Below are 54,490 nucleotides of genomic sequence, written 5' to 3'. Positions count from 1 at the left end.
TCACATCTCCGTACTTTCCCGCCGCAACCGCTCACCCCGCCGGTAACCCAACGTGACCTCGAAACAGAAGTTGCCCATTGCGTTGGAGGCGTGATCACCCCGCCTTGCGGCGCGCCGGAGAGCGTGGCGTTCCATTTCCAATCCTCCAGATATCCGGCTTGGAGCATGTTCCGCAGCAGTCGCAGGAACCGGTTATCGTGGATGTGCTCCGCTAGAATCGTCAGCATCACGTCGTGATCCAGCGATCCGAAACAATCGGAGATGTCTCCCTCGATGAACCAGGATGTTCCCGTCCAGTTATGCCGCACCTCGGCCAGCGCGGTGTGGCATCCCCGGCGTGGGCGGAACCCGTGTGAGTGATCGGAGAAGCGGGGCTCGTAATATGCTTCCAGCAGGAGTCGCATTACTTCGCCCACGAGTTTGTCCGACCATGACGGCAGGCCAAGGGGCCGCATCTTTCCGTTGCGTTTGGGGATGTGAACCTGCTTGACCGGGTGGAACCGGTAGCGCTCATGGCGCAGTTCCTCAATGATCTGGCCGATCCGGGCCTGGGAGGTGCCGTCGATGGTTGCGCCGTCGGCGCCGGGTGTCATCGCGCCCTGGTTGGCGTACAGACGCCCGGTGGCCAGCAGATACATGTCAGGGTTGAACAGTTGTCGATACAGTTCGGTGCACGGCAGGCCACGCCTGCCACGCTCACGCAGGACACTCAGTACCGTTTCGGCGCCTTGCATTACGCATACCTCCCGGGTTTTAAGTGTCCGATCACCTGGCCCCCTTCGCCCATGCGGACGGCTTTCCCGTCCTCCCTGGTGGGGCGTGACTCCCACGACTACTACGGGGCCTGCGTCACCCTAGGGCTCGCGCCCCTTAGGCGATCCCACGTTCGTCTCTGTCATACGTGATAGCGCGACTTAGGTGCCCTACTCATCTCCTTGAATATCCTCATTGGATATCGCTCCACACCCCGGAGATTGAGACGGCGACCCTAACACGACGTCTCAGGGTGCGACACCGGTTACAGGCAGGTTTCCGGTGGATGCCGCATTTCATCGCTGGAGATTGGGGTTCAGGCAGTTCAGCTTTCACCATATCGCGCGGGTCCCGCAGCGCACCGCTCCCATGCCTGGACACGGTCACTGCTTTCCTGCCATGCTATTGTTCCCTTCGCCTTTCGGGTCCAGGTAAGGCATTAGACCCAGGAACTTTTCTCCGAGTTCCTCCCGGCTTAACCGGAGATATGACAAAGCGCCTCGTGGCGCATCAGGGCTTGCGGGCGACCGCTCCCACGAAGGTGTGGTACGTGATGCCCGGTTCGGCCTGGTCGTCGGAGTCCGGACGCCATTCCGGGAGCGGCACCAGGCCCGGGTCCAGCAGGTCGAGGCCGTCGAAGTAGGTCAGGATCTCCTCGCGGGTGCGCCACCGGCCCGTGCCCAGGGTCTCGTTGAAGATCTTCTCGGCGGCGAACGCCTGTTTGGAGACCTCAGGGTGGGCCAGGCCCGGGTTGTGGAAGTGGGAGACGGCCAGGTAGCTGCCCGGGGGGAGGTGGTCCACCAGGCGGGCGGCGATGGCGGCCGGGTTCTCCTCGTCGGCCAGGTGGTGCAGGATCGCGAACAGCAGCAGGCCGACCGGGCGGGAGAAGTCGATCAGCTCGCGTACCTCGGGATGGTCGATGATCGCGTCCGGGTCGCGCAGGTCGGCCTCCACGACCGTGGTGCCGGCGTCCACGGCGAGCATGGCGCGGCCGTGCACCAGGACGGTCGGGTCGTGATCGACGTAGACGACCCTGGTGCCGGCGGCGGCCGATTGTGCGATCTCGTGCACGTTGCCCTGCGTGGGCAGGCCCGAGCCGATGTCCAGGAACTGGCGGATGCCCGCCTCCGCGGTCAGGAAGCGCACCACCCGGCCGAGGAACTCCCGGTTGGCGCGGGCGGCCTCGGGGGCGTCGGGGGCGATCTCCAGGGCGCGCTCCGCCATCCACCGGTCGGCCGCGTAGTTGTCCTTGCCGCCGAGCATGAAGTCGTAGACGCGGGAGACGTTGGGCTTGGTGGTGTCGATCCCCTTGGGTGCCTGCTCCCGCTCGTCGTCGGCCACTTGGGGCTCCTTCGGGTGCGTCGATTGAGGAGATCGTAGTGCTCGGATGGTGAAATTTCGGGAAAAGGCGGGCAATTGCGTCCCGTGGGTTGCAACGCTCAGGTCCGGCGTTGGGCATCGGGTGAGGTGGGGAGTTGGTCCGGGGTCGGTCGGGTGAGGTGGGGTGAGGCAAGGTTGGGGGCGGGAGTCCGTGTGAGCGGAGACCCGCCCGATTGTGGCGAAGGTCAGAGGCGGCCGAGCACCGCCATCGCAGGTAGGGCGCGGTCGCCGTAGTCGAACAGGGCCTGGTTCTCCCAGCCGTTGCCCGATGACGGGTCGGCCGGGTCCCAGCCGTTGCCCCGGACGCCCGTCCAGGTGGCCTCCCAGGTGAACAGGCCGAGGCCCAGGCCGTTCGGGACGGCGCGGACGATGTCGGCGACGCGGGTGAGCATCGCCGACTGGCCCTGCGGGGTGGCCTGGTAGCCGGGGTACGGCGTGGCGGCGGTGATGATGTTGGCCCAGCCGTCGTCGTCGGCCGTGGTGAAGGGGTAGGCGGTCTCCACCAGGACCACGGGCTTGCCGTACCTGGTGGCCACGTCGTTGATGTTGGTGCGGAAGGCGTCGAGGGTGCCGTGCCAGTAGGAGTAGTAGGACAGGCCGATCACGTCGTAGCGGATGCCGCTGGAGCGCGCGTTGTCGAACCACCACCGGTACAGGCCGTTGTCGCCGCCGTTGGCCAGGTGCAGCACCACCCGGGTCGAGCCCGACACGGCCTTGACCGCGTCATAGCCGGCGTTCAGCAGGGCGGCGGTGTTCGGCCAGTTGGAGTTGGAGCCGTCCGGCCAGAGCAGGCCGCCGTTGAGCTCGTTGCCGACCTGCACCATGTCGGCCGTGGTGCCCTGGTCGCGCAGCGCGCGCAGTACGTCGTAGGTGTGGTCGTACAGGGCCTGCCGCAGTTGCGCGAACGGCAGGGACGCCCAGGCGGCCGGCTTGAACTGCTTGCCCGGGTCGGCCCAGGTGTCGGAGTAGTGGAAGTCGACGAGCAGGCCCATGCCGAGCGCCTTGATCCGCCTGGCCATCGCCAGCACCCGGGCCTTGGTGTTGTAGCCGTCGGCCGGGTTCACCCAGACCTTGAGCCGCATGTAGTTGAGCCCGGCCCGCGACAGGATGGCCAGCGCGTCGCCCCTGTTCCCGGCGGCGTCGCGGTAGACGCCGCCCAGGGCCTCCGACTTGGCCAGGCTGGAGATGTCCGCGCCCCTGATCTGCAGGCGGCCGGGTCCGGTCTGGGCCTGCGCCGGAGCGGCGAAGGCCGTGAGTAACAGCAGCACGGCGACGATGATGCGTTTCATCGGCTCTCCCTAGCTGGGGTTGGGGGGTTCCACAACTGTTTCCGCGATGACCGTTACCGCGCCGGCCGCGACGGTGACCGCCCCGTCGTGCCGTACGCCGTCGAACACGCTCACGCCGCTCACCCCCTCGACCGTCACCGGCTGGTCGCCGTGGTTGATCAGGAAGACGTGGCCGCCCCTGCGCACCAGCTCCAGGCTGTCGGGGAGGCCGCGCGGACGGGACACGCCCGCGTGGTCGAGCACCTGCGCGAGCAGGTCGCGCAGGCCGGTGAGCGGGGCGGTGGCCAGGTACCAGGCGGTGCCGGCGCCCAGGTCGTGCCGGGTGAAGGCGGGGTGGCCGGCGTCGGGCCCTTCGGCGAAGCCCCGGACCGTGACCGCGCCCGCCGGGCGGATCCGCTCGGACCACACGCGGGCGACGTCGCCGCCGGTCAGGGTCACGGTCTCGTGCTCGCGCAGCGGGTGGAACTCCTCGATCGACAGGCCCAGCAGCTCGCGCAGCGCACCCGGGTGGGCGCCGAGGTGGATGGTGTCGTGCTCGTCCACGATGCCGGAAAAATACGACACGAGCAGATGACCGCCCGCTTCCACGTACCGGTGCAGGTTCTTGGCGGAGGTCTCGGTCAGCAGGTACGAGCTGGGCGCCACCACCACCCGATAACCCGAAATATCGGCGGAAGGGTGGACGAAGTCCACCGTGACGTGCTCCCGCCACAACGCCTCGTAGAAGGCGTCCACCCGTTCCCTGAACGTCAGGTCCACCGACGGCCGCCAGTCCAGCTCCAGCGCCCAGTACGACTCCCAGTCCCACACGACGGCCACCTCGGCCCGCACCCGGCTGCCCCGCAGTCCGGCGAGGCCGCGCAGGTCGGCGCCGAGCCGGACGATCTCGCGCCACTGCTCCGAGCCGGTCCCCGCGTGCGGCACCATCCCGGAGTGGAACTTCTCCGCCCCGAACCGCGAGGCCCTGAACTGGAAGAACAGCACGCTGTCCGAGCCACGGGCGACGTGCGCGAGGCTGTTGCGGCGCATCTCGCCCGGCCACTTGGCGATGTTGCGCGGCTGCCAGTTGACCGCGCCCGCCGAGTGCTCCATCAGCATCCACGGCGCGCCGCCCGCCACCGACCTGGCCAGGTCGGCGGACATGGCCAGGTCGATGTGGTTGTCCGGCCGCTCGGCCTTGAGGTAGTGGTCGTTGGCGACCACGTCCAGCTCGCGGGCCCACTGCCACAGGTCGGTGGACTTGCAGTTGACGGTGCCGGCGAAGTTCGTGGTGACCGGGATGCCGGGGGTCAGCCCGCGCAGCAGGTCGCGCTGGAGCGCGTAGTGCTCGCGGTGCTGGCCGTCGCTGAAGCGGGCGTAGTCGAGGCGCTGGGCGGGGTTGACGGCCGTGTGGTTCTCGCGGGGGGCGTCGATCTGGGACCAGTCGGTGTAGGTCTGGCCCCAGAACGTGTTGCCCCACGCCTCGTTCAATGCGGAAATATCGCTGTACGTGGTGGCGAGCCACTCGCGCCAGGCCGCCACGCTGTGCTCGCAGTAACACTCGCCGAGCGGCGCGCCGTACTCGTTGTGCACGTGCCACATGACCACGGCCGGATGATCGCGGTAGTGCTCACCCAGCGCCCGTACCAGCCGCGCGGTCGCCTCGCGGAAGGCCGGCGCGCTGGAGCAGGCGCTCTGCCTGCCGCCGAACCCGATCCTGACCCCGTCCCTGCTCACCGGCAGCACGTCGGGATGGGCGGCCACGAACCAGGCGGGCGGCGCGGCGGTCGGGGTGGCCAGGGCCACCGCGACACCGGCCCCGTGCAGCCGGTCGATGATCTCATCCAGCCAGCCGAACGCGAAGCGGCCCTCCTCGGGCTCCATCAGCGCCCACGAGAACATGCCGAGGCTGACCAGGTTCACCCCGGCCTCGCGCATCAGGGCCGCGTCCTCCTCCAGGACCTCGCGCGGCCACTGCTCCGGGTTGTAGTCGCCGCCATAGGCGATCCCGGCAGGACGCTCCGGATACATCCATCCCCCCAAAAAGCTCTGTGAACGTGCACAGTAAGGCTCGCCCGTCTCCTTTGGGAACCGGCATCCGCTAATTTCACGCTTTTGCAGGACATTAACGAGAACGTAACGACCCCTTGACGGCCGTTTCCGTGCTGCCTCACTCTGTGCACGTTCACAGAACCCTCTGGAGGTACGCAATGCGCGCCAACCGCCTTGGAGCAGCCCTGGCCGTCGCGCTCACGGTCACCCTCGCGAGCTGCGGCTCCAGCGAACCCACCGAGAGCCCCGAGGCGGCGCAGACGACGGCCGCCGCCCCTCAGGGCCCGGTCAAGCTCACGTACTGGACCTGGGCCCCCAACATGGACAAGATCGTCGCAGTCTGGAACAAGGCCAACCCGGACATCCAGGTGACGGTCAGCAAGCAGGCGGGCGGCGACGACGCGGCGGCCAAGTTCCTCACCGCGGCCAAGGCCGGCAACCCGCCCGACCTGGTGCAGGCCGAGTACCAGCACCTGCCCTCGTTCATCGCCGCCGACGCGGTGGCCGACCTCAAGGCCGAGACCGCCTCGATCAAGGGCGAGTTCACCGAGGGCCTGTGGGGGCTGGTCACGCTGGGCACCGAGTCCGTGTACGGCATCCCGCAGGACAGCGGCCCGATGATGCTCTTCTACCGCAAGGACCTGTTCGACAAGCACGGGCTCAAGGTGCCGGCGACCTGGCAGGAGTACGGCGAGGCGGCCAGGCAGTTGCGCAAGAAGGACCCGAAGGCGTACCTGGGCACGTTCTCCAGCAAGGATCCGGGATCGTTCACAGGGCTGGCCCAGCAGGCGGGGGCGCAGTGGTGGTCGATCAGCGGCGAGTCGTGGAAGGTCAACATCGCCGACGAGCCCACCAAGAAGGTCGCCGACTACTGGGGCGGCCTGGTGAAGGAGGGCGTCATCGACGACATGCCGTACTTCACGCCCGAGTGGAACAAGGCGCTCAACGACGGCAAGCTGCTGACCTGGCCGTCGGCGATCTGGGCGCCGGGCGCGCTGGCCACCAACGCGGCCAAGGCCGAGGGCAAGTGGGCCGTCGCGCCGCTGCCGCAGTGGAACGCCGGGGAGAACTTCAGCGGGTTCTGGGGCGGCTCGTCGATCGCGGTGTCGGCCAAGACACCGAACAGGGCCGCCGCGGCCAAGTTCGCCACCTGGCTGAACACCGACCAGGCCGCCATCGACCTGCTGGTCAAGGAGGCCGCGATCTACCCGGCCGCCACCAAGGCGCAGTCGGCGCTCGGCGAGCCTCCCGCGTACTTCGCCAACCAGCCCGACTTCTGGCAGCAGGCCGCCGCCGTCTCCACCGGGGCACGCGGCTTCACCTTCGGCCCGAACGTCGGCGTGACCTACAACGCCTTCAAGGACGGCTTCGACAAGGCGCTGCAGGACGGGTCGCCGTTCTCCGGGGCCGTGCAGGGCATGCAGGACGCCACGGTCGCCGACATGCGCAAGGCCGGATTCACGATCGCCTCATGAAGCGCTCCCAGAGAGGGGTCTGGCCGTACCTCTTCCTGACCCCCGCGATCGTGCTGTTCACGCTGTTCCTCGCGGTGCCCATCGGCTACACCGTCTACCTGGCGATGCGCCGTACCAAGGTGTCCGGTCTGGGGCTCGGGCGCGGGGCGCGCAGGGAGGTGTTCGTCGGGTTCGACAACTTCGCCGCCGCCCTGGCCGACGCCGAGTTGTGGAGCGGGTGGCTGCGCGTGCTCGGGTACGGCGCGCTGGTGCTGGTCGTGATGCTGGGGCTGGCGCTGCTGTTCGCGCTGCTGCTGGACTCGGCGCGGGTGCGGCTGGCCCGGTTCTCGCGGATCGCGATCTTCCTGCCGTACGCGGTGCCGGGCGTGGCGGCCACCCTGCTCTGGGGCTTCCTCTACCTGCCCTCGCTCAGCCCCATCAGGGACGTGCTGGAGGTGGACTTCCTGGGGGCGACCACCGTCACGTACTCGATGGCGAACGTGGCGGTGTGGGGCGGGGTCGGCTTCAACATGCTCGTGCTCTACACCACGCTGCGCGCCATCCCGCGCGACCTGTACGAGGCCGCGCGGCTGGACGGCGCCTCCGAACTGCAGATCGCCCTGCGGGTCAAGATCCCGATCCTGACCCCGGCGATCATCCTGACCACCGTGTTCTCGATCATCGCGACGATCCAGGTGTTCACCGAGCCCACCACGCTGCGCCCGCTGACCAACACGATCAGCTCCACGTGGAGCCCGCTGATGAAGGTCTACCGCGACGCGTTCGTCACCGGCGACCTGTACTCGGCCGCCGCCACCTCGATCGTCATCGCGGCGATCTCGCTCGTCCTGTCGTTCGGGTTCCTGCGCGTGGTCCGCAACCGCGCCTTCATGGAGGGCTGACTGATGGTCACCGCCACCGCGTCGGCGTCACACCGCAGGGTTCGCGCGGGCGCGGGCCGCCTGATCGGCGTCGTGCCCACCGTCCTGCTCCTGATCGGCGCGATCTACTGCCTGTTCCCCGTGCTCTGGGTGATGATCGCGGCCACCAAGTCGCCCGGCGAACTGTTCAGCACCGGGACCCTCTCCCTCGGCACCGGTTTCCTCGACAACATCGCCGAGCTGTTCGCCTACCGCGACGGCGTGTTCTGGCTCTGGGCCGGCAACACGCTCATCTACGCGGGCGGCGGCGCGCTGCTGTCCACCGCCGTCTCGGCGATCTCCGGGTACGCGCTGGCAAAATACCGTTTCCCCGGCCGCAACGCCATCTTCAACCTGCTCATCGGCGGCATCCTGGTGCCGGCCGTGGTGCTGGCGATCCCGCAGTACCTGCTGTTCTCCAAGATCGGGCTGGCCGACAGCCACTGGGCCGTGCTGCTGCCGCAGATCCTGCACCCGTACAGCATCTACCTGGCCCGCATCTACGCCGCCGCGGCCGTCCCCGACTCCCTGCTGGAGGCGGGCCGCATCGACGGGGCCGGCGAGTGGCACCTGATGTCGCGGGTGGCGATGCCGCTGATGGTGCCGGGCATGGTGACGATCTTCCTGTTCCAGTTCGTGGCGATCTGGAACAACTTCCTGCTGCCGTTCATCATGCTCGGCGACGACCACAAGTTCCCGCTCACCGTCGGCCTCTACACACTGCTGGCCGCGGGCTCCAACCAGCCCTCCCTCTACAACCTGATCCTGACGGGCGCCTTCCTGTCGATCATCCCCTTGATCGCGCTGTTCCTCACGATGCAGCGATACTGGAAGACCGACCTGTCCTCCGGAGCCCTGAAGTGAAACGCCCCACGATCCATGATGTCGCCGCCGTCGCCGGTGTGTCCCGCGGCACGGTGTCCCGCCTGCTCAACGGCAACAAGTACGTGAGCCCGGCGGCGCGCGTGGCCATCGAGAGGGCCATCTCGGAAACCGGTTACGTCGTCAACCGCGCCGCCCGGAGCCTGGTCACGCAGCGTACGGGCTCGGTCGTCATGGTCCTGTCCGAGCCGCACGAGAAGTTGTTCGAGGACCCCAACTACAGCACGCTCATCCGGGTGGCCATCAAGATGCTGGCCGAGCGCGACCTGTCGCTGGTGATGATGATGGCGGGCGACGCGGGCGACCGGGAACGCGTGGTGCGTTACGTCTGCGGCGGCCACGCCGACGGGGTGCTGCTGGTCTCGACGCACGCGGGCGACCCGCTGCTGGACGCCCTGCGCGGCGGCCCACCGGCCGTCTCCTGCGGCGCCGTCATCGGCCGCGAGACCGTCATCCCGTACGCCGCCGCCGACGACCGCCTCGGCGCCCGCCAGATGACCGAGTACTTCGTCGGCCTCGGCCGCAAACGCATCGCCATGATCACCGGCCCGATGGACACGCCCGGCGGCATCCAGCGCCTGGAGGGCTTCGCCGACGTACTCGGCCGCAAGGCCAGCAAGCGGCTGATCGCGCACGGCGACTGGACGCAGGCCAGCGGCGAACGGGCGATGAGCGAACTCCTGGAGCGTACCCCCGACCTCGACGCCGTCTTCGTCGCCTCCGACCTGATGGCGGCCGGCGCTCTGGCGGCGCTGCGGGCGGCGGGGCGGCGGGTGCCGGAGGACGTGGCGGTGGGCGGCTTCGACGACTCCTCGGTGGCCGTCTCGACCCACCCCCCGCTGACCACGATCCGCCAGCCGCTGGCCGAGATGGCACAGCAGACCATCCGCCTGCTGCTGGCCCTCATCGACGGCGCGGAACACGTCGACCCGGTGATACTGCCAACCGAACTGGTGATCCGCGACTCCACCTGACTCGAGCCCCACAACCCCTGGATCATCCGCCTACAGCTGGACCGACTTCCCGTTGCACGTGCCCTCCTTGGCGAACGCCGTTTGGTCCGTCATCATCGGCGTACGGCGTGGGTTGGGGGAGCAAATGGCTGCTTTCCGTATACCGCGGCACAGGTCAGTGGCGGCACGCCTGTGGGCCATGACGGTATCGTTCGGCGACCCTGGATTCACGTCCGCCGGCGATCGGCCAAGAAAGTCCTGGCCGAAGTTGGTATGCCCGAGCCAGGCATGCCGCACACGGCAGGCTGCGCCTCCTGCACGGGCGGTCAAGTGCGTGAGCGGGCACTGCCCCGTGGTGCTGCTCGCGATGTACTGCGATCTGAAGCCCTCAACGTATGCACATTTCGCGGTGGGCCCCGATGACAACGGATGGTCTTGTCTCGCGTCAGACCAGGTCACCGGCAGCCAATACATAGTGTCGCAAGGACAGATCTGCTTCGCCTGCGAAACGATCACGCACGATACGAGCGACGAGTACCTGAAGACCTGCGCCCAAGGACACACGTTCTACGTCTTTCGCAGCGAGCAATCGTGGTGTAAACACGACCCCACGGTGCCGAAGTGTCGATGGGTCGCGGCGCAAGACGGTGGCAATATCCAATGCCAGCGTTGCATCTTCTACAGATAATTCCCTGGGAGCTGAGCATGTCTGCGAATCCGTTGGCGGGCATTTCCGGTGGGCTCGCGACCATAGGGCGCTACTTCACGGTGGTGAGCCTCATCCCCGCGACGCTCTTCGCCGGATACCTCTTCCTGCTGATGAAGAGCGGGGCCTGGGGCATGGGGGCGCTCGACTGGTCGCGGGCGGCGACGGACCTGTCCCTCCAGGACGCTGTCGTCTTCTCGATATTGGTAAGCGCCACGGCGCTGGCTCTGCACCCTCTGCAGTACCCACTCGTGCGGATCATGGAAGGCTACTGGCACGGGCCGTTGCTGGCCTCCTTGGCGGTGATCCGGATCGCCTACCACCGGCGTCGTCGTGACCAGCTCGTCAGGCGACTCAACCAGTGGAGGCTGCACGAGTCGGGCTTCCAAGCCGGTGCCGATCCCTCTTCCGAGGCGGTTGTGCGCGCGTACGTGATGGTGGGTCAGCTTGATCGCGCTCTGGCCGCCTATCCGGAGCCCGACGAGATCCTTCCCACGCGTCTGGGCAATGTGCTGCGCAGGCAGGAAAGGCAGGCGGGCAGCGCCTACGGGATAGAGTCCATCGGTGCTCTGCCGCGCCTGGCCATGGTCGCCAAGCCGCCGGAACTCGCCTATCTGAACAACCAGCGCACACAACTGGAGCTGGCTCTCCGGACCGCCATACTTGGCCTGTTCGCCACCGTCATCACCGTGCTTTTCATGTGGTGGCAGGGCTTGTGGATGTTTCTCGCCGTCGTCCCTTACGGTATGGCCTATGCCTCTTATCGGGGGGCGGTGGCGCTCGCGGAGGAGTACGGCATGGCGATGCGAACCCTGATCGATATGAGCAGGTTTGCGCTTTATGAGCGGTTGCGCCTCGAACAGCCCTTGAACTCTGTCGCCGAGCGGAACCTGAACGCCTCTTTGGCGGCGGTCTTCATGGGCGAAGGGCGGCCTGTCGACTATATGCCACCAGATGCCTACGAAACGACATTGAAGAGCTTGTTGCAGCTGTTTGATGCTCACAAGGTTAAGTGACCCATAGTGGTTTCGTATGTCTAAGTGACCATGTTTCGGTGACCCGATGGATGAAGGCACGACACCCTCACAGTCCTCTCAGCCGGACGGCCCGGACAAGCCGTCGGCCTCTCCGCGCGCGCAGTCCGAGCAGCCTGGACAGCCTGACCAGGAATCGGTCGCCGCCCCGCCAGGACGCCTCAGCCTTCAGGAGTTGGGATCTGCGAATGTCCAGGAGCGGTTGAATGCGCTGTCTCAGCCGACGACCATGGGCGGGCAGCAAACGCAGACCGCAGGTGGGCAGCAAACACCTCAGAGCGGGGGGCAAGACGCGAACGGCACCGAAGGACCCCGCAGGCGTGAGCGGCTGTTGTGGTTGTGGCCGATCGCCGTTCTGACGCTCATGGTGGCGAGCGGCATGGCGCTCGGGTCGCTGGGCATCTTCCTCGCCGCCGTCAGTGCGGTGTGCACGTTGATGCTCTTCATCGGAGACACGGCTCTCTCGCAAGGCCAGAGGCTGGCCGTAGCCGTGATCGGGACACTACTGGTGGCGGTGGCGCTGGTGGGCTCCCATCGCGGGATACCGTTATTCTCCACCGAACCGTTCTCCACCGATGAACTGGTTGCCACAGCCGCAGGGAAGGGTTTTGTGGCGACGGACGCGCCCGGACTTGACTTGAGCGGTAAGAGGGTGACGGCGAAGGACATCGAGGGCAAGAATCTGCGGGGCGCGGAACTGTCCGGGGCGAACCTCGAAGGGCTTGACCTGCACGGGATGGATCTGACCGGTGTCAAGGCCGCGGGAGCGTCCTTCCGGCGGGCGATTCTGGATCGGGCGCGCCTGCAGGACGCCGACCTTCGGGGAGCCGATCTGCGTGATGCCTGCCTGTACGGAGTGGATCTCACCCGGGCAAAGATTCAGGGTCTCGACGCCACCGGCTCGGACGTCACGGACGCGATCGTCTCGGAGGCGAGCACCAGGCAAGCGCGGTGGCCTGCCGAAGGCAGCGACACCTCGTCCTTGATGTGCGGCAGGTAGCGAGAGTGCACGGTGGGGAGCGGCGATTCCATACGGTGGAGGCATGCGCCTGACCGCCTTCACCGACATCTCGTTGCGTATCGTGATGCGCCTGGCCGTGGCGCGGCCGGATGAGTTGCTCACCACCCGCGACGTGGCCGGCATGCTGGCCGTCCCCTACACCCACGCGGCCAAGGCCGTCGCCCGGCTGAGTGAGCTGGGTGTGGTGGAGGCCAGGCGTGGGCGCGGTGGGGGGATGCAGCTCGCCGCGGCTGGGCGGGGTGCGAGTGTCGGCGCCCTCGTGCGCGAGCTGGAGGGCGCCGGCGACGTCGTCGGTTGTACGGAGGAGCCGCCGTGCCCGTTGCGGGCGGCCTGCCGGTTGCGGTCGGCGTTGCGTCAGGCGCAGGAGGCGTTCTATGCCTCGCTCGACGGGATCACCGTCGCGGCGCTGGTGGACGCGCCGACCGGGCCGGTCCTGCTGGCCCTGACACCCCCTGATCGCAAGACCGGCACCTCCGGAATTTAATATGAATCTCAGATGCTGATTTAGCTGTCAGGGATCTTCATCCGGTGTTCGTCCGAGGAGCGCTCCCCGCCGTATGAGTCCCAGACGCAACTGTTCATCCGTCTGGAGGTTCATCCATGTTGTCCGCCAAAGCCGCGCGGCTCGTCCGCGACACCCTCCCCGTGGTCGGAGCCGAGCTGGAGACGATCACGGCACGGTTCTACGACACCATGTTCGCCGACCACCCCGAACTGCTCGACGGGCTGTTCAACCGCGGCAACCAGCGCAGCGGTGAGCAGCGCAAGGCCCTGGCCGGGGCGGTGGCGGCCTTCGCCGGGGCGCTGCTGGCCGACCCGGACCAGCGCCCCGACACGCTGCTGGCCCGTATCGCGCACAAGCACGCCGCCGTGGGTGTCACCGACGACCAGTACGTCATCGTGCACAAATACCTGTTCGGCGCCATCGCCGAGGTGCTCGGCGACGCCGTAACCCCCGACGTCGCGGCGGCCTGGGACGAGGTGTACTGGCTGATGGCGGGCGCGCTGATCGCGATGGAGGCCCGCATCTACGCCATGGCCGGGGCGAGTGACGGCACGACCTGGCGGCCGTGGCGGGTGGTGGAGCGGCGGGAGGAGACGGCGGAGGCGGTGTCGCTGGTGCTGAGCCCGGTGGGTGACGAGCCGGTGCCGCCGGCCAGGCCCGGCCAGTACGTCAGCGTCCGCGTGACCATGCCCGACGGCGTACGGCAACTGAGGCAGTACACGTTGTCCGGGCACGAAGCCGACGGACGGCGCCGCATCACGGTCAAGCGGGCGCGCAGCGGCGGGCTGCCGGAAGGGGAGGTGTCCTCGCTGCTGCACGCCACCGTCAGGGAGGGCGACGAGCTGACCCTGTCGGCGCCCTTCGGCGACATCTCGCTGCAGGACGGCGACGTGCCGCTCGTGCTGGTCTCGGCCGGCATCGGCTGCACCCCGATCGCCGCGATGTTGCAGCACCTGGCCGTGACCAGGGACTCCCGCCGGGTTCTGGTCCTGCACGCCGACCGCTCCGCGGCGGGGCACGCGCTGCGGGCGGACATGGAGAGCCTGACCGGCGAACTCCCCGCCGCCGAGCGGATCTTCTGGTACGAGGCCGGTAGCGGTGACGGCTGCGAGTCAGGCGTCGGCGACGGCTGCGAGTCGGGCGTCGGCGGTGGCGTCCGCAAGGGTCGGATGGACCTGGGCGAGGTCGAGATCCCCGAAGGTGCGGTCGTCTACATGTGCGGACCCGTGGAGTTCATGCGCGCGGCCCGTACCCAGCTCATCGCGGCCGGGGTCGCCCCGCGTGACATCCACTATGAGGTGTTCGGCCCCGACCTGTGGCTGGGCGCCGCCTGACCCGACCCCTCGATTCGCCGTGAAATACCGTGAGATGGGCATGATGGCCGCATGACCATCTCAGCGGACGAATTGCTCACCACCACCCGCAGCGTGCGCAAGCGCCTCGACCTCACCCGCCCGGTTCCGGCAGAGCTGGTCCGCGAGTGCCTGGAGGTCGCACTCCAGGCGCCCTCCGGCGGGAACGCGCAGCTCTGGCACTGGATCGTGGTGACCGACCCCGCCAAGCGCACGGCGATCGGCGACTACTACCAGCGCTCGTGGAACACCTACTTCAACTCGGGCTCCTCGGCGGGGGACCTGTTCAAGGACAACCCGGAAAGGTCCGCCGAGCAGGGGAGGGTGTCCGACAGCGCCGCCTATCTCGGTGAGCACATGGGCGAGGTGCCGGTACTGGTGATCGGCTGCACGACGGTGCCCGGCGGGCTGCCCGCGGGCAACCAGGCCGGCCTGTGGGGCTCGCTGCTCCCCGCCGCGTGGAGCTTCATGCTCGCCGCCCGCGCCCGAGGGCTGGGCACGTCGTGGACGACGCTGCACCTGGCCTACGAGAGCGAGATCGCCGAGCTGCTCGGCATTCCCGGGAACGTCCGGCAGGGTGTGCTGATCCCCACCGCCTACTACACCGGCGAGACCTTCAAGCCGGCCCGCCGCCAGCCGCTGGAGGAGGTGCTGCACGTCGATCACTGGTAACGCCCGCACGGCACACGACGGATCGCTGGTAACGCCCGCACGGCACACGACGGATCGCTGGTAACGCCCGCACGGCACACGACGGATCGCTGGTAACTCCCGCGTGCCACGCGCACAGTGGAGGTCACGACCGACGTGAGGGAGGGCCCCGTGATCTCTCTGCCCACGCTGCCGACATCGCTGGTCGGCAGCTATGCCCAGCCCGACTGGCTGATCGACCGCGACAGGCTGGCAGGCCGGTTCCCGCCGCGGGTACGGGCCAGGGAGTTGTGGCGGATTCCGCCCGCCCTGCTCACCCAGGCCCAGGACGACGCCACCGAACTGGCGATCAGGGCACAGGAGCGCGCCGGGCTGGACATCGTCACCGACGGGGAGATCCGCCGCGAGAGCTACTCCAACCACTTCGCCACCGCCCTGGAGGGCATCGACCTCGACGATCCCGGTACGGCGCTCGACCGCAGCGGCCATCCGAACCCCGTGCCGCGCATCGCCGGGCCCATCCGCAGGCCCCGCCCCATAGAGGTGGCGGACCTGCGGTTCCTGCGGGCGCACACCGACCGGGTGATCAAGATGACGGTGCCGGGGCCGTTCACGATGAGCCAGCAGGCGCAGAACGACCACTATCCCGACGCCGAGGCCGCCGCCATGGACTACGCGGCGGCGGTCAACGCCGAGATCCGCGACCTGTTCGCGGCCGGGGCCGACATCGTGCAGATCGACGAGCCGTACATGCAGGCCAGGCCGGAGGCGGCGCGTGCGTACGGGCTGGCCGCGTTGAACGCCGCCCTGGACGGCGTGACCGGGACCACGGCGGTGCACATCTGTTTCGGGTACGCGGCGATCATCCACGAGCGGCCCGAGGCGTACTCGTTCCTGCCGGAGCTGGCCGGCTGCCCGGTGCGGCAGGTGTCGATCGAGACCGCGCAGTCGGGGCTGGACCTCGGGGTGTTGTCGGACCTGAAGGACAAGACGGTCATCCTCGGGGTGATCGACCTGTCCACGCCGAAGGTGGAAACGGCGGAGGAGGTGGCGGGGCGGGTGCGCAGGGCGTTCGAGTGGGTGCCGCCGGAGCGGATCGTCATCGCCACGGACTGCGGGATGAAATACCTGCCCAGGGCGTCGGCGGAGGGCAAGATGCGGGCCATGGCGGGCGCGGCCCGCCTGCTGCGCCGCGAATTGGGGGACGGGGATTGGGATGGTGATATTTCCTGATAAATCTCACGCCCGCGCCCAAGGGCTCCGCTTAGGATCATGGCGCCGACCCATGTGATCGACCCCCCTGATCCAAGGAGCCCAGAGTGCCCCAGAGCGAGCGGGACAGCACGCCCAGCGGGATAGACACCACCAAACCGAGCGTCGCACGCGTCTACGACTACATGCTCGGCGGCAAGGACAACTACGAGATCGACCGCCACGTCGCGCAGGCGGCGCTGAAGATCGCCCCGGACGCGCCGGAGGCCGCCCAGTCCAACCGCGCGTTCCTGCGGCGCACGGTCCGCTACCTGGCCGCCGAGGCGGGCATCCGCCAGTTCCTGGACATCGGCTCCGGCCTGCCCACCCAGGGCAACGTGCACGAGGTCGCCCAGTCCGTCACCCCCGGCACGCACGTCGTGTACGTCGACCACGACCCGATCGTCCTGGCCCACGGCCGGGCCCTGCTCGCCGTGGACGAGACCACCGTGATCGTGGACGCCGACGCCCGCGAGCCGGAGCAGATCCTCGACGACCCGCGCACGCGCAGCCTCATCGACTTCGACGAGCCGGTCGGCCTGCTGCTGTTCGGCATCCTGCACCACCTGTCGGACGAGGAGGACCCGGCGGGCATCCTGGCCAGGTTCGTACGCCGGCTGGCCCCGGGCAGCCACGTGGTGATCTCCCACTTCCACAACCCGGGCGCCGAGCACCCCGAGGTGTCCGAGCAGGCGGCCACGGCCGAGAAGCTGTTCAACGAGCACCTCGGCACCGGCCGTTGGCGCACCCGCCAGGAGCTCCTGGCCTACTTCGACGGGCTCGAACTGCTGGAGCCCGGCCTGGTGCCGCTCCCGGAATGGCGTCCGGATCCGGAGGAGGACCAGGCCGAGCTGGGCATCACGTACCACACCTTCGCCGGAGGCGTGGCACGCAAGCCCTGACGAACCGTCAGCCCACCGGCAGCTTGCCGGTGGCGACCACGTCGCGGTACCAGTGGGCGCTGTCCTTCCAGGTACGCTCCATCGTCTCGCGGTCCACGCGGACGATGCCGAACCGCTTGTTGTACCCGTGCGCCCACTCGAAGTTGTCCATGAGCGACCACACGAAGTAGCCGCGCACGTCCGCGCCGCCCGCGATGGCCTCGGCCACGGCGCTCAGATGGCGGTGCAGGTAGTCCACGCGGTCGGCGTCGCGGACCCGGCCGTCGGTGGGGACCTTGTCGGGGAAGGCGGCGCCGTTCTCCGTGATCATCAGCGGCAGGCCGGGGTAGTCGCGGTGCAGGCGCAGCAGCAGCTCGGTCAGGCCGGTCTCGTCGATGTTCCAGCCCATCTCCGTGTACGGGCCCGGCTGCTTGACGAACTCGATGTCCTCGCACGCGATCCACGGGGAGGCGGCCCCGTCCTGGTGCCCGTCGGCGGTCTCCTTCGCGGTCGCGCCGTCCCACTGGCGTACCAGCGTGGGGTTGTAGTAGTTGACCCCGAGCACGTCCAGCGGCTGGCCGGCGGTGGCCTCGTCGCCGTCCTTGACGAAGGACCAGTCGGTCACCGAGGCGGTGTCGGCGAGCAGGTCGGCCGGGTAGGCGCCCTCCAGCATCGGGCCGAGGAAGGCGCGGTTGCTCAGCGCGTCCGCGCGCCGCACCGCGTCGGCGTCCCGCTCGGACACGCCGCGCACGTGGTGCAGGTTGAGCGTGACCGACATCTGGGCGTCACTGGCGGCCGTGGCCCGCAGCGCCTGCACGGCCAGGCCGTGGCCCAGGTTCAGGTGGTGCACGGCGGCGAGCGAGGCGGCGGGATCGGTCCTGGCCGGGGCATGCACGCCGGAGGCGTAGCCCAGGTAGGCCGAGCACCACGGCTCGTTCAGCGTGATCCAGGTGCGGACGCGGTCGCCGAGCGTCTCGCCCATGAGGCGGGCGTAGTCGGCGAAGCGCAGCGCGGTCTCACGCTCCGGCCAGCCGCCGGCGTCCTCCAGCTCCTGCGGCAGGTCCCAGTGGTAGAGCGTGGCCACCGGCGCGATGTCCCTGGCCAGCAGGCCGTCCACCAGGCGGTTGTAGAAGTCGGCGCCGGGCCGGTTGAGCGCGCCGCGGCCGCCCGGCTGCACGCGCGGCCAGGAGATGGAGAAGCGGTAGGCGCCCACGCCCAGCGCGGCGAGGATGTCCAGGTCCTCCTCCAGCCGGTGGTAGTGGTCGCAGGCCACGTCACCGGTGTCGCCGTTGGCCACCAGTCCCGGCGTGTGGGAGAAGGTGTCCCAGATGGACGGGCCGCGGCCGTCCTCGTTCCAGGCGCCTTCCACCTGGTAGGCGGCGGTGGCGGTGCCCCACAGGAAGTTCGGGGGGAAAGCAGGCATGTCACTCCTCGGCACTGAGCTTGATCTCGATGTGGTCGATCTCCGGTGCCGCGGCGGCGGTCGCCGTGGCGTGGCGCAGGTTCCAGGCGGCGGGCGGGCCCTGCAGCCGCCTGGCGGTGAGGCGGTCGCCCCGGCGGGCGACCTCGAACACGGCCGCCGCGCCGCCGTCCGGCGCGGGTACGGTGACGGTGCGCGTGGCACCGTCGGCCGGTTCGTAGACGTCGAGGGTGACGCCGTCGGCGTAGTCGTAGTCGGGCCGGTCGTCGCGGGCGCCGGTCGCGATCACCGCGCCCGGCCGCACCAGCAGCGGCAGGCTGTCGAACCCGTGCCGCTCGCTGCGCCAGCCCGGCCCGGTGACGCGCTCCCCGTCGAGCAGCCGGGTCCAGGTGCCCTCAGGTACGTAGTACGAAATATCCCCATCGACGGACAACACGGGGGCGACCAGCAGGTCGGAGCCGAGCATGTACTGGGCGTCCAGGTAGTCGCAGGCCCGGTCCCCGGGGAACTCCAGCTGCATGGCCCGCATCATCGGCAGGCCCTCGGTCGCGGCCTCGACGGCGGCGCCGTACAGGTAGGGCATCAGCCGGGCCTTGAGCTTGGTGAACGAGCGCAGCACGTCCACCGATTCTTCGTCGAACAACCACGGCACCCGGTAGGAGCCGCTGCCGTGCAGGCGGCTGTGTGAGGACAGCAGCCCGAAGGCCACCCAGCGCTTGAACACGGCCGGGTCGGGCCGCCCCTCGAAGCCGCCGATGTCGTGGCTCCAGTAGCCGAACCCGCCCATCCCGAGCGACAACCCGCCGCGCAGCGACTCCAGCATGCCCTCGAACGTCGACTCGCAGTCGCCGCCCCAGTGCACCGGCAGCCGCTGCCCGCCGACCGTGGCCGAGCGTGCGAACAGCACCGCCTCGCCGGCCCCGTTCCGCTCGGCCAGCACGTCGTGGACGGTCTGGTTGTAGAGCAGGCTGTAGTAGTTGTGCATGCGCTCCGGGTCGGAGCCGTCGGCGTAGATCACGTCGGTGGGGATGCGCTCGCCGAAGTCGGTCTTGAACGCGTCCACCCCCATGTCGAGCAGCCCCCGCAGCTTGCCCGCGTACCACTCGCGGGCGGCGGGTGAGGTGAAGTCGACCAGCGCCCTGCCCGCCTGCCAGTGGTCATCCTGCCAGACGGTGCCGTCCGGGCGGCGCAGCAGATGCCCGGCCGCGGCCCCCTCCTCGAACAGCTCCGACGCCTGCCCGATGTAGGGGTTGATCCACAGGCAGATCTTCAGCCCGCGCTCCTTCAGCCGCCGCAGCGTGCCCTCGGGGTCGGGGAACACCTCCGGATCCCACTCGAAGTCGCACCAGCGGAACTGCCGCATCCAGAAGCAGTCGAAGTGGAACACGCTGAGCGGCAGGTCCCGCTCGGCCATCCCGTCCACGAACGAGGTCACCGTGGCCTCGTCGTAGTCCGTGGTGAAAGAGGTGGACAACCACAACCCGAACGACCACGCGGGCGGCAGCGCCGGGCGGCCGGTCAGCGCCGTGTAGCGGCGCAGGATGTCGGCCGGCGTCGGGCCGTGGATGATCAGGTACTCCAGGTCGTGGCTCTCGACGCTGAACTGCACCCGCGACACGCTCTCCGAGCCGACCTCGAACGAGACCCGCCCCGGATGGTTGACGAACACCCCGTAGCCCCGGTTGGTGAGGTAGAAGGGGACGTTCTTGTAGGCGATCTCGCTGCTGGTGCCGCCGTCCTCGTTCCAGATGTCGATCGACTGGCCGTTGCGCACCAGGGCGCCGAAGCGCTCGCCGAGGCCGTACACGAGCTCGCCGGCGCTCAGCTTGAGCTGCTCGACCATGAAGTGCCGGGCGTCCGGGTCGTGCATGACGCCCAGGCTCTTGCCGGAGCTGCGGGTCAGCTCGCGGCCCCCGGCGCTGAAGACCATGTCCCAGGGTGCGTTCCTGCCGACCCGGACGGTGAGGTCGCCGCTGGTCAGCGCGGCCTCCTCGCCGTCCACGGCGATCTTGACCTCCGGCCGGTCGTCGCGCACCTCGAAGGCGGGGGCGTCCGGTACGGATCCGGCGAAGTGCACCGCGCGGACGCGGATCACGTCCGGCATCGGCGAGGACAGGTCCACCCGCAGGACCGGCCCGTCGATGGTGTTGCCGCGGCGGGTGATCTCCCGCGCGGGGGCGAGGATCCGCAGCGAGCCGGCCTCGGCGGTCACGTCGTGGGCCGCGGTGGCGTAATCTCCGCGCACCCCTGGACGCATCCGCCAGTAGCCGTCTTTGAACTTCATGCCAATCCGTTCTTTGAAGGGGTCAGGGGCGCAGGGCGGCGACCGCGCGGGGCGCCAGCGTCACCGAGCCCTCGGCGGGGGAGCCGGTCAGCAGGTCCACGGCGGCCTCGGGGATCGGCACGCGGGCCGTTTCCGTGCCGTGGTTGAGCAGGAACAGGACGTCGCCGCGGCGCACCGCCTCGACGCCGGGGGGCAGCTCCGGCAGCGCGCCGCTCACCCGCGCGTCGGCCAGCACCCGCTCGGTCAGCGCGGCCAGGGCGGCGGGCTCGGGCATCGTGCCCACGTACCAGGCGATGCCCTCGCCCGTGGCGTGCCGCAGCACGGCGGGCGAGCCGGCCAGGTCGCCCTCGGTGAACTCGGCCACCACCTCGGCGCCCTCGGCCCGCAGCAGTTCGGTCCAGGTGTGCGCGGTGAACTCCGCGCCGACCTGAGCACCGGCCTGGGCACCGGCCTGGGCACCGGCCTGGGCACCGGCCTGAGCACCGGCCTGAGCACCGGCCTCCGCGCCATCCGGAGCGCCGCCGTTCCAGCGGCAGCGCACCGGGCGCTCCTCCGAGGCGGGCAGCCACTCCTCGCCCGAGCCGCCCAGCACCTCGCGCAGCGGCACGGGGAACCGGCCGGTGCGCACGTGCGCGTCCGGGTCCACGACCCCGGAGAACGGCCCGACCACGAGCACGCCGCCGCCGCGCACGTACGCGGTCATCGCCGCGGCGTCCCGGTCGCCGAGCAGGAACAGGTTCGGCGCCACGACCAGCGCGTACGCCGACAGGTCCGCCGACGGCGGCACCACGTCCACGCTCACGCCGCGCTCGAAGAACGGCACGTAGTAGTCCAGCAACTGCTCGGTGGCGTTGAGACGGTCGCTGGGCCGCCCGCGATCCTCCAGCGCCCACCAGCTCGCCCAGTCGAACACCATCGCCACCCGCGCCGGCACCGGCTCACCCGCGACCTCGGCGAGTTTACGCAGCTCCTGCCCGTGCGCCCGCACCGCCGCGTGCAGCCGCGTGTCCGCGCCGGCGTGCGGCACCATCGCGGCGTGGAAACGTTCGGAGCCGAACCGGGAGGCCCGCCACTGGAAGTAACACAGGCCGTCCGCGCCGCGCGCCACCGCCTGCAACGACTCCAGGCGGAACTGCCCCGGCGGCTTGGGCAGGTTGTGCGGACGCCAGTTGACCCCGTTCGTCGCCTGCTCCATCAGCAACCACGGCCTGCCCCCGCCCAGGCCGCGCATGAGGTCGTGGGTGAGCGCCGTGAGCGCGGGCGCCTTCGGGTTGCCCGGCTCGGGATACCAGTCGTTGGAGACCACGTCCTGCTCAGCGGCGAAGGAGAAGTAGTCGCACCGCTTGAACAGGCCCATGAAGTTCGTGGTGACCGGAATGCCTGGCGTGTGCGCGCGCAGCACGTCGCGCTGCTCGCGGAAGTGCGAGAGCAGCTCGTCGGAGCAGAAGCGCCACCAGTCCAGGCGCTGGGTCGGATTGATGATGTACGGCGCGCGCCGCGGCGGCACGATCTCGGCCCAGTCGCCGTAGCCCTGGCTCCAGAACGTGGTGCCCCACGCCTCGTTCAGCCTGTCCAGGTCGCCGTAGCGGGCCCGCAACCAGGTACGGAACGCGGCGGCCGACTCGTCACAGTGGCAGACCTCGCCGTACTCGTTGCCCACGTGCCACATCGCCAGCGCCGGGTGGGCGGCGTACCGTTCCGCCAGGGCGGTCGTGATCGACTGGGAGCGCTCCCGATATACGCCCGAAGAAGGGCAGTACTGGTTGCGGGAGCCGTACCAGAGCCGGTGCCCGGCCTCGTCCACCGGCAGCGTCTCCGGCCAGCGGTGCCCCAGCCACGGCGGCGGCGAGGCCGTCGGGATCGCCAGGTCCACCGCGATCCCGTTCCCTGCCATCAGGTCCATCACCCGGTCCAGCCAGCCGAAATCGTGCTTGCCCGGCTCGGGCTCCAGCCGCGACCAGCTGAACACGCCGACCGTGACCAGGTTGACCCCGGCGGCCCGCATCAGCCCGGCGTCCTCGACCCAGACCTCCTCCGGCCACTGCTCCGGGTTGTAGTCGCCCCCGAACAGCAGCCCACGGCCCTCGGTGAGCGTGTGCATCCCCAGCTTCAACTACCTGACCCCTTCACGTGGTGGTGGCGCGGAGCTGTCCCCGACCACCAGACGGCAGGGCACGAGCCGCTGTTGCGGCGGCGCGTCCCCCTGCAACCGATCGATGAGCATGCGCGTGCCGAGCCGGCCCAGCTCGGCGCTGGGGGGTTCCAGCGTCGTGAGCCGGGGGTGGAACATCTCGGCCACCCGCGCCGAGGACAACACCAGCATCAGCGTCAGGTCCTCGGGTATCCGCCAGCCGCGCCGCGCCACGGCCGTGATCACGCCGACCGCCGCGTGGTCGTCCATCACCGCCAGCGCCGTCACGTCCGGGTGGGCGTCCATGAGCCGCTCGAACGCCTTGGCGCCCTCCTCGGCTGAGCCGGGGCGGAAGTCGCCCGCGTACCCGATCCCGGCCTCCGCGGCCGCCCTGGCGAACTCGGCCCCCGCCCGGATCGCGGGGCCGTACTGGGGCGCGTAGGTCTCGGCGGAGAGGTTGAAGAAGCCCAGCTTGCGATGCCCGAGCCCGGCCACGTGCGCCACCGCGGCCCTGGCGGTGGCGGCGAAGTCGATGTCGGCGTAGTCGATCGAGCCCGGCTCGCGGGTACGCCCGATCATCGTGAACGGCACCTGCGAGCCCGCCAGGAACGCGGTGCGCTCGTCGTCGAGCCGTACCTCCATCAGCAGCACGCCGTCCACCAGCCCCAGGCCGGTGAGGTGGCGCAACTCCTGCATCGGGTCGGCGCTCTCGGGAGAGAGCAGCAGGTGATAACCCAGCTCGCTGGCCGCCTCGGCGGCGCTGGTCGCGAACTGCATCTCGGTCAGCCCGAAACCGCTGTGCGGGGCGGGGAACATCAGCGCCAGGATGCGGGTCCGCTTGCTCTGCAGGCCGCGGGCCAGCAGATTGGGCCGATAGCCCAGCTCGGCGGCGGCCTGCTCAACGCGCCGCCTGGTCGCCTCCGCCACGGGGCGGGTGCCGTTGAGCGCCGCGGACGCGGTGCTGACCGCGACCTGAGCACGCTCGGCCACGTCACGTAGCGAGGTCAACGGGCCTCCGGAGGTGAGCGGGCCGATATGGGGATCGAAACGTTTCGCACCACGCTAAAGTCCGTTTTGTGGGGATGTCAATGGCCTGAATCTGGATGACCGAAAACTACGGTATGTGGCGTCGTCCGGCGGGGCGCAGGCCCCACGGCCGGATGACGGAGACCATCCAGCCGAGCCCGAAGACCGCCACGGACGCGGCCCAGGAGCCCGGGTCGTCGAACCGGTGCAACGGCCAGGCCCACCAGTGCGGGCGCAGGTACTCATCGGCACCCCACCACTGCAGGAGCACGAAGTACGCGAGAGGCAGGATCCATGGCAGCGTCCGCCGGAACATCCTTGCCGAGATCAGGCTCAGGCCGCAGAAGAAGAGGACGTCGCGCACGGCGGCTGCGGCCGTGGCGGCCGAACTCGACACCACCGCCCCGCCGGCGACGCAGAGGCAGGCGAACGCCACCGAGCAGGCGGTGTGCAGGGATTCCGCCTTGAAGAGCACTCCCGTCGCCGTCTCCTCCAGGACGCTCATGGCGGAGTGCCTGCTCCCGATGGCGAGCAGTGCGGCGGGAATGGCCCCCAGAGTCGCCGCCGCGACAGGGGTCCAGCCTTGTGCGGCGGTCGAGGGCAGCGTCACCTGCTCACCGCCGTTGAGAGCGATCCCCAGAGCACAGGCGAGCAGCCCGATCACCATCCAGCCGATCCGGTGTGCCATGCAGTAGCGGCGAAGCGCGTCAGGCACAGCCGGGATCTATCGCTTTCAGGGCAGCTACCCTCGCCCGCACCCAAGCCGCCTGCTGAGCGTCCGGCTGCCGGGTCACGCGGTATATCTCCGCCATGTCGATGTCTTCCGGGCCTCCTTGTATGTAATTGGGGAACTTGGCGCCATAAGCGTGAACGGCCAGCCACTGCTTCATGGAGAAGTTCTGTTCGTAATAGTCATCAGCGCGCTCGTCGGGGAAATCGCAGGCGCGAAAGGTGTTCTCCATGACGTCTCCGGCCAGCGCGTCCGGCACCGAGAAGACCTCGTTGATGAGGAGGAAGCCCGAAGAGGGGGCCGCATTGGGCTGGACTCCTCTTTCGTAGAAGGTGTCGGGCACCTTGAACAACCCTGACGGCAGCTTGGTCAGCCTGCCGGCCATGGCCGCGATCTCGGGAAGATACTTCCTGTGGTCCGGCCACATGCACACCCGGGGTTTCTGTGCATTGCACAGCGGAACGGCGGGCGCGGGCCGGGTGGCGCGAAGCGGCCCGGCCGCCCCCGCCACGACTATGCAGCCTGCCACCGCGGCGACGGTGATCGTTACCTTGGACAATCTGCGCAGGCGGTTCCAGCTCGCACCGCCGGAGAGTCTGCCCGGCAGGAGCACGGCCGCCGCCGCCACCGCCAGGGCAAGTATGATGCGAGCGGTCAAGGCCGGGGCCAACACTTCTTCCTGCGGCATTCCCGACAGCACGAACAGCTCCAACCGGCGTGAGCCGAACATGCCGAACACGAGGATGAGAACGGCGATGGCAACGGTCGGGGCGAACTTGCCCACCAGATACTTGCCCGCCAAATGCCCGGCGGCGGTGCTCAGCAACAGTGTGCCGGCCCCGAGCAACAGGTAACCGGGCCACAGGAATCCAGGTCCCGCTTCTCCGGCGCTGACGATCGCCGCCGCACCCGCACCGATCAGATAGGGCACCCCGACATAAAGCACGGTGGAACTGAATTGCGCGAAGTCGGCCTGCCAGCGTGAACGCCAGGAGGCCGACAACATCCCGTTGGTGCCGGAACGATGTTCACGGCCGGCGCACCAACTGCCGGCGGCCCCGGCCATGGCGGTCAGCGCGTAGCCCCCAAGCTGGGCCGCGGCGCTCGCCTGCGGCCAGACCCCGATCCATGAGGTGCTGCGGCCGAAGAGTATGGCCAGGTTCAGGACGACGAACAACGGCAGCCACCAGCGCAGTGGTGAACGCCGGGTCTCCAGCCAGATGACCCGCATCATGTGCATGCCCGGCCCCGCGCGAGGACGCTCATGTAACCCCGTTCGAGCAGGGTGTCACCCGCCGCGTCGGTCGCGGCGGCGTCGGTGAGTTCCATGGGCTCACCCCGGAAGACCAGCCGTCCGCCGGACATCACGACCACTTCGTCGCACACGGCGGCGACATCCTCCACGAGGTGCGTGCTGATCACCACGGCGAGCCCCTCGTCCCGCAGGGTCCGGAGCAGATCGCGGAAATCAAGCCGTTGGGCGGGGTCCAACCCCACGGTGGGCTCGTCCAGCAGGAGCAGACTTGGGCGGCCGGCGATCGCGGCGGCTACCCCGCAGCGACGTAGCATGCCTCCGGAAAGGGACTTGAGTTTGTCCCGGCGCCGCTCGGTCAGATTCACTCGTGATATTGCCTGGCTGACCTCGGTCGCTGCTGACGTCTTGGGAATGCCGCGCAACCAAGCGCAATAGTGCACGAAGTCTTCCACGGTGAACGACGGGAAGTAACCGAATTCCTGTGGGAGATAGCCGATGTTCCGCCGGGCCTTGCGGGCATCATCCTCTCGGTTCACGGAGATTCCGCAGATCTCCAATGAGCCGGCTTGGGGTGGGACGGCGGTCGCGAGCGTGCGGAGCAATGTGGTCTTCCCTGCGCCGTTTGGCCCCAGGAGACCTAGTATTCCAGGTCGGATATCGAGGCAAAGCCCTCTGATGACTTCATTGCGACCGTAACCTTGCCGCAGGTCTCGGACGGCAGCGATCATTGCCTGGCCTTCTTCGCGATGTAGTGGCTCGTGGTCATTTCGCGCGGATGCCGAGCCAGGCGCCGTTGACCGGGAAGGTGCAATCACTGGAGTCGAAGGGCTCGTGATACGAGCCTTTGTACACGCTGAACCACCGCCCCGAGTAATCGTTCTCCAGGCTGCAGTTGGCCTCCAGCCTAACGTCCTGGTCGCGAGTGGCGGGATCACAGTAACCCGCAAAAGCGGTTTCCCACCATTTGGCGTAACAGCCGTAGGTTTTCTTCGTCTTGCCACCGGCATGAGCAGACATGGTTGGCATTGCCACAGTGCCGGTGGACAAAACGGCTGTGAGCAACCCGGCGATGCCGAGGGCGACTCTTCTACAGAACATGGACCATGATCCTAACTGCCGTTCAAGATCAATGGTAATTCTTTTGGTAGTCGAGTTTCGGCGTGCCTGCGTAAATGGCGCTTCTTGTGTTAAAAGCCGAAATCTGCCTGGGCCCCGAAGACCGTCACCGCCTTGGTCTGGGTGAAGCCGAGCATTTCCTCCACGCTCTCCTCCCGCCCCACGCCCGAAGCCTTCACCCCGCCGTACGGCACCCCGGGGAAGTGTTGCGAAGAGCCGTTCACCCACACGAAACCGGCCTCGAAGGCGGTGGCGAAGCGGTGGGCGCGGGTTACGTCGCGGGTCCAGATGGCGGCGGTCAGGCCGTAGTCGACGGCGTTGGCCAGGCGCAGCGCCTCCTGGTCGTCGGTGAAGGTCAGGATGCTCAGCACGGGGCCGAAGATCTCTTCGCCGGCCGTGCGCATGTCCTGGCGGACGCCGGTGAGGAGGGTCGGTTCGACGAAGTAGCCGCGGTCGAGGTGGGCGGGGCGGCCGCCGCCGAGGGTCACGACGGCGCCCTCGTCGCGGGCGGCCTGGATGCGGGTCAGCACCCGGGCCGCGTGTTCGGCCGAGACCAGCGGGCCCACGTCCGTGCCGGGGGCGAGCGCAGGGCCGACCCGCAGCGCGCTCATGAGGTCGCGGACGCGTTGCGTCATCTCCTCGGCGATGGCCTCGTGCAGCAGCAGGCGGGAGGTGGAGCCGCAGGACTGGCCGGTGCTGGCGGTCAGGTTCATGCCCTTGACCGCGCTGTGCGCCGCCGCCGGCAGGTCGGCGTCGGGGAAGACGACCATGGCGTTCTTGCCGCCGAGTTCCAGCGTCACGTGCTTGACGGCAACCCGCGCGGCGCTCTCCTGGATGGCCCGTCCCGTGCGCTCCCCGCCGATGAACGCGATCCGCCGGATCCCCGGATGCGCGGCGATGGCGGCGCCCGGATCCGGGCCAGCGCCCGATACCACGTTCAGCACGCCAGGTGGCAGCACCCCGGCGAACAGTTCGCCCATGCGCAGTGCCGACAGCGGCGTCTGATGGGCGGGCTTGAGTATGACGGTGTTCCCGGCGACCAGCGGGGCGGCGATCTTGCCGGCCGCGAACATGATCGGATGGTTGAACGGCAGGATCCGCCCGACCACCCCGTACGGCTCGCGCACCGTGTAGTGCAGGTGCTCGCCGCTGGCCGGGATCACCTCGCCGCGCAGCTCCAGCGCGCAGTCGGCGAACAACTCCAGCGACTGCGCCGCCCGCTCCACGTCCAGCAACATCTCCCGGTACGGACTGCCCAGGTCGAGCGCGTCCAGCGTGGCCAGCTCCTCCTTCTCCTCCCGGAGTATCCCTGCCAGGCGGCGCAGGAAGGTGGCCCGCTCGCGCGGCGGCGTGGCCCGCCAGGCCGGGTACGCGCCGGCCGCCGCCCGGTAGGCCGCCGCCACGTCCTCGGCCCCGCCGTCCGGCACCCGGGCGAGCGGCTCCTCCGTGCTCGGGTTCACCACCTCGTACCAGCGGCCCAGCGCACCCGGCACCAGCTCGCCGCCGATCAGCAGGTTCCACGGGCGGTCGTGCGGCGGCTTCATCGGCTCCTCCCCGCGGGCAGCGGCGTGATCCCCGGAGGCAGGCCCTCGTGCCGGTCCTGCACGACGTCCACGATCGCCGGCTTTCCGGCGGCGAGGGCCCGCTCCAAGGCCGGTACGAGCTCGCCACCGCAGGTCACGCGCTCACCGTGGGCGCCGTGCAGCCGGGCGAACTCCGCCAGGTCCGGATTGTCATAGAAGACACCGAAATATCGTGAGTTGTGGGCGGTGCGCTGGCGGTCCCGCGTGTTGCCGTAGGCGTAGTTGTCGGCCACCACGGTCACCACCGGGATGTTCTCCCGCACGGCCGTCTCCAGGTCCTGGGCCACCATCCAGAAGCTGCCGTCGCCGCTGAGGCAGATCACCCGTTCCGCGGGGCGGGCCAGCTGGATGCCGAGCGCGGCGGGGAAACCCCAGGCCATCGCGCCCCCGGCGGAGGCGAAGTAGCTCGCGGGGCGGGTGAAGTCGAGGTGGCGCTGGATCCAGACGCCGGTGCTGGGGGCGTCCACGACGAGGATGGCGGGGGTGCGGTCGAGGGTATGGGCCAGCGCGCGGACGAGGTCCGCCGTCGCGACCGTGCCCCCGGGCGGCGGGCCGGTCTCGGGGAGCTTGCGTTCCTCGGTGTAGGCGGCGCGCAGCCCGGCCAGCCAGCCGGAGGCGGCGTGCCGCCCGCGCGGGCCGGGCGCGTGGGTGTCCGCTGCGGGGGCATCCGATGCGTGGGTGTCCGGTAAAAGGGTGTCCGGTGCGGGGGCCGACGATCTCCCGGCGGGGTCGGCCGGCTGGTCGAGGGCGGCGAGCAGGGCGGCCGGCTGGTCAAGGGCGGCGAGCAGGGCGGCCGGCTGGTCGAGGGCGGTGAGGAGGTCGGCCGCGGCCAGGATCGCGTCGGCGTGCAGGCCGATCTCGGGCGGGTGGACCTTGCCCAGTTCGGCCGGGTCGATGTCCACGTGGATGAGGCGGGTGCCGGGCGAGAGCAGCGTCCAGCGCTTGGTGGTGAACTCCGAGAAGCGGCAGCCCAGTGCGAGCACCGCGTCGGCCTCCCCGATCGCGCGCTCGGTGGCGGGGAAGGCGCCCGCGCCGAGTGCTCCCAGGAAGCTCGGGTGGTCGTTGGGGAACTGGTGCTTGCGCGACCACGTGGTGACGACGGGACCACCGAGCCGCTCCACGAGCCCGACGATCTCAGCAGAAAAGCCGCCCGCGTCCGCGCCGGCCGCTGCGGAGGCCGGGCGTACGCCGCCGCCGACGAGCACGGCGGGGCGCTCGGCCAGGGCGAGGACGCGGGCGGCGGCCAGGGTGTCCGCGTGGGCGGGACGCGGCAGGCCGGGGCGGAAACGGGGCTGCGGCCGGGCCCGGGTCTCCTCGCGCAGCACGTCCAGGGGCAGTGACACCAGCACGGGCCCGGGACGGCCGGACACCGCCCGGCGTACCGCGCGCTGCAGAAGCTCGGGGATGCGGTCGGCGCGGTCGATCTCCACCTGCCACCTGGTGATCGGCCGGAACAACGACACCACGTCCAGCTCCTCGAACGCGTCCCGCCCGGCCACGTCGCCGGGCACCTGGCCGACGAGGGCCAGCAGCGGTACGGACTCGTCGAAGGCGTTGCCGACGGCGGTGGCCAGGTTCGTCGCGCCGGGGCCACGCGAGGCGACGCAGACCCCCGGGCCGCCACCGGCCCGCGAGAAGCCGTCCGCGATCGAGGCGGCCACCTGCTCGTGCCGGACCGACAGGTAACGGACGCGGTCCTGGCGGGCCAGCGCGTCCAGCAGGTCCATGATCGTGGTGCCCGGGATGCCGTACACCTGGGAGAGGCCCTCCGCGGCGAGCACCTCGACGACGAGTTCGGCGCCGTTCAATCAGACCACCACGAAGATCAGCCAGGTGGCCAGGGGCGCGACCAGGATCATGGAGAAGCCCCACTTGAGCAGCCCCCGGTACAGGCCCTCGCGCTCGCTCTCGGGGGCACTGGCGACGGTGAGGGCGCCGATGGAGGAGAACGGCGTCGCGTCCACGGCGGTCGCCGAGATGGCCAGCGCGATCACCACGCCGGTGACGCCGACGTCCCCGCTGAGCAGGAACGGCACGGCCAGCGGGATCAGCGCGCCGAGCACCCCGATGCTGGAGGCGAAGGCCGAGGTCAGGCCCGCGATCAGGCACAACAGCAGGGCGGCGAGCAGCGGCGCCTCGATGCCGGCCACGCTGTCGCCGATCATCTTGACTGTGCCCATGCGCTGCATCAGCGCCACGTACGTGACGACGCCGCAGATCAGCAGGACAGTGCTCCAGCTCACCCTGTTCAGCGCGCCCTTGCTGGCGGCCGGGAAGAGCAGGTGCAGGACGACCGCCGCGGTCACCGCCAGCACGCCGATCTCCAGGTCGAAGCCGAGCGCGCCCACGCCGACCCCGACGATGGCGAGCAGGGTGGCGGCGAGCACGACGGGGGAGGGGGCCTCCTGGCCGGGCGCGCCGCCGCCGGACGCGGTATGACGAGGGGATACCGCGTGATCGGCGGCGGCGCCCGTCCCGGTACCGTCATCAGGGGACGGCCGGGAGGTCAGGGGTTCGGGGGTGGCGTCGGCGCGGGTCTCCTTCAGCAGCGCGCGCCCGCCGAACAGCAGGAACGTGGCCGCGCCCAGCACCAGGCTGAACGCGAAATTACCCACCCACGGCCACACCGGGTTCACGTCGAGGCCGCCCCGCTCGACGGTGCCGTTGACGATGACGCCCAGCACGTTCAGGGGCGAGAAGTTGCCGGAGTTGGAGCCGTGGATCACCATCAGCCCGGCCAGTCGCGCGTTGATCCGGTGTTTCTCGGCCATCCGCAGCGCGATCGGCGCCAGCAGCGCCACCCCGGCGGGACCGGCCGCCCCGGCCGTGGTGGGGATGGCCGCCAGCGCGAACAACACCCACGGGATGGCCGCGCGGTTCTGCCGCACCAGCCGCGCCGCCGAGTTGACCAGCCACTCCACGGTGCCGTTCACCGAGGCGATGCCGAACAGGTAGGTCACCCCGAACAGCAGCAGGAACACGTCGATCGGGAATCCGGAGACGGCGGTGTCGAAGTCCTCGCCGACCAGCAGCAGCCCCACGCCGAACGTCGCCACCAGCGCGAGCGCCCCCAGGTTGACCGGCCGCGTCGTGCCGATCACGAACACCGCGAGCAGCACGATGACGGAGACGATCTGCAGGGACATCGACGGGCCCTCCTCGCGCGCCGATCGCGACGCGTGGGCTGACCGTACGTGTGACCCGGAATATGTGTCAATAGTGACTTATTTTGGGACGGACCCTCCGTCCTCCAGCCGGTCAACCAGCTCAAGGCCGCGGTTCGCCCACTCGATCTCGGTCTGGGTCCGCGCGATCAGCCCCCGGTAGGCGTGCACCTTGAAGGCCACGATGGCGTCGTGCGAGGCGGCCGGAGAGCCGGCCAGGCGGCGCCGCAGCAGCGCGGTCTCGCGCCGGGCCAATTCGTCGGCGTGCAGTTCGTAGCGGTCGCGCAGCGCCTCGTAGTGCGCCCGGTGCGCCCGCAACTGCGCCCGCGCCTCCTGGAACGAGCCGTACTCCAGGTAGGTCGCCTTGACGTAGGCCGGATCGCGCACCGCGGGCGGCTCCTCCACCTCCCGCACCCAGCGCCGCAGCTCGGCCAGGCCCTCGGCGGTCAGCGTGTAGGCCCGCTTGGTGGCCAGCGCCTTGTCGCCCCTGGCCAGCGTCTCGGCGACGACCATGCCCTCGGCCTCCAGTCGGCGCAGCTCGGTGTAGATCTGCGAGTGCTGGGCGTGCCACACGTAGGCGACGGACTGGTCGAACTGCTTGGCCAGCTCGTACCCGGTCATCGCCCCGGCCTCCAGCAGGGCCAGCAGTGCGTGACGGAGAGACATGAGCACACCTTATCTTCGCCGAAATGTATGTCATAGTTGACCTAAACAAGCCGGAGGGGGTGCGTGGGCATATGTCCGAGCTGTCCCTGTCGTTCGCCTGCTGGGACTACGACCGCACCAGGGCGCTGCGCGAGGGGCGGGTCAGGCCGGAGGGCATCGATCTCAACCATCTGACGCTGCCGGTCGAGGAGACCTTCTACCGCCAGCTCCGCCATCGGGAGTTCGACGTCAGCGAGATGAGCCTGTCGTCGTACGTGCTCACGCTCGGCGATCCCGAGCCGCCGTTCGTGGCCCTGCCGGTCTTCCCCTCGCGTTTCTTCCGCCACCAGTCGATCTACGTCAACGCGCGCAGCGGCGTCGAGCGGCCGCAGGACCTGGCCGGCAAGCGGGTCGGGGTGCCGGAATACCAGATGACGGCCGCGGTGTGGCAGCGCGGGATCCTGGCAGAGCACCACGGGCTGCCGGTGGAGTCGGTGACGTACTGGACGGGCGGGCTCGAACAGGCGGGCCGGGAGGAGAAGCTCCCGCTCGACCTGCCCGCACACCTGCGCGTCCGGCCCATCCCGCGCGGCGCGACCCTGTCGGAGATGCTCGCGGCGGGCGAGCTGGACGCCCTCTACAGCGCCGCGCAGCCGTCCTGCTTCGGCCGCGAGCCGCACATCAGACACCTGTTCCCCGACTTCAAGGCAGTTGAGCAGGACTATTTCCGGCGCACCAGGATCTTCCCGATCATGCACGTGGTGGCGGTCAGGCGGGAGTTGTACGAGCGGCACCCGTGGATCGCGCGCTCGTTGTACAAGGCGTTCGAGGAGTCGCTGCGCCTGGCCCGCGACGACCTGCTGCACCGCAACGCGCTGAAGGTCATGCTGCCCTGGCTGCACGACCACGTACGCGAGACGCTGGACGTGCTCGGCGACGACTTCTGGGCCTACGGCCTGGAGCGCAATAGGCACGTGCTCGACCGCTTCGCCGCCTACTCCCACGAGCAGGGCCTGGCCAAACGCCGGTGGTCGCCCGAGCAGATCGTGCTCGGGCGCGCCTCCGAGAGCTACATCCTCTAGTACACGTACGGCCAGCCGGCCGAGTCCCAGCCGATCAGGTTGATGCCGAGCTTGGGCGTGCCGTTGTCGTTGCCGTCGTAGTAGTGGTAGACGAGCAGGTCGCCGTCAACGTCGGACAGGACGCTCTGCCCGCCCGGGCCGATGACCCGGCCGTGGGTCTCCAGGACCATCGTGCCGCCGCCGCTCAGCATGGACCTGCCCGAGCGGTCCACGTACGGCCCGGTTGGGCTGGTCGAGCGGCCCACCTTCACCTTGTACGTGCTGGACGTGCCCGCGCAGCACCGGTCATAGGAGGCGAACAGGTAGTAGTAGTTGCCGTGCCGGATGATGTCCGGCGCCTCGACGGCGTAGGGCGAGTCGGGGCGGGTGGCCAGGTGGTAGAGCGTCTGGTCGGAGGAGAGCCGCTTGCCGGTCGAGGGGTTGAGCCGGACCATGCGGATGCCCGTCCAGTACGAGCCGAAGCTCAGCCACCACCGGCCCGAGGCGTCCACCAGCAGGTTCGGGTCGATGGCGTTGTGGTTGGAGCTCGTCGTGGTCGAGTGCACGATGCCCTGGTCGGTCCACGAGCCCGGCTGGCCGGTGGTGCTGGTGGCCAGGCCGATCGCGGAGTTGTTGGAGCCGAAGCTGGAGACCGCGTAGTACATGAGGTATCTCCCGCCCTGCTGGGAGATGTCGGGCGCCCACGGGTCGTTGCCCGAGGAGTAGGTACGCCACCACGACGGCGGCGAACGGAAGGCCGAGCCGGCCCGGGTGAAGTTGATCCGGTCGGTGGAGGTCCTGGCCTCCAGGTAGCCGTGGGTGGAGTAGAGCACGTACCCGGAGGAGGTGCGGATCATCGTGGGGTCGTGCACGACGACGTCTCCGGTGACCAGGCCCGGGTTGGGATAGGCGAGCGCGGCGCCCATGAGCGCGAGCGCGGCCATGGGGGCGACGATGAGACGGGCTAGGCGGCGCAACAGTCCTCCTCGGATCGGGGGATCGTTTCGCCTGTCGGACGCTGCGCCGGTGCGTCGCAGGCAATGTAGGCGCGGCTACGCGCGGCCGTCAAGCCTGTCATGGCCGGTTGTGAAACTTACATGGGCGAACTGCGGTGATGCCGGTCGGATGCCCTCGCGCTCTTGACAGGGGGTGTCGGCGTCCATAGGTTCGGGCCGCTTTCGCATCGTGATGTTAACGCTAACATCATCGCCTGCGGAGGCTGCGCCGCCGTCATCGAACCGGCCGGGCCCGCCTGCGCCCGGCCGGTTCGCCCGCAAAGCCGCAAAGCCCGTAAAGCCCGCGATGCCTGCCAAGGAGGTGCGATCAGTAGAGGGCGCGAAGCCAGACGTTATCGCGCCGGGGGAGCCGTGGAATGGCGCTGGATGAGCTCGATCGGCCCGGACAGCACCTCGGCCACCGTGTCGTCCGGCTTCAGGCTGGCCAGCAGGGTCACGCCCCGCCGGCCGAGCGCGGCCAGCGGCATCCGCACCGTGGTCAGCGGCGGATGCAGGAAACTGGCCAGTTCCAGGTCGTGCACGGCCACGATGGAGACGTCCCGGGGGATCTCAAGACCGGCCCCGCGTACCCCCTCCATCGCCCCGATGGCCGAGGCCACGTTCGCCACGAACACCGCGGTCGGCGGCTCGGGGCCGGTCAGCAGCCTGGACATGGCCGCCGCGCCGCCCGCCGGCGTGTAGTCCGCCGCCACGATCGGGCCCTCGGGCAGGCCCGCGTCGCGCATCGCCGCCGAGTAGCCCGCGGACCTGCGCGCGGCGGTGTCGGCGCGCGACGGGCCTGCCAGGTGGGCGATGCGGCGGTGGCCGAGGCGTACGAGATGCTCCACCGCGATCGCGGCGGCCTGCTGGTCGTCGAGGATGACGTAGCGCTTGACGCCCCTGCTGCGGTTGTTGAGCATCAGCCACGGGATCGCGGACTGGTCGAGCTGCGCGGTCAGTCCCGACTCGTCGCCCGCCCCGGCCAGCAACATCCCGTCGATGCGGCCCTGCCCGATCCGGTCCATGTACTCGCCGAGCCCGGCGCCGATCGCGCTGCCGGTGACCAGCACGCACCCCTGCGAGGCCGCCTCCGCCTCCGCGCCCTTGATGATCTCGGCATAGACCGGGTTGGCGAAGTCGGGGATGAACAGCCCGAACATGTGCGCCCGCGACGTACGCAGGCTGCGCGCGGCCACGTTGGGCCGGTAGCCCAGCTCGTCGATGGCGGCCAGCACCCGTTCCCTGGTCTCCTGCCGGATGTTGAGCGTGGGGTCCTTGTTCACGACGCGCGAGACGACCGCCCGGTCGACCCTGGCCATGGCGGCGACGTCCGCGAGCGTCACCCTGGAACGCTTCATACCGATGATCCTGGCCGCACGCTCTGGCCGCTGTCCATCGATCGGTACAGCGCGTCGAGCAGGCGCAGCGTGCCGAGGTTGTCGGCGCCGGAGGTCGCGGGCTCGCCGCCCTCGGCGATCGCCCGCAGCAGCGAGCCCATCGGCCCGGCCACCGCGTCGGGCAGCCAGCGCCGCGTCACGGGGTAGGGCAGCCAGCCGTCCGTCGGGAGGGCCCGGCTGTTGACCTCCAGGGTGTCGGGGCGGCCGTGCGGATAGTCGTACAGCAGGCCGAGCGTGCCCTTGATCGCGCCCTCGGTGCCGTCGATGCGGAAGGCAGCCTCCTGGTCGCCGCTGCGGTTCTCGTGCGTGGCGTGCACCAGCGCGCGCACGTCGCCCGGGTAGATCAGCGTGCTCATCGTGCGCGTCTCGCCCTTGGCGACCTGGCCGGGCGTGCGGCTGCCGGTGCAGAAGACGGTCTCCGGGTCGCCGAGCACCGAGCGGATCGCGTCCAGGTAGTGGATGGAGTGGTAGACGATCTCCAGCCGGTCGGTGGTGACCAGCCAGTCCCAGGCGCTCCAGTCGGTGAGGATGTTGACGTTGAACGTCATCGCCGTCGGCTCGCCGATCCAGCCGGCCCGTACCATGGCGCGGGCGGCGGCGATGCCCTCGTCGAAGCGGAGCTGCTGGTTGACCGCGACCTTGAGCCCGGTGGCCGCGGCCAGGTCCACGATGCCCTGGCCGGTGGCGACGTCCGGCGCGAACGGCTTCTGGCACAGCAGGTGCTTGCCCGCCGCCAGCGCCGCCCGCGCGATGGCGGGCTGCGCCCGCGGCGCGACCGCGATGTCCACCACCGCGACCCGCTCGTCGGCCAGCAGTTCCTCCAGCGACGCGTACGCCCTGGGCACCCCGTGCCGGGCGGCCACCTCGGCGGCGCGCGCGGCGTCGAGGTCGTACAGCCCGGTCACCTCCAGCCCCGCCTGCCGGTAGGCGGGCAGATGGGCCACGTCCACGATCGCCCCTGCTCCCACGATCGCGATCGGCCGCCGGTGCTCTTCGGGAACGGACAGGTCGGCCGCCGCCGCGATGGGCGCGAACACCTCGATCAACGCTCCTCCATCCGGTAGCACTCCAGCGCGGTGCCGCCGAGTACGGCCGCCAGGTCGGACTCGCCCAGCCCCGACAGCGCGACCCGCGTCTCCCGCCACACCTTGGCGTAGTCGCCGGCCAGCGTCGCCACCGGCCAGTCACTGCCGAACATCAGCCGCTCGGGACCGAACAACTCCAGCGCGTGCTCCACGTAGGGCCGCAGGTCCTCGCCCGTCCAGTTGCCGGCGGCGGCGGTGTTCAGCCCGGACACCTTGGCGTACACGCCGGGGCACTCGGCGGCCCCGGCCAGCAGCGACGCCCACGGCTCCCAGCCCTTGTCCCCGATCGGCGGCTTGGCCAGATGGTCGATCACCATCCGCAGCCCCGGCACCCGCTCGGCCAGCACCGGTACGTGCTCCAGGTGCCGCGGCAGCACCGCCACCACGTCGAACGGCAGCCCGGCCGCCGCCAGCAGCCCCAGCCCCTCGATCACCGAGTCCTGAACCACCCAGTCGGGGTCGGGATCGTCATGGATGAGATGCCGCACGCCCGCGAATTTGCCATGGCGCCGGTACCGCTCCAGCGCCTGCGCCGCCTCCTCCGGCCGGTTCAGCGGCACCCAGCCGACCACCGCGCCGATGAAGTCGTGCGCGTCGGCCTGGGCGAGCATGGCGTCGGTGTCGGCGTAGGAGTCCATCGACTGCACCAGCACCGTGCGGTCCACGCCCGCCGCCGCGAGTTGCGGGACGAGCTCATCGGGCTCGAACGTACGGAAGATCGTCCCGGACTCGGGCGTCAGCCACGGGTACGAGCCCGTCTCCAGGTTCCAGAAGTGCTGATGGGCGTCGACGACGGTCATCCAGCTCCTCCTCCAAGATCAATCGTTTGAACGTCACAAACTAGCAGGAGGCTGAACGAGTTCGAGCGTGATCTCGTCCGGGTCGAGGAAGTAGCACGCGTAACCGCCCGTGTTGACGCCCGCCGTGATCTCGGCCGGCGGGTTGACGAACCGCACGCCGGCCGCCGCCAGCCTGGCGTGCTCGGCGCGGGCGTCCTCGACCGTGAGCGCCAGGTGCGCCGCGCCGGGCAGGTGGCGGGCCGGGTCGCGGGGTTCGCCGCGCGGCCGGACGTACTCCACCAGCTCCAGGTCGTGGGTGGACACGCCGCGCGGCTGGCCGGGCACGGCGAGCTGGGCCACCCGCAGCACGGCGTCCGGGTAGCCGACCAGCCGGCGGGTGTAGTCGTTGTCCTGCTCCTGCCGGTGCACCAGGGTGAAGCCGAGCAGGTCGCGGTAGAAGGCTACGGACCTGTCGAGGTCGGCGACGGTGAAGGAGAAGTGCCAGACGCCTCTCATCGCGACCCCTTGATCAGGTCCCGCACGTCCTGCATGATCCGCGCGGCGTCCGGCACGAGGGCCTGGGCCAGCACCGGCGCGGCCGGCATCCGCACGTCCGGCGTGCCGATCCGGAGCGGCGGCGCGTGCAGCGGCACCCCCGCCCCCGCGACGCGGGCGACGACCTCCGCGCCGAAGCCGCCGGTGACGTTCGCCTCGTGCACGACCGCGAGCCTGCCCGTCCTGCCCGCGCTCTCCAGCACCGCCCCGGTGTCGAACGGGTTGAGCCACGGCGTCTCCAGCACCTCGGCCCCGATGCCCTCGCCGGCCAGCGCGCCGGCCGCCTCCAGCACCCGGTGCGTCATCGCGCCCCAGGTCACGATCGTGACGTCGGAGCCCGGCCGGCGCACCCGCGCCCCGCCCATCGGCCGTACCGGGCCGCCGGTCTCGACCGGCTCCTTGGCGCCGAAGTACAGGCCGCGGTTCTCGATCACCAGCACCGGATCGTCGCAGTGCACGGCGGTGACGAGCAGGTCATGGGCGTCCTGCGGGGTGCTCGGCATGCACACCCGCAGCCCCGGCACGTGCAGGAACAGCGCCTCCAGGCACTGCGAGTGTTGTGCGCACGCGCCGGGCGCGTTGCCCTGCTGGGTACGGATCGTCAGCGGCGCCGCCAGCCGGCCGCCCGACACGTACCGCACGTTGGCGGCCTGGTTGACGATCTGGTCCAGCGCGACCAGCGAGAAGTCGGCCCACATGATCTCCACGATCGGGCGGCGGCCGAACATCGCCGCGCCCACCGCGCTGCCCAGGATGGCCGACTCGCTGATCGGCGTGTCGAACACCCGCTCGCCGTACTGTTTGCGCAGCCCCCGCGTCACCCCGAACACGCCGCCGGGCAGGCCCACGTCCTCGCCGTACACCAGCGTCTCCGGCAGCTCCTCCATGAGGCGGTGCAGGGCCGCGTTCACGGCCTCGCCGTAGGTCAGCTCACGCATACAGGTGCTCCCTCGCTGTGGCGGGGTCGGCCAGCGGCGCCCGCTCCGCGGCCTCGGCGGCGGCGTTCATCTCGGCCCGCGCCCGCCGCTCCACCGCGTCGATCTCCGTGGCCGGCACGCCGTCGGCCAGCAGCCCCTCGCGCAGCCGGGCGATCGGCTCCCGTCGCTTGATCCGCTCCAGCTCGCCGGGCTGACGGTAGGTCTCGGCGTCGCCGATGTAGTGGCCGACCAGGCGCTCGGTCATGCACTCCAGCAGCGTCGGCCCGCCGCCCTCGCGGGCCACCTCCAGCGCGTCGCGCACGTGGAAGCGCACCGCCTCGGCGTCGTTGCCGTCGATGCGGTGGCCCGGCATGCCGTACGCGGCGGCGCGGTCGGCCAGGCGCGCGTTGCCCACCATGCCGGCGATCGGCGTCAGCTCCGAATAGCGGTTGTTCTCGCAGACGAACACCACCGGAAGGCTGAACGCGGCGGCGAAGTTCATCGCCTCGTGCACCGCGCCCTGGTTCAGCGCGCCGTCGCCGAACACGCTCACCGCCACCCGGTTCGAGCCGTCGTGCCGGCCCGCCAGCGCCGCGCCGCACGCGATCGGCGCGCCCGCGCCCACGATCGAGTTCTCGCCGTGGAAGCCGTACTCGGCGGCGGTGAAGTACGCGGACCCGCCCCGCCCGCCGTTGACCCCGCTCGCCCTGCCCATCAGCTCGGCGAACAGCGGCTCCGCCGGAACACCCCTGGCCAGCGCCCACCCGTGACCCCGGTAGGTGGCGAACAGCGCGTCCCGCTCCTCCAGCTCGCCGCACGCGCCGACCGGGATCGCCTCCTGGCCGATGCACAGGTGCACCGAGCCGACGATCGGGCCCCGCGCCCGCAGATCGCGCACCTTCTCCTCGAACGCGCGGATCCGCCACATGGCCAGCAGGTCCGCCAGCCGCCTCTCACTCATGCGCACCCCTCCAGGCGCTCAGTGCCGCGGCGCAGATCGCCCCGGCGTCGCCGACGTAGGACTCGGGCGGGATGGGCAGCGCGCCCAGGCTCTCCAGCTCGTCCGGCCCGGCCACCTCGCGCAGCGCGTCGGCCAGCGCCCGCCCGTGCTCGCGCGCCTCGTGCGCCGCCTTGTAGACCAGGTCGTGCGCCCGTTCCCGGCCCAGCGCCGGTGCCAGGCGCATCATGTACGCCTCCGCCATGATCAGGCCGCCCTCCGCCGCCAGGTTGGCCCGCATGGCCTCCGGGTAGACCCGCAACCCCTCGGCCACCTCGGCGGCCGTGGCCAGCGCGCCCGAGGCCAGCTCGGCCAGCAGCGGCACGACGTACCACTCCACCTGCCACTCGCCGGCCGCCCGCTCGTGCCCGGCCTCCATCGCGCGGAACAGGCCCGAGCTCAGCGCGCCCGCCGTGCCCGACATGCCGATCACCGCCTCGCAGCCGATCGGATTGGCCTTCTGCGGCATCGTGGAGGAGGCGCCCCTGTGGTGGCCGCCCGCCTCGCGCACCTCGCCCACCTCGGTCCGCGACAGGTCCACGACCTCGCGGGCGAAGCGGGCCGCCGTCGCCGCCAGCGACGCGCACGTCACGCCGAACTCGGCCACGCCGTCCCTGGCCACGTGCCAGGGGACCTCCGTCGTACGCAGGCCGAGCCTTCGCGCCACGCCCTCGCGTACCTCCGAGGAACGCTCGCCCATCGCGGCCGAGGTGCCGCCCGCGCCGAACAGCGACACGACCCGCACCTGCCCGGCCGCCGCGCCCACCCGCTCGCGCTGCCTGGTCACCTCCGCCAGCAGCACCGCCAGCTTCGCCCCGAACGTGGTGGGCACGGCCTGCTGGGCGTGCGTGCGGGCGGCGACGACCGTGCCCGCGTGCTCGCTCACCAGCCGGGCCACCGCGTCGCCGAACGCGCCGAGCAGCGTGGCCAGGTGGTCCAGCGCCGCGCCCATCTGCAGGGCCAGGCCGGTGTCCATGATGTCCTGGGTGGTCGCGCCGTAGTGGACGCGGCCGTTGGGGCCGTCGGGCAGGGCGGCCGAGATCATCCGCACGAGGGGCAGGATCGGGTAGCCCACGTTGACCGCCTCCGACCACAACCGGGGCAGATCGATGCTGGCGGGCACGCAGGCCGCGACGATGGCCGCGGCGTCGTCGCGGCCGATGACGCCCGCCTCGGCCTGCGCCTCGGCGAGCGCGGCCTCGGTACGCAGCCAGGCCAGCACCGTGTGCTCGGCGGAGAAGATCCCGGCCATCTCGGCGTCGCCGAACAACTCGGGCAGCAGCTTGAACGTCTGCCTGGTCAAGATCAGTTCATCTCCAGTCCGCCGTCGACGTTCAACGCCTGGCCCGTCACGAACGACGACAGGTCGCTGGCCAGGAACAACACCGCCGAGGCGACCTCCTCGGGCAGCCCGGGGCGCTTCAGCGGCGAGCGCTCGCTGACCTCCCGCAGGTATCCGGCGCCCGCGTCCTTGCCGAAGCGGCGGTCGCGGTCGCTGATGATCTCGTCCCACATGGCGGTGAGCACGACGCCGGGGCAGACCGCGTTGACCCGTACGGGGGCCAGCGCCTCGGCCGCCGACTTCGTCAGCGACAGTAGCGCCGTCTTGGTGGCCGAGTAGTGGGCGGCGTTGGGGCGGCCCGAGCGGGCGGCGACCGAGGCCAGCGTCACGATCGAGCCACCGCCCTGCTTCTGGTCCTGGCTTGTCATGCGTCGGCCTGCGGCCTGGGTGAGCCAGAACGTGGCGTTGAGGTTGACGTCCACGATGCGCAGCCACTCCTCCGGCTCGATGTCGAGCAGGGGAGTGGTACGCATGATGCCCGCGCAGTTGACCAGCACGTCGATCCGGTCGAGCCCGTCCACCAGGGCCGTGGCCCGGGCCCTGTCGGTGAGGTCGGCCGGTCGCGCCGGCACGCCCAGTTCGGCCGCCGCCGCGTCCAGGCGCGGGCCCGCCAGGTCGGAGAGCACGACGTCCGCTCCGGCTTCGGCCAGGGCACGGGCGCAGGCGAACCCGAGACCTCCCGCGCCACCCGTGACGAGCGCCGTGCGGCCCGCCAGGTCGATCGTGACTGCCATCCCCGATGGTCTCCCTCGATCGGTCAAACGATTGACTCGAACGTAGCAAAGGGCTCACAAACCGAACAAGAGGGTGGTCAATCGTTTTTATTCGGAAATTTCACCACCTGGTCGGACGGCGGTCGCCCAGCCGAGCTCTTCGTAGAAAGCGTCCCCGGCCCGCCCGAATGCCGCCCGGTCGAGCACCGCGCCCTTGTGCCGCCCCTCGGTGATGGGCTCCAGGTGCAGCCGGGCGGGCAGCTCCTCATCCAGGACACTCGCGTACGCGCCGCCGGGGGCGTGCGCGGTGGTCTCGCGGAGTGCGTACGCGCGCATCCCGTCCAGGCGGGCCTGCCCGGCCGCCAGCAGGTCCCGGAGCGTGAACGGCTCGCCCAGGATGGCCGTGACCAGGGCGGTCAGGCGGTCGATGGTCAGCGGCCTGGTCGGGGAGGAGGCGAAGACGCACAGGTTCAGCGCGTCGAGCCCGCTCCACAACCGCAGCAGCTTGGCGCTGCGCCGGCCCCGCTCCTCATCCAGCTCGCCCGCCGGGGCCGGGACCGCGCCGATCCGCTCGGCCTCGGGGAAGCTGTAGAGCAGTCCGGCGACCGGGTCGAAGTCGAGGTCGTGCTCCAGGGCGTCGTAGCGCGGGCCGCCGGGGGCCAGGGCGTATCCGAGGCCGATGCCCGGTTGCGGGCGCGGGTCGAAGCAGGGCAGCTCGACACCTTTGACCGTCATCGCGTACGCGTGCGCCCCCTGCCCGACGCGCCGCGCCGCCCTGGCCGAGCCCTCCGCCAGCAGGTCGCCAAGCGCGCCCGACCGCGTGGCCACGTCGTCGATCAGCCCGGCCAGCGCCGCCGCGTCCCCGAAGGAGGGAGCGCCCGGGAGCAGGTCGCGGTCGGCGCACTCCATGGCGAAGGCGAGCGTGCCGCCGAGGGAGACCTGGTCGAGGCCGAGGTCGTTGCAGCGGGCGTTGGCGTCCAGAACCGTGTCGAGATCGTCGATGCCAAGATTCCACCCGAGCGACAAAAACGCCTCCTGCCCAAGCCCACCGGCCCGCCGGTCAGCGGCGCCCGTCTGAGATGCGCCCCTCCCTTCACCGGCTTCCGGCCCAAGCCCATGCGCTCGCCCTTCACCGGCTTCCGGCCCAAGGCCATCCGCCCGCCGGTCCCCGTGCGGGCGCTCCGGGGGTGCGTACACCTTGAGGCAGTCGTTCGGGCAGCCGGGGCAGCCGCCCACGGTCGAGATCGCGCGGCCGTCGTAGTCGTGGGCGGCGGGGACGCGCAGGCCCGGGGCACCGGGGACGGAGAAGTTGCGGACCGAGGCGTAGCCCGGGTCGAGGGGGTCGCCGACCCAGCCGGCGAACCCGGGGAGGCCCGCCTGGAGGGCGGCCAGGGGGTTGGTGGCCAGCGAATCCTGGTAGTAGGCGGTCAGCGCGGCGATCGCCTCCGGGTCGGCGACCTCGGCGGGGGCGTCGCCGGCGCACACGATGGCCTTGAGGTTCTTGGCGCCGAAGACCGCGCCGAGACCGTACCGGCCGGCGGCGTAGGCGTAGTCGGTCACCACGCTCGCGTACCGCACGAGGTTCTCACCGGCGGGCCCGATCGCCGCCACGTGAGCCCCCGCGCCGTGCCGCGCCCGCAGCGCGTCGGTGGTGGCGGCCGTGCCGAGGCCGCGCAACTCCCCGGCGTCGTGCAGCCGCACCTCACCACCCTCGACCAGCAGGTACGACAGCCGCTCCGCCCGCCCGACCACGGCCAGCGCCCTGGCCCCCGCCGCGCGCATCCCGGCGGCGAACGGCCCGAGCGCGTGCGCCTCCCCGGCCACTCCCGTCAGCGGCGACTTGGCCAGGAACACCGCCTTGGCCAGCCCGGGGGCCGCCGTCCCGCCCAGCATCCCGGCCGCCACGTACAGCAACGCCCGGGGGTCGTACGGATCCAGCCCGGCGGGCGTCCGCTCCTCCATCAGCCGCAGCCCGAGAATGGACCCGCCGTAATGCCCTCGTTCGGACGAGCGATACTCCTTCTCCACGTTTCCGCTGGTCATATCCACAATGAACGGCATGCCGAAGCTCCCTGAAGCCGAGAGGGGATCAGGAGCGGCACAACATCACACATCACCGGCAGACGCAAGCCACGTGTGCGGAGTCCGGCCCGGGTGGCATTTCCGGAGCCCGGGCGTCTCGGCGCGACGGCGGGGGGTGTACCGGGCCGGATCAGGACTGTGGCGGGTTGAGAGGAAAGGCCCGCCGAAAAGGTTGGAGTCAGGGGCGTGGCGGGTGAGGGTGCGGGGCCGGCCGGGGGTTCGATGCGCGCGTGGGGCACCACCTCCGTGTTCGCGCCCGTCCGGCGCTGGGAGCTCGGGAAACGCCGGACAGGCCAGGAAATTTCGCCAGAGTTCCACAAATGTCCGGCATATTTCGGGACGATAGATCCGACTTTTAATTCTTGTCAACATAAGTGGGTCGATGATCGAAGTAAGAAAGTCCGACGCGAGGGAGGTCGCATGCCGAACGGATCCAACGGCCGCCGCGCGGGGGCGGGAGCGAGCGCGGGGGCGGGAGCGGGAACGATCGCGGGGGTGGCAACGGGAGGCGAGGCGGAGGCGACTGCGGGAAGGGGTGCCAAGCCAGGGGCAGGGGCCGGGGCGGGTGCCCAGCCGGGCGTGAGACCCGGGGCGGGTGCCAAGCCGGTGCCGGGGGCCGGGGCGGGTGCCAAGGTGGGGGCGGGAGCGGGGGCGTTGCTGGCGATCCTGCGGGATGGGCGGGGCAGGACCCGTGGGGAGCTGGCGCGGCTCACCGGATGGTCCAGGTCCACGGTCTCCCAGCACCTGGACGGGCTGGTCGGCCACCGCTGGGTCGTGGCGGGCGAGGACCCGATCTCCTCAGGGGGCAGGCCCGCCGCGATGTACGCCTTCAACGGCGGCGCGCGCGTCGTGCTGGCCGCCGGCCTCGGTGCCACGCGCGCCCGCCTGGCCGTCCTCGACCTGGGCCTGAACGTGCTGGCCGAGCGGTCAACCGAACTGGCCGTCGATCTCGGGCCCGAGGTCGTGCTGGGCCGCGTGGCCGTCGTGCTGCGCGAACTGCTGGCCGCCACCGGTCGCGACCCGGCGCAGGTGTGCGGGGTCGGGGTCGGACTGCCCGGCCCGGTCGAACACCGCTCGGGCCGGCCGGTGCACCCGCCGATCATGCCGGGCTGGGACGGCTTCCCCGTGCCCGAGTGGCTCCAGGCCCGCCTCGCGACTCCCGCACGGACGGACGACGACGTCTCGGCGGTTCCCGCACGGGTGGGCGACGACGTCCCAGCGGCGTCCGGACGGGTGGACAACGCGGTCCCGGCGGCGGCCGGACGCGACGTCTCGGCGGTGCCAGGACGGGTGGGGAACGCGGTCCTGGCGGTGCCCGTACTGGTGGACAACGATGTCAATGTCATGGCGCTGGGGGAGCACTGGGCCGCCAGGCCGGCCGCCGACCACCTGATCTACATCAAGATCGGCACCGGCATCGGCTGCGGGATCATCACCGGCGGGCGGCTGCACCGGGGCGCGCAGGGCGCGGCGGGGGATCTCGGGCACATCAGGGTGCCGGCGTCGCGCGCGCCGTGCAGGTGCGGCAACGTCGGGTGCCTGGAGGCGGTGGCTGGCGGCGCGTCGATGGCGGCGGCGCTGCGTGGCGCCGGGGTCGAGGTGAGCGGCAGCCGGGACGTGGTGGAGCTCATGCGCGCGGGCGACCTGCGTGCCACCCGGCTGGTCAGGCAGGCCGGGCGCGAGGTCGGCGCGGTGATGGCGGCCATCGTGAACTTCTTCAACCCCTCGCTGATCGTGGTCGGCGGGGACATCGCCGAGGCCGGTGAGCAGGTGCTGGCGGGCGTCCGGGAAACGATCTACAGCCGTTCGTTGCCGCTGGCCACACAGCATCTCGGCATCAGGGCCAGCGAACTGGGCGAACGAGCCGGCGTCATCGGTGCCGCCGCCATGGTCGTCGAGCACGTGCTCGCACCCGCCGTCATCGACCGGCTCGTCGCCGGATGAGCACAGGATCGGCACAGGGTGAGCACCGGATGAGTGCCATTGACCGTTTCGCGGCGGCGGCGTAACAATGGTGATCGTCTCGCGCTCCAGGGCTGTGGCATGCCCACGGGCGCGGGCACGGATCCGCCGCGACGTGGTCGGCGCACGCGTCCCTCAAGGAAGGGAACTCCCGCGTGAGCCGTCACCATGCCTCCGAAGAACCCGCATCCCATGAGAACGAGCAGGCCCGCACCGAAGAACACCGCCACGAGGAGCGGGAGCGGGCCGAGACGCTCCGCCACAGGCTCGGGCTGAGCCGCCGCGGCCTCCTGGCGGCCACCACCGGCCTGGCCGCCGCCGCGGCGTTCGCGCCGCCCCAGAGCGCAGCGGCTCAGACAGCGGCCCGGACCGCGGCCCAGGGCACGCCAGCCCCGGCCGGCGGGGGCGCGCACGGGCGGGCGCTCATCCCGCCGGGCAAGCGCGGCATCATCCTCTACACCGTCCGCGACGCGATCGCCCGCGACCCGCTGTCCACCACCCTGCCCTCGGGCTTCCGCGCCGTGCTGCAGGCGCTGTCGGCGATCGGGTACAGGCAGGTCGAGTTCGCCGGTTACCGGCAGCACGCCAACGCCGAGGGCGGGGCCGACCTGGAGACCGTCGAGGGCGCCGCGCTGCTGCGCCGGTGGCTGGACGACAACGGGCTGCGGGCCGAGGGCAACCACGGCTTCATCCCCGGCTCCTGGCCGCTGACGACCGCCGACCTCGACCGGTTCAAGCGGGTGCTGGAGATCGCGAACATCCTCGGCCTGGACCACATGGGCACCGGCTCCGACCCGACCGGCAGCGCGTACAAGGCCGACTGGGATCTGGCGGCGGAGAAGTGGAACGCGCTCGGCGAGATCGCCCGCCGGGCCGGGATCAAGCTGTACACCCACAACCACGACGCGGCCTACGCCTTCCTGCTGGACAGCGGGCCCCTCGACGAGCAGGGCCGGCCGACGCGCTCGTCGGGGATCCGCAAGCTGGAGTACTTCTTCAGGATCAGCGACCCCAGGCGCGTCTACTTCGAGATGGACATCTTCTGGGCCCACGTGGCGCGCTTCAAGCACCACACCTACACGGCACCCGACGGCTCGCAGTGCAGGGACGTGTTCGATCCGCTGGCCACCGTCCGGGCCAGGGAGTGGCGTTTCCCGCTGTTCCACGCCAAGGACGGCACGTCCAACCCGGCCGTGCCGAACGGCTACGACATGGTGCCGTTCGGCACCGGCCACATCGACTACCGCCGCTTCTTCTCCCGCCTGCGCGACAGGGGAGCGCACAACCCGATGTACGAGCAGGACAACGCCCCGAACGCCGCCGATCCGGCGCAGTCGCTGCGGCTGGCCGAGCTCAGCTACCGCAACATGGCCGCGTTACGCGGCTGACACGTCCGGACCGCCACGAGGCCCTGCCGTTGGCCCGGCAGGCGTGGCGGCCCGGGATTCGACACTCCTCGTCCTAGGAGCAGCATCACCATGCAGCGTACTCTCGCGGTGCTCGGCGGCTTCGTGCTGACCGTTGCCACCCTGGCCTTACCCGTCCAGGCCCACGAGCCGGCCACCACGTGGTCGAGCTACGAGAAGATCACCCTGACCAAGAACGTGGGCGAGCCGATCGACCTGGCCGTGCTGCCGGACCGGCGGGTCCTGCACACCGCCCGCAACGGCGACCTGCGCCTGACCGACCCCGCCACCGGCGTCACCAAGATCATCAACACCCTTCCCGTGTACGCCAACTCCGAGGACGGGCTGCAGACGATCGCGCTCGACCCCGCCTTCGAGCAGAACAAGTGGATCTACCTCTTCTACGCGCCCAGGACGATGACGGCGCCGTACCCGCCGTCCACGCCCGCCGGATCGGCGCCCAACACGCTGCCGGCCGGCGCCGACGAGACGTACTGGAACCAGTGGAAGGGCTACAACCAGCTCTCCCGCTTCAAGTGGACGGGCAGCGCGCTGGACCTGTCCACCGAGCAGGTGATCATCAAGGTCGAGGCGCAGCGCGGCCAGTGTTGCCACGTCGCGGGCGACCTCGACTGGGACGCCGACGGCAACCTCTACCTCGCCACCGGCGACAACACCCCCGCCGGTACGCCCGGCGCCAACGGCATGGCGCCCAACAACGACGCGCCCGGCATGAACCCGGGCCTGGACTCCCGGCGCGGCGCGGGCAACAGCAACGACCTGCGCGGCAAGATCCTGCGGATCAAGGTGGCGGCGGACGGCACGTACACGATCCCGGAGGGCAACCTGTTCGCCCCCGGCACCGCCGGCACCCGGCCGGAGATCTTCGTGACCGGCGTGCGCAACCCGTTCAGGATGGACGTGGACGCCGAGACCGGCACCCTGTCCTGGGCCGACTACGGCCCCGACGCCGGGACCGCCGACCCCGCCAGGGGGCCCATGGGGTACGTCGAGTGGAACATCACCCCGCTGACCAAGCCGATGAACAGCGGCTGGCCGTACTGCACGGGCGACGACTTCAACTACAACGACTGGGACTTCGAGACCGCGCAGCCGGGGCCGTGGTTCGACTGCGCGGCCGGCCCGCGCAACACCTCGCGCTGGAACACCGGCCTGGCGCAACTCCCGCCCGCCGTGCCGGCCGACCTGTACTACGGCGACAACAACAGCCACCAGCCGGCCGCGTGGGCCGGGCTGACCGACTTCGACCCGCAGGGTGGCCAGGGCCCGATGGGCGGGCCGATCTACCACTACGACCCGGACAACCCGGCGCCGGGCAAGCTGCCGCAGTACTGGGACGGCAAGGCGTTCTTCGCCGAGTTCTCCCAGGACTACCTGGCCGCCTTCACCGTGCCCGACCCGGACGGCCCGGTCACCGCGATCGAGCACTTCCTGCCCAACAGCGCGCTGCGCACCGCCGCGCAGCCCATCACCGACAGCCCGATGGACATCGAGTTCGGCCCCGACGGCTCCCTGTACGTGCTGGAGTACGGCGACGGCTTCTTCCGCGCCAACCCCGACGCCGGCCTCTACCGCATCGACTACACCCCGGCCAACAAGACGCCCCAGGCCAGGATCGCGGTGGACCGCGCCTCCGGCAGCACCGCGCCGCTCACGGTCGCCTTCGACGCCGCCGCCTCCCGTGACACCGAGCCGGGGACGCTGACCTACGAATGGGACTTCGACGGCGACGGAACCTTCGACGCGACCGGCGTCACTGCCTCCCACACCTACACCGAGCTGGGCCAGTACGCGGCCAGGCTGCGCGTCACCGACGCGGGCGGCCGGGCCGGGCTCACCTCCGTCGAGATCACCGTCGGCAACACCGCGCCCGTGGTGAGCGTTCAGCAGCCGCCGGACGGCGGGTTCTTCGACTGGGGGAACGCGCTGCCGTACCGCATCGGGGTGTCCGACGCCGAGGACGGCGACCAGCCGGTGTGCTCGCGCATGCAGTGGACGTTCGGCCTGGGCCACGACACGCACGCGCACCCGGAGACCACCGGCACGGGCTGCGCGGGCGGCTGGCCGACCCCGGCCAGCGCGCCCGAGCACGGCGAGACCGAGAACATCTTCGGCGTGGTCGTCGTGAGCTACCGCGACAACGGCGCCGGCGCCATCCCGGGCGCGCTCGGCGAGGACACGCTCATCCTCAACCCCAAGCTGACGCAGGCCGAGCACGCCGACGACGGCAGCGGCGTCACCGAGACCCCGGACGACACCGCCTCGGCCAAGGCCAAGGTCACCTCGTTCGACCCCGGTGACTGGATCGCCTACGAACCGGTCAACTTCGCCGGCATCACCGGCGTGCGGACCAGGGCGTCCGGCGCGGGCACCCTCGCGCTGCGGTGGAAGTCGCCGGCGGCCGAGCCGTTCGCCACCGTGACCGTGCCGGAGGGGGCCGGCTGGCAGACGGTCACCACGCCGCTCGGCGAGCCGCCCGAGGGCACCGGCCGGCTGTACGTCACCTCCGGCGGCGGCGTGGAGGTGGACGCGTTCACCTTCCAGGGCGACGGGGTGGCCGACACCAGCCCGCCCGCCGTCACCGCCACGCTCACCCCCGCCGAGCCGGACGGCGAGAACGGCTGGCACACCACGAACGTCACGCTCACCGTCACCGCGACCGACAACGGCACCGTGGCCAGCCGCCAGTACTCCCTCGACGGCACGACCTGGGCGAACGCGAACAACCCCGTCACGCTCAGCGCCGAGGGCGCCAAGGAGGTCCGCTACCGGGCCACCGACAACGGCGGCAACGTCTCGCCGGTCGGCACGCTCGCCGTGAAGATCGACAAGACGAACCCGGCCGTGTCCGTCACCGGCGTGCAGGCGGGGCCGTACGGCGACTCGGCGACGGTCACGCCCGTCGTGACGGCCACGGACGCGGTGTCCGGCCCGGCCGGGGCCACGGCGGAGATCGACGGCAAGCCGATCGCCGCCGGAAAGCCGCTCGCGTTGTGGCGGCTGCCGCTCGGCGAGCACCTGCTCACGGCGACCGCCACCGACCGTGCCGGCAGGACCGCGACCGCGACCGTGACGTTCGTGACGACGACCTCCTACGCCGACGTACGGGCGCTGATCTCGCGCTTCCGGCAGTCGGGGGCGGTGACCTGGAAGGCCGCACATGAGCTGGCGGACCGGCTCGGGCAGGCGGAGTTCCACGAGAAGAAGGGCAAACGGGCGCAGGCGATCTCGGCACTGGAACGATTCGTCAAGATCGCTGAGAGGCGCGGCAACGTACGGGACGCGGCGGCGCGCACGGCACTGGTCCGCGACGCCAAGGCCCTGATCGACCGGCTCCGCACACCCTGACGGCACAACCACGCGCCCGGTCCGCCGGACCGGGCGCACGTCCACCCAGGGCCAGGGACCGAGCGATCGGGGGCACGTCCACCCGAGGCCGGGGGCCGAGCGGCACGTCCACCCAAGGCCAAGGGCCGAGCGATCGGGGCATTTGTCTGGACAAAGGGGATAAGTCGCGATCTTCCGGGCAGGTGATCACCGATGTCCACCCCCGACCTCCTCCTCGCCCTCGGCGGCGCCGCCGCCCTGCTCGCCGCGATCCTCCCCGAACTGCTCGCCGGCCGCCCCCTGTCCCTGCCCCTGGTCTACTTACTGGCCGGCATGCTGCTGTTCGCGCTGCCCATCGGACTGCCGGACCCCGACCCGATCGCCCACCGCGTCGCGCTGGAGCACGTCACCGAGTTGTGCGTGGTCATCTCCCTCATGGGCGCGGGCCTGGCGATCAACCGGCGGACGGGCCCGCGCGGCTGGTCCTCGACGTGGCGGCTGCTGGGCCTGGCCATGCCGCTGACCGTCGCGGGGGTGGCCGCGGCCGCCGTCGCCCTGCTCGGCTGGCCGATCGGCGCGGCCCTGCTGCTCGGCGCCGTGCTCGCGCCCACCGACCCGGTGCTCGCCTCGGACGTGCACGTGGGCGAGCCCGTGGACGCCGAGAACGCCGACGACGAGGTCCGCTTCGCGCTGACCTCGGAGGCCGGCCTCAACGACGGGCTCGCCTTCCCCATCGTGTACGCCGCCATCGGCGTGGCCACCGTCGCCGGCGCGGGATGGCTGGGGGAGTGGGCGCTGGTGGACGTGCTGTACCGCACCGTGGTGGGGGCCGTGGCGGGGCTGCTCATCGGCCGTCTGCTCGGCAGGCTGTTCTTCCGCGCCAGGTCGGACGGCCTGCGCCTGTCGGAGCGCCGCGACGGGTTCGTCGCCCTGGCCGCCACGTTCCTGGCGTACGGGGCGACGGAGCTCATCCACGGCTACGGCTTCATCGCCGTCTTCGTCACCGCCTGCACCATCAGGCGGGCCGAGCACGGGCACGGCTACAACAACGTGCTGCACGGCTTCGTCGAGCAGGTCGAACGCCTGCTCACGGCCTGGCTGCTGCTCCTGCTCGGCGGCTTCGCCGCGACCGGCGGCCTGGCGGCGCTCACCTGGCGCGGCGCCGCCGTCGGCGTCCTGCTGCTCCTGGTGATCCGCCCGCTGACCGGCTGGCTGGCCCAGTGGCGCGGCCCGGCGGGGCCGAGGGAGCGGCTGGCCATCTCGTTCTTCGGCATCAGGGGGATCGGCTCACTGTTCTACCTGGCCTACGCGCTGGGCGAGGCCGACTTCGGCGTGCCCGCCGAGGAGTTGTGGGCGGTGGCCGGCTTCACAGTGCTGGCCTCGGTGGTGCTGCACGGCGTCACCGCGACTCCGGTGATGGCCCGCGTGGACGCGATCCGCGACCGGAGGTCGGGCGCGCGCGGGCGTTGACGAACGCCCCGGCCACCGCCGCGAGCAGCGGAAGCGCGACGGCCAGCAGCCCGATTGGCACCCATGGGGTCTCGAACGGCACTCGCGGCGGCGCCTCCCAGTCGGACGAGGTGGTGTAGGGCCAGGCGAGGAGCAGCCCGACGACACAGCCGGCCGGCAGGCCCGTGACCGTGCCGCAGGCCGCCGCCAGGGCCGCCCGGCCGGCGGTGAGGGCACGCGGGGAGCCCATCCGGCGCAGGACCTCGGGCGGGCGGTTCGACCGGGCCGTGGCCACCAGCGCGCCGATGAGGGCCGCCAGCTGACCGGAGGCCGGCGCGCAACCATGAGATTTCCCCTGGCGGAGGGCGGGCGTTACCAATTGGGGCACCAGGCCGCCACGTACGACGATCAAGGTGCTGCGCGACACCCTGAACGGAGTACGTCCCATGCCCCAGCCCTCACTCGGCCGCCGCGCTCTGCTGACCGCGGCCATCGCCGTCCCGGCCACCGCAGGCACCACCCTGACCGGCACCCTGACCGGCACGGCCGCGAGCCCGGCCCACGCGGCCACCCACGGCGGCGGCAGGTTCGATCGCGAGAACCCGCGCTTCACCATTGGCGTGCTGCCCGACACGCAGTACCTCTTCGACGAGGACCGCTCCGACCCCGCCCCCGTGCGCCAGGCGTTCCGCTTCCTCACCAGCGAGCGCGAGAGCAGGAACATCGCGTTCATGACGCACCTCGGCGACATCACCGAGCACGGCACGGAGCAGGAGATCGACCTGGCCTCCGACGCCTTCAGGACGCTGGACGGCCGCCTGTCCTACAGCGTCCTGGCCGGCAACCACGACATCAACGGCGGCACCGACGACCAGCGCGGCGACAGCCCGTACCTGGACAAGTTCGGCCCGGACAGGTTCGCCAGGATGTCCACCTTCCGCGGCGCGTCCCCCGACGGCTACAACAGCTACCACGTGCTCGACGCGGGCGGCCGGCAGTGGCTCGTGCTCGCGCTCGACTGGCGGGTCTCCGACAAGGGCCTGCGGTGGGCGCAGGGCGTCATCGACGCCAACAGTAAGCTGCCCGTCATCCTCACCACGCACGACCTGGCCTGGTCGGACGACAGCGGGAAGGCGTCGCTGTCGGAGTTCGGGCAGCGGTTGTGGGACGCCTTCATCAGGCGCAATGACCAGATCTTCCTGACGCTCAACGGTCACTGGTGGCCGCCGGGGCGTACCGTCCTGCGCAACGACGCGGGCCACGACGTGCACGTGCACATCACCAACTACCAGGACCGCTACTACGGCGGCGCGGGCATGGTCCGGCTCTACGCCTTCGACGTCGTACGCAACGTGATCGACGTGGAGACGTTGTCGCCCTGGCTGCTGTCCCGCGACCCCGACGATCGCACCCCGCTGGAGGCCGAGCACCTGGAGCTGACCGGGCCCGCCGACCGCTTCAGCATCGAGATCGACTTCGACGAGCGCTTCGCCGCCTTCGCCCCGCCCGTCCTGCCGCCGCCCAGGCCCGCCAAGGCCGTGATGCCGCGCGGCACGGTGGCGTACTGGAGGTTCGACGCCGAAGGTCTGGGCCGGGCGGGCACGGACGGCGCCGTCATCCCGGCCGGTACGGTGGCCCGCGACCTGACCGGCGGCGGCAACGACCTGACCATGGAACTCCTGCACGCCAGCGCCCCGGAGACGCTGAAGTGGTCGGCCGAGCACCACGACGGCCAGCCGGCCCACGCCAGCCTCCGCTTCGACGGCGGCAAGGCCCCCGACCGGGGCGCGGTGCTCAGGTCGGCGGCCGGCGCGCCGATCAACGGCATGAAGTTCGAGTCCGGGTACACGATCGAGGCGTTCATCAAGCTGCCGGAGCCGTTCGAGGGCGACCACGCCTGGATGGGCATCCTGAGCTGGGAGGGCCGCAGCGGCGACGCGGGCAAGTCCAGCGGCTGGTCGCCCGACGAGCCCACGTGCAGCCTC

The 54,490-nt window shown here is 70.7% G+C and carries 44 protein-coding genes (1 of these 44 running past the window's edge); 17 read left to right on the top strand and 27 right to left on the bottom strand.

Annotated elements, in window-relative coordinates; translation table 11 throughout:
* From AB0I81_RS50315 to AB0I81_RS50300, 4 genes are all read right to left on the bottom strand, one after another.
* Positions 1-734 (bottom strand): reverse transcriptase/maturase family protein (locus AB0I81_RS50315; protein ID WP_360674214.1); only part of this gene is annotated, 734 nt, incomplete at its 3' end.
* A 529-nt stretch (positions 735-1,263) separates the two neighbouring features.
* The gene (locus tag AB0I81_RS50310) at positions 1,264-2,094 is read right to left on the bottom strand and encodes an SAM-dependent methyltransferase (protein ID WP_360674211.1); all 831 of its coding nucleotides are present in this window, start codon (positions 2,092-2,094) and stop codon (positions 1,264-1,266) included.
* 224 nt (positions 2,095-2,318) lie between these two features.
* Entirely contained in the window at positions 2,319-3,422 is a 1,104-nt protein-coding gene (locus tag AB0I81_RS50305; RefSeq protein ID WP_360674208.1) for an arabinogalactan endo-1,4-beta-galactosidase, read from the bottom strand.
* A gap of 9 nt (positions 3,423-3,431) precedes the next feature.
* On the bottom strand, positions 3,432-5,432 hold the full coding sequence (locus AB0I81_RS50300; RefSeq protein ID WP_360674206.1) for a beta-galactosidase: 2,001 nt from the start codon (positions 5,430-5,432) through the stop codon (positions 3,432-3,434).
* A gap of 179 nt (positions 5,433-5,611) precedes the next feature.
* Between AB0I81_RS50300 and AB0I81_RS50295 the strand changes: the two genes are divergently transcribed.
* From AB0I81_RS50295 to AB0I81_RS50245, 11 genes are all read left to right on the top strand, one after another.
* Positions 5,612-6,928, top strand: a complete 1,317-nt coding sequence (locus AB0I81_RS50295) for a sugar ABC transporter substrate-binding protein (protein ID WP_360674203.1) — start codon at positions 5,612-5,614, stop codon at positions 6,926-6,928.
* On the top strand, positions 6,925-7,809 hold the full coding sequence (locus tag AB0I81_RS50290) for a sugar ABC transporter permease (protein WP_360674200.1): 885 nt from the start codon (positions 6,925-6,927) through the stop codon (positions 7,807-7,809). Before AB0I81_RS50295 ends, AB0I81_RS50290 begins: the two co-directional genes overlap by 4 nt.
* A gap of 3 nt (positions 7,810-7,812) precedes the next feature.
* Positions 7,813-8,691 (top strand): carbohydrate ABC transporter permease, encoded by an 879-nt coding sequence (locus AB0I81_RS50285; RefSeq protein WP_360674198.1) that lies wholly within the window; start codon positions 7,813-7,815, stop codon positions 8,689-8,691.
* Entirely contained in the window at positions 8,688-9,683 is a 996-nt protein-coding gene (locus AB0I81_RS50280) for a LacI family DNA-binding transcriptional regulator (protein ID WP_360674195.1), read from the top strand. Before AB0I81_RS50285 ends, AB0I81_RS50280 begins: the two co-directional genes overlap by 4 nt.
* Positions 9,684-10,367: 684 nt before the next feature.
* Positions 10,368-11,384 (top strand): hypothetical protein, encoded by a 1,017-nt coding sequence (locus AB0I81_RS50275; RefSeq protein ID WP_360674192.1) that lies wholly within the window; start codon positions 10,368-10,370, stop codon positions 11,382-11,384.
* 46 nt (positions 11,385-11,430) lie between these two features.
* Positions 11,431-12,402, top strand: coding sequence for a pentapeptide repeat-containing protein (locus AB0I81_RS50270; RefSeq protein WP_360674189.1), 972 nt, complete (start codon positions 11,431-11,433; stop codon positions 12,400-12,402).
* Between the two features lie 43 nt (positions 12,403-12,445).
* Entirely contained in the window at positions 12,446-12,907 is a 462-nt protein-coding gene (locus AB0I81_RS50265) for an Rrf2 family transcriptional regulator (protein ID WP_360674186.1), read from the top strand.
* 116 nt (positions 12,908-13,023) lie between these two features.
* Positions 13,024-14,262 carry a globin domain-containing protein gene (locus AB0I81_RS50260; protein ID WP_360674183.1) on the top strand — a complete coding sequence of 413 codons (1,239 nt, stop codon included), beginning with the start codon at positions 13,024-13,026 and terminating at the stop codon, positions 14,260-14,262.
* A gap of 51 nt (positions 14,263-14,313) precedes the next feature.
* On the top strand, positions 14,314-14,952 hold the full coding sequence (locus tag AB0I81_RS50255; RefSeq protein WP_360674181.1) for a nitroreductase family protein: 639 nt from the start codon (positions 14,314-14,316) through the stop codon (positions 14,950-14,952).
* Between the two features lie 150 nt (positions 14,953-15,102).
* Positions 15,103-16,164, top strand: a complete 1,062-nt coding sequence (locus AB0I81_RS50250) for a hypothetical protein (protein ID WP_360674178.1) — start codon at positions 15,103-15,105, stop codon at positions 16,162-16,164.
* An 86-nt stretch (positions 16,165-16,250) separates the two neighbouring features.
* Positions 16,251-17,084, top strand: a complete 834-nt coding sequence (locus AB0I81_RS50245; protein ID WP_360674176.1) for an SAM-dependent methyltransferase — start codon at positions 16,251-16,253, stop codon at positions 17,082-17,084.
* Positions 17,085-17,091: 7 nt separating this feature from the next.
* On the opposite strand, the gene AB0I81_RS50240 is transcribed toward AB0I81_RS50245, so the two are convergent.
* From AB0I81_RS50240 to AB0I81_RS50185, 12 genes are all read right to left on the bottom strand, one after another.
* On the bottom strand, positions 17,092-18,486 hold the full coding sequence (locus tag AB0I81_RS50240; RefSeq protein ID WP_360674174.1) for a GH1 family beta-glucosidase: 1,395 nt from the start codon (positions 18,484-18,486) through the stop codon (positions 17,092-17,094).
* 1 nt (position 18,487) lies between these two features.
* Positions 18,488-20,767, bottom strand: coding sequence for an alpha-xylosidase (gene yicI, locus AB0I81_RS50235; protein WP_360674171.1), 2,280 nt, complete (start codon positions 20,765-20,767; stop codon positions 18,488-18,490).
* A 22-nt stretch (positions 20,768-20,789) separates the two neighbouring features.
* Positions 20,790-22,880 (bottom strand): beta-galactosidase, encoded by a 2,091-nt coding sequence (locus AB0I81_RS50230; protein ID WP_360674169.1) that lies wholly within the window; start codon positions 22,878-22,880, stop codon positions 20,790-20,792.
* Complete coding sequence (locus AB0I81_RS50225) at positions 22,881-23,906, bottom strand: LacI family DNA-binding transcriptional regulator (protein ID WP_360674166.1); 1,026 nt, start codon at positions 23,904-23,906, stop codon at positions 22,881-22,883.
* 106 nt (positions 23,907-24,012) lie between these two features.
* Complete coding sequence (locus AB0I81_RS50220; RefSeq protein WP_360674164.1) at positions 24,013-24,639, bottom strand: hypothetical protein; 627 nt, start codon at positions 24,637-24,639, stop codon at positions 24,013-24,015.
* Positions 24,632-25,894 (bottom strand): hypothetical protein, encoded by a 1,263-nt coding sequence (locus AB0I81_RS50215; RefSeq protein ID WP_360674162.1) that lies wholly within the window; start codon positions 25,892-25,894, stop codon positions 24,632-24,634. Before AB0I81_RS50215 ends, AB0I81_RS50220 begins: the two co-directional genes overlap by 8 nt.
* On the bottom strand, positions 25,885-26,637 hold the full coding sequence (locus AB0I81_RS50210) for an ATP-binding cassette domain-containing protein (protein ID WP_360674159.1): 753 nt from the start codon (positions 26,635-26,637) through the stop codon (positions 25,885-25,887). The genes AB0I81_RS50215 and AB0I81_RS50210 overlap by 10 nt, the downstream gene beginning before the upstream one ends.
* 34 nt (positions 26,638-26,671) lie before the next feature.
* A complete protein-coding gene (locus AB0I81_RS50205) occupies positions 26,672-27,007 on the bottom strand; it encodes a hypothetical protein (protein WP_360674157.1) in 336 nt (111 codons plus the stop codon).
* 89 nt (positions 27,008-27,096) lie between these two features.
* Entirely contained in the window at positions 27,097-28,569 is a 1,473-nt protein-coding gene (locus tag AB0I81_RS50200) for an aldehyde dehydrogenase family protein (protein ID WP_360674155.1), read from the bottom strand.
* Positions 28,566-30,416: a thiamine pyrophosphate-binding protein gene (locus tag AB0I81_RS50195; protein ID WP_360674152.1), complete on the bottom strand. Its 1,851-nt coding sequence runs from the start codon at positions 30,414-30,416 to the stop codon at positions 28,566-28,568. The genes AB0I81_RS50200 and AB0I81_RS50195 overlap by 4 nt, the downstream gene beginning before the upstream one ends.
* On the bottom strand, positions 30,417-31,754 hold the full coding sequence (locus tag AB0I81_RS50190) for an SLC13 family permease (RefSeq protein WP_360674149.1): 1,338 nt from the start codon (positions 31,752-31,754) through the stop codon (positions 30,417-30,419). It abuts the gene before it with no gap.
* Positions 31,755-31,832: 78 nt separating this feature from the next.
* Positions 31,833-32,438 (bottom strand): PadR family transcriptional regulator, encoded by a 606-nt coding sequence (locus AB0I81_RS50185; RefSeq protein ID WP_360674147.1) that lies wholly within the window; start codon positions 32,436-32,438, stop codon positions 31,833-31,835.
* 71 nt (positions 32,439-32,509) lie between these two features.
* On the opposite strand from AB0I81_RS50185, the gene AB0I81_RS50180 reads away from it, so the two are divergent.
* Complete coding sequence (locus tag AB0I81_RS50180; protein WP_360674144.1) at positions 32,510-33,499, top strand: ABC transporter substrate-binding protein; 990 nt, start codon at positions 32,510-32,512, stop codon at positions 33,497-33,499.
* On the opposite strand, the gene AB0I81_RS50175 is transcribed toward AB0I81_RS50180, so the two are convergent.
* The 10 genes from AB0I81_RS50175 to AB0I81_RS50130 all read right to left on the bottom strand — a co-directional run bounded on the left by AB0I81_RS50175 (position 33,496) and on the right by AB0I81_RS50130 (position 44,319).
* On the bottom strand, positions 33,496-34,455 hold the full coding sequence (locus tag AB0I81_RS50175; RefSeq protein ID WP_360674141.1) for an arabinan endo-1,5-alpha-L-arabinosidase: 960 nt from the start codon (positions 34,453-34,455) through the stop codon (positions 33,496-33,498). The genes AB0I81_RS50180 and AB0I81_RS50175 overlap by 4 nt on opposite strands.
* 371 nt (positions 34,456-34,826) lie before the next feature.
* Positions 34,827-35,831 carry a LacI family DNA-binding transcriptional regulator gene (locus tag AB0I81_RS50170; RefSeq protein ID WP_360674138.1) on the bottom strand — a complete coding sequence of 335 codons (1,005 nt, stop codon included), beginning with the start codon at positions 35,829-35,831 and terminating at the stop codon, positions 34,827-34,829.
* Entirely contained in the window at positions 35,828-36,907 is a 1,080-nt protein-coding gene (locus AB0I81_RS50165) for a Gfo/Idh/MocA family oxidoreductase (RefSeq protein WP_360674225.1), read from the bottom strand. The genes AB0I81_RS50170 and AB0I81_RS50165 overlap by 4 nt, the downstream gene beginning before the upstream one ends.
* Before the next feature lie 5 nt (positions 36,908-36,912).
* Positions 36,913-37,755 carry an amidohydrolase family protein gene (locus AB0I81_RS50160; protein WP_360674135.1) on the bottom strand — a complete coding sequence of 281 codons (843 nt, stop codon included), beginning with the start codon at positions 37,753-37,755 and terminating at the stop codon, positions 36,913-36,915.
* 33 nt (positions 37,756-37,788) lie between these two features.
* Positions 37,789-38,250, bottom strand: a complete 462-nt coding sequence (locus tag AB0I81_RS50155; protein WP_360674132.1) for a VOC family protein — start codon at positions 38,248-38,250, stop codon at positions 37,789-37,791.
* Positions 38,247-39,227, bottom strand: coding sequence for a transketolase C-terminal domain-containing protein (locus AB0I81_RS50150; protein WP_360674129.1), 981 nt, complete (start codon positions 39,225-39,227; stop codon positions 38,247-38,249). Before AB0I81_RS50150 ends, AB0I81_RS50155 begins: the two co-directional genes overlap by 4 nt.
* Complete coding sequence (locus tag AB0I81_RS50145; protein ID WP_360674126.1) at positions 39,220-40,167, bottom strand: thiamine pyrophosphate-dependent dehydrogenase E1 component subunit alpha; 948 nt, start codon at positions 40,165-40,167, stop codon at positions 39,220-39,222. Before AB0I81_RS50145 ends, AB0I81_RS50150 begins: the two co-directional genes overlap by 8 nt.
* The gene (locus AB0I81_RS50140; protein WP_360674123.1) at positions 40,160-41,506 is read right to left on the bottom strand and encodes an adenylosuccinate lyase family protein; all 1,347 of its coding nucleotides are present in this window, start codon (positions 41,504-41,506) and stop codon (positions 40,160-40,162) included. The genes AB0I81_RS50145 and AB0I81_RS50140 overlap by 8 nt, the downstream gene beginning before the upstream one ends.
* A gap of 2 nt (positions 41,507-41,508) precedes the next feature.
* Positions 41,509-42,279, bottom strand: a complete 771-nt coding sequence (locus tag AB0I81_RS50135; RefSeq protein WP_360674120.1) for an SDR family NAD(P)-dependent oxidoreductase — start codon at positions 42,277-42,279, stop codon at positions 41,509-41,511.
* Positions 42,280-42,366: 87 nt separating this feature from the next.
* Entirely contained in the window at positions 42,367-44,319 is a 1,953-nt protein-coding gene (locus tag AB0I81_RS50130; protein ID WP_360674117.1) for an aldehyde ferredoxin oxidoreductase C-terminal domain-containing protein, read from the bottom strand.
* Positions 44,320-44,760: 441 nt separating this feature from the next.
* Here AB0I81_RS50130 and AB0I81_RS50125 point away from each other — a divergent pair, with 441 nt between their 5' ends.
* From AB0I81_RS50125 to AB0I81_RS50110, 4 genes are all read left to right on the top strand, one after another.
* Positions 44,761-46,284 carry an ROK family transcriptional regulator gene (locus tag AB0I81_RS50125; RefSeq protein WP_360674114.1) on the top strand — a complete coding sequence of 508 codons (1,524 nt, stop codon included), beginning with the start codon at positions 44,761-44,763 and terminating at the stop codon, positions 46,282-46,284.
* Between the two features lie 173 nt (positions 46,285-46,457).
* Positions 46,458-47,690, top strand: a complete 1,233-nt coding sequence (locus AB0I81_RS50120; RefSeq protein ID WP_360674112.1) for a sugar phosphate isomerase/epimerase family protein — start codon at positions 46,458-46,460, stop codon at positions 47,688-47,690.
* A gap of 90 nt (positions 47,691-47,780) precedes the next feature.
* Positions 47,781-51,077, top strand: a complete 3,297-nt coding sequence (locus AB0I81_RS50115) for a PQQ-dependent sugar dehydrogenase (RefSeq protein WP_360674109.1) — start codon at positions 47,781-47,783, stop codon at positions 51,075-51,077.
* A gap of 192 nt (positions 51,078-51,269) precedes the next feature.
* Positions 51,270-52,526: a cation:proton antiporter gene (locus AB0I81_RS50110; protein ID WP_360674106.1), complete on the top strand. Its 1,257-nt coding sequence runs from the start codon at positions 51,270-51,272 to the stop codon at positions 52,524-52,526.
* On the opposite strand, the gene AB0I81_RS50105 is transcribed toward AB0I81_RS50110, so the two are convergent.
* Positions 52,456-52,953, bottom strand: a complete 498-nt coding sequence (locus AB0I81_RS50105; protein ID WP_360674103.1) for a hypothetical protein — start codon at positions 52,951-52,953, stop codon at positions 52,456-52,458. The genes AB0I81_RS50110 and AB0I81_RS50105 overlap by 71 nt on opposite strands.
* Between AB0I81_RS50105 and AB0I81_RS50100 the strand changes: the two genes are divergently transcribed.
* A protein-coding gene (locus AB0I81_RS50100) for a LamG-like jellyroll fold domain-containing protein (protein WP_360674099.1) crosses the window boundary here: on the top strand, positions 52,952-54,490 show its 5' portion. It continues 336 nt past the right edge of the window; only the first 1,539 of its 1,875 coding nucleotides appear in the window; it begins with the start codon at positions 52,952-52,954; the stop codon falls past the right edge of the window. The genes AB0I81_RS50105 and AB0I81_RS50100 overlap by 2 nt on opposite strands.

The organism is Nonomuraea sp. NPDC050404 (assembly GCF_040655495.1).
Taxonomy (GTDB): Bacteria; Actinomycetota; Actinomycetes; order Streptosporangiales; family Streptosporangiaceae; genus Nonomuraea.
Note: the sequence above shows the minus strand (reverse complement) of the source record. Positions and strands in the feature narration are given on the sequence as shown.

Coding starts and splice junctions, on each gene's coding strand:
- AB0I81_RS50305 (WP_360674208.1), bottom strand. CDS start 3,422: ATGAAACGCATCATCGTCGCCGTGCTGCTGTTACTCACGGCCTTCGCC.
- AB0I81_RS50300 (WP_360674206.1), bottom strand. CDS start 5,432: ATGTATCCGGAGCGTCCTGCCGGGATCGCCTATGGCGGCGACTACAAC.
- AB0I81_RS50295 (WP_360674203.1), top strand. CDS start 5,612: ATGCGCGCCAACCGCCTTGGAGCAGCCCTGGCCGTCGCGCTCACGGTC.
- AB0I81_RS50290 (WP_360674200.1), top strand. CDS start 6,925: ATGAAGCGCTCCCAGAGAGGGGTCTGGCCGTACCTCTTCCTGACCCCC.
- AB0I81_RS50285 (WP_360674198.1), top strand. CDS start 7,813: ATGGTCACCGCCACCGCGTCGGCGTCACACCGCAGGGTTCGCGCGGGC.
- AB0I81_RS50275 (WP_360674192.1), top strand. CDS start 10,368: ATGTCTGCGAATCCGTTGGCGGGCATTTCCGGTGGGCTCGCGACCATA.
- AB0I81_RS50270 (WP_360674189.1), top strand. CDS start 11,431: ATGGATGAAGGCACGACACCCTCACAGTCCTCTCAGCCGGACGGCCCG.
- AB0I81_RS50265 (WP_360674186.1), top strand. CDS start 12,446: ATGCGCCTGACCGCCTTCACCGACATCTCGTTGCGTATCGTGATGCGC.
- AB0I81_RS50260 (WP_360674183.1), top strand. CDS start 13,024: ATGTTGTCCGCCAAAGCCGCGCGGCTCGTCCGCGACACCCTCCCCGTG.
- AB0I81_RS50255 (WP_360674181.1), top strand. CDS start 14,314: ATGACCATCTCAGCGGACGAATTGCTCACCACCACCCGCAGCGTGCGC.
- AB0I81_RS50240 (WP_360674174.1), bottom strand. CDS start 18,486: ATGCCTGCTTTCCCCCCGAACTTCCTGTGGGGCACCGCCACCGCCGCC.
- yicI (WP_360674171.1), bottom strand. CDS start 20,767: ATGAAGTTCAAAGACGGCTACTGGCGGATGCGTCCAGGGGTGCGCGGA.
- AB0I81_RS50215 (WP_360674162.1), bottom strand. CDS start 25,894: ATGCACATGATGCGGGTCATCTGGCTGGAGACCCGGCGTTCACCACTG.
- AB0I81_RS50210 (WP_360674159.1), bottom strand. CDS start 26,637: ATGATCGCTGCCGTCCGAGACCTGCGGCAAGGTTACGGTCGCAATGAA.
- AB0I81_RS50205 (WP_360674157.1), bottom strand. CDS start 27,007: ATGTTCTGTAGAAGAGTCGCCCTCGGCATCGCCGGGTTGCTCACAGCC.
- AB0I81_RS50200 (WP_360674155.1), bottom strand. CDS start 28,569: ATGAAGCCGCCGCACGACCGCCCGTGGAACCTGCTGATCGGCGGCGAG.
- AB0I81_RS50190 (WP_360674149.1), bottom strand. CDS start 31,754: ATGTCCCTGCAGATCGTCTCCGTCATCGTGCTGCTCGCGGTGTTCGTG.
- AB0I81_RS50185 (WP_360674147.1), bottom strand. CDS start 32,438: ATGTCTCTCCGTCACGCACTGCTGGCCCTGCTGGAGGCCGGGGCGATG.
- AB0I81_RS50180 (WP_360674144.1), top strand. CDS start 32,510: ATGTCCGAGCTGTCCCTGTCGTTCGCCTGCTGGGACTACGACCGCACC.
- AB0I81_RS50170 (WP_360674138.1), bottom strand. CDS start 35,831: ATGAAGCGTTCCAGGGTGACGCTCGCGGACGTCGCCGCCATGGCCAGG.
- AB0I81_RS50160 (WP_360674135.1), bottom strand. CDS start 37,755: ATGACCGTCGTCGACGCCCATCAGCACTTCTGGAACCTGGAGACGGGC.
- AB0I81_RS50155 (WP_360674132.1), bottom strand. CDS start 38,250: ATGAGAGGCGTCTGGCACTTCTCCTTCACCGTCGCCGACCTCGACAGG.
- AB0I81_RS50150 (WP_360674129.1), bottom strand. CDS start 39,227: ATGCGTGAGCTGACCTACGGCGAGGCCGTGAACGCGGCCCTGCACCGC.
- AB0I81_RS50145 (WP_360674126.1), bottom strand. CDS start 40,167: ATGAGTGAGAGGCGGCTGGCGGACCTGCTGGCCATGTGGCGGATCCGC.
- AB0I81_RS50135 (WP_360674120.1), bottom strand. CDS start 42,279: ATGGCAGTCACGATCGACCTGGCGGGCCGCACGGCGCTCGTCACGGGT.
- AB0I81_RS50130 (WP_360674117.1), bottom strand. CDS start 44,319: ATGCCGTTCATTGTGGATATGACCAGCGGAAACGTGGAGAAGGAGTAT.
- AB0I81_RS50125 (WP_360674114.1), top strand. CDS start 44,761: ATGCCGAACGGATCCAACGGCCGCCGCGCGGGGGCGGGAGCGAGCGCG.
- AB0I81_RS50115 (WP_360674109.1), top strand. CDS start 47,781: ATGCAGCGTACTCTCGCGGTGCTCGGCGGCTTCGTGCTGACCGTTGCC.
- AB0I81_RS50110 (WP_360674106.1), top strand. CDS start 51,270: ATGTCCACCCCCGACCTCCTCCTCGCCCTCGGCGGCGCCGCCGCCCTG.
- AB0I81_RS50105 (WP_360674103.1), bottom strand. CDS start 52,953: ATGGGACGTACTCCGTTCAGGGTGTCGCGCAGCACCTTGATCGTCGTA.